The 57,671-nt window shown below is 50.9% G+C and carries 50 protein-coding genes, 7 tRNA genes and 1 other RNA gene (1 of these 58 running past the window's edge); 34 read left to right on the top strand and 24 right to left on the bottom strand.

From position 1 onward, the window contains the following. From hrpB to fhuB, 5 genes are all read left to right on the top strand, one after another. Positions 1-630, top strand: the 3' portion of a protein-coding gene (gene hrpB, locus EDI29_RS18210; protein WP_137742023.1) for an ATP-dependent helicase HrpB. 1,815 nt of this gene lie to the left of the window's left edge; the window shows 630 of its 2,445 coding nt (coding positions 1,816-2,445); the start codon falls outside the window, past its left edge; it ends in the stop codon at positions 628-630. A 102-nt stretch (positions 631-732) separates the two neighbouring features. Continuing rightward, complete coding sequence (gene mrcB, locus EDI29_RS18205; RefSeq protein WP_137742022.1) at positions 733-3,210, top strand: bifunctional glycosyl transferase/transpeptidase; 2,478 nt, start codon at positions 733-735, stop codon at positions 3,208-3,210. A gap of 605 nt (positions 3,211-3,815) precedes the next feature. After that, the gene (gene fhuC, locus EDI29_RS18200; protein ID WP_137742021.1) at positions 3,816-4,613 is read left to right on the top strand and encodes a Fe3+-hydroxamate ABC transporter ATP-binding protein FhuC; all 798 of its coding nucleotides are present in this window, start codon (positions 3,816-3,818) and stop codon (positions 4,611-4,613) included. A gap of 16 nt (positions 4,614-4,629) precedes the next feature. After that, a complete protein-coding gene (gene fhuD / locus EDI29_RS18195) occupies positions 4,630-5,556 on the top strand; it encodes a Fe(3+)-hydroxamate ABC transporter substrate-binding protein FhuD (protein WP_137742020.1) in 927 nt (308 codons plus the stop codon). Continuing rightward, the gene (gene fhuB / locus EDI29_RS18190) at positions 5,549-7,567 is read left to right on the top strand and encodes a Fe(3+)-hydroxamate ABC transporter permease FhuB (protein ID WP_137742019.1); all 2,019 of its coding nucleotides are present in this window, start codon (positions 5,549-5,551) and stop codon (positions 7,565-7,567) included. The genes fhuD and fhuB overlap by 8 nt, the downstream gene beginning before the upstream one ends. 42 nt (positions 7,568-7,609) lie before the next feature. Here fhuB and EDI29_RS18185 read toward each other — a convergent pair whose 3' ends face one another. After that, entirely contained in the window at positions 7,610-8,200 is a 591-nt protein-coding gene (locus EDI29_RS18185) for a LysE family translocator (RefSeq protein WP_137742018.1), read from the bottom strand. Positions 8,201-8,335: 135 nt separating this feature from the next. Between EDI29_RS18185 and EDI29_RS18180 the strand changes: the two genes are divergently transcribed. Beyond that, complete coding sequence (locus EDI29_RS18180; RefSeq protein ID WP_137742017.1) at positions 8,336-9,796, top strand: aminotransferase-like domain-containing protein; 1,461 nt, start codon at positions 8,336-8,338, stop codon at positions 9,794-9,796. Positions 9,797-9,798: 2 nt separating this feature from the next. Here EDI29_RS18180 and EDI29_RS18175 read toward each other — a convergent pair whose 3' ends face one another. Both EDI29_RS18175 and hemL read right to left on the bottom strand, forming a co-directional pair. After that, positions 9,799-10,422 carry a glutathione S-transferase family protein gene (locus tag EDI29_RS18175; RefSeq protein WP_137742016.1) on the bottom strand — a complete coding sequence of 208 codons (624 nt, stop codon included), beginning with the start codon at positions 10,420-10,422 and terminating at the stop codon, positions 9,799-9,801. A gap of 163 nt (positions 10,423-10,585) precedes the next feature. Next, on the bottom strand, positions 10,586-11,866 hold the full coding sequence (gene hemL, locus EDI29_RS18170) for a glutamate-1-semialdehyde 2,1-aminomutase (protein ID WP_137742015.1): 1,281 nt from the start codon (positions 11,864-11,866) through the stop codon (positions 10,586-10,588). A 267-nt stretch (positions 11,867-12,133) separates the two neighbouring features. Here hemL and erpA point away from each other — a divergent pair, with 267 nt between their 5' ends. Next, positions 12,134-12,481 carry an iron-sulfur cluster insertion protein ErpA gene (gene erpA / locus EDI29_RS18165; protein WP_005969047.1) on the top strand — a complete coding sequence of 116 codons (348 nt, stop codon included), beginning with the start codon at positions 12,134-12,136 and terminating at the stop codon, positions 12,479-12,481. 94 nt (positions 12,482-12,575) lie between these two features. Here erpA and EDI29_RS18160 read toward each other — a convergent pair whose 3' ends face one another. From EDI29_RS18160 to mtnN, 3 genes are all read right to left on the bottom strand, one after another. Continuing rightward, the gene (locus tag EDI29_RS18160; protein WP_137742014.1) at positions 12,576-12,854 is read right to left on the bottom strand and encodes a hypothetical protein; all 279 of its coding nucleotides are present in this window, start codon (positions 12,852-12,854) and stop codon (positions 12,576-12,578) included. A gap of 216 nt (positions 12,855-13,070) precedes the next feature. After that, on the bottom strand, positions 13,071-13,901 hold the full coding sequence (btuF, locus tag EDI29_RS18155; protein ID WP_137742013.1) for a vitamin B12 ABC transporter substrate-binding protein BtuF: 831 nt from the start codon (positions 13,899-13,901) through the stop codon (positions 13,071-13,073). A gap of 3 nt (positions 13,902-13,904) precedes the next feature. Next, entirely contained in the window at positions 13,905-14,603 is a 699-nt protein-coding gene (gene mtnN / locus EDI29_RS18150; protein ID WP_137742012.1) for a 5'-methylthioadenosine/S-adenosylhomocysteine nucleosidase, read from the bottom strand. Positions 14,604-14,849: 246 nt separating this feature from the next. On the opposite strand from mtnN, the gene dgt reads away from it, so the two are divergent. The 7 genes from dgt (at position 14,850) to EDI29_RS18115 (ending at position 23,585) form a co-directional block, all read left to right on the top strand. Then, a complete protein-coding gene (gene dgt, locus EDI29_RS18145) occupies positions 14,850-16,361 on the top strand; it encodes a dGTPase (protein WP_137742011.1) in 1,512 nt (503 codons plus the stop codon). Between the two features lie 189 nt (positions 16,362-16,550). Further along, positions 16,551-18,014, top strand: coding sequence for a serine endoprotease DegP (gene degP / locus EDI29_RS18140; protein ID WP_137742010.1), 1,464 nt, complete (start codon positions 16,551-16,553; stop codon positions 18,012-18,014). A 232-nt stretch (positions 18,015-18,246) separates the two neighbouring features. Then, the gene (locus EDI29_RS18135; RefSeq protein WP_039360836.1) at positions 18,247-19,404 is read left to right on the top strand and encodes a CdaR family transcriptional regulator; all 1,158 of its coding nucleotides are present in this window, start codon (positions 18,247-18,249) and stop codon (positions 19,402-19,404) included. A gap of 333 nt (positions 19,405-19,737) precedes the next feature. Next, positions 19,738-20,742 carry a sulfate ABC transporter substrate-binding protein gene (locus EDI29_RS18130; protein WP_395303354.1) on the top strand — a complete coding sequence of 335 codons (1,005 nt, stop codon included), beginning with the start codon at positions 19,738-19,740 and terminating at the stop codon, positions 20,740-20,742. 154 nt (positions 20,743-20,896) lie between these two features. Beyond that, positions 20,897-21,709, top strand: coding sequence for a sulfate ABC transporter permease subunit CysT (gene cysT / locus EDI29_RS18125; protein WP_107168728.1), 813 nt, complete (start codon positions 20,897-20,899; stop codon positions 21,707-21,709). A gap of 12 nt (positions 21,710-21,721) precedes the next feature. Beyond that, positions 21,722-22,603 (top strand): sulfate ABC transporter permease subunit CysW, encoded by an 882-nt coding sequence (gene cysW, locus EDI29_RS18120; protein ID WP_137742008.1) that lies wholly within the window; start codon positions 21,722-21,724, stop codon positions 22,601-22,603. Beyond that, a complete protein-coding gene (locus tag EDI29_RS18115; protein ID WP_005969065.1) occupies positions 22,593-23,585 on the top strand; it encodes a sulfate/molybdate ABC transporter ATP-binding protein in 993 nt (330 codons plus the stop codon). Before cysW ends, EDI29_RS18115 begins: the two co-directional genes overlap by 11 nt. Before the next feature lie 78 nt (positions 23,586-23,663). On the opposite strand, the gene EDI29_RS18110 is transcribed toward EDI29_RS18115, so the two are convergent. From EDI29_RS18110 to EDI29_RS18100, 3 genes are all read right to left on the bottom strand, one after another. After that, positions 23,664-24,098: a DoxX family protein gene (locus EDI29_RS18110; RefSeq protein ID WP_137742007.1), complete on the bottom strand. Its 435-nt coding sequence runs from the start codon at positions 24,096-24,098 to the stop codon at positions 23,664-23,666. Positions 24,099-24,421: 323 nt separating this feature from the next. Next, positions 24,422-25,003, bottom strand: a complete 582-nt coding sequence (locus EDI29_RS18105; RefSeq protein ID WP_137742006.1) for a TetR/AcrR family transcriptional regulator — start codon at positions 25,001-25,003, stop codon at positions 24,422-24,424. A gap of 84 nt (positions 25,004-25,087) precedes the next feature. Next, a complete protein-coding gene (locus EDI29_RS18100; RefSeq protein ID WP_137742005.1) occupies positions 25,088-26,137 on the bottom strand; it encodes an aldo/keto reductase in 1,050 nt (349 codons plus the stop codon). Positions 26,138-26,324: 187 nt separating this feature from the next. Here EDI29_RS18100 and EDI29_RS18095 point away from each other — a divergent pair, with 187 nt between their 5' ends. Further along, positions 26,325-27,431 carry an NADH:flavin oxidoreductase gene (locus EDI29_RS18095; RefSeq protein ID WP_137742004.1) on the top strand — a complete coding sequence of 369 codons (1,107 nt, stop codon included), beginning with the start codon at positions 26,325-26,327 and terminating at the stop codon, positions 27,429-27,431. 152 nt (positions 27,432-27,583) lie between these two features. Here the strand turns inward: EDI29_RS18095 and EDI29_RS18090 are convergent. From EDI29_RS18090 to EDI29_RS18065, 6 genes are all read right to left on the bottom strand, one after another. Beyond that, positions 27,584-27,711: non-coding RNA, RtT sRNA (locus tag EDI29_RS18090), on the bottom strand. A 46-nt stretch (positions 27,712-27,757) separates the two neighbouring features. Then, a tRNA-Lys gene (locus EDI29_RS18085) sits at positions 27,758-27,833 on the bottom strand. A gap of 7 nt (positions 27,834-27,840) precedes the next feature. Next, a tRNA-Val gene (locus tag EDI29_RS18080) sits at positions 27,841-27,916 on the bottom strand. Positions 27,917-27,974: 58 nt separating this feature from the next. Beyond that, positions 27,975-28,050 (bottom strand) — tRNA-Val (locus tag EDI29_RS18075). Positions 28,051-28,108: 58 nt separating this feature from the next. After that, positions 28,109-28,184, bottom strand: a tRNA-Val gene (locus EDI29_RS18070). A gap of 58 nt (positions 28,185-28,242) precedes the next feature. After that, a tRNA-Val gene (locus EDI29_RS18065) sits at positions 28,243-28,318 on the bottom strand. 290 nt (positions 28,319-28,608) lie between these two features. Here EDI29_RS18065 and gltX point away from each other — a divergent pair. Next, positions 28,609-30,024 (top strand): glutamate--tRNA ligase, encoded by a 1,416-nt coding sequence (gene gltX / locus EDI29_RS18060; RefSeq protein ID WP_137742003.1) that lies wholly within the window; start codon positions 28,609-28,611, stop codon positions 30,022-30,024. 76 nt (positions 30,025-30,100) lie between these two features. On the opposite strand, the gene EDI29_RS18055 is transcribed toward gltX, so the two are convergent. Further along, entirely contained in the window at positions 30,101-30,970 is an 870-nt protein-coding gene (locus EDI29_RS18055; protein ID WP_241664968.1) for an alpha/beta hydrolase, read from the bottom strand. A gap of 264 nt (positions 30,971-31,234) precedes the next feature. Between EDI29_RS18055 and EDI29_RS18050 the strand changes: the two genes are divergently transcribed. After that, positions 31,235-31,310, top strand: a tRNA-Ala gene (locus tag EDI29_RS18050). 47 nt (positions 31,311-31,357) lie between these two features. Beyond that, positions 31,358-31,433 (top strand) — tRNA-Ala (locus tag EDI29_RS18045). Positions 31,434-31,608: 175 nt separating this feature from the next. On the opposite strand, the gene ung is transcribed toward EDI29_RS18045, so the two are convergent. Continuing rightward, a complete protein-coding gene (gene ung / locus EDI29_RS18040) occupies positions 31,609-32,295 on the bottom strand; it encodes a uracil-DNA glycosylase (protein WP_137742044.1) in 687 nt (228 codons plus the stop codon). A 375-nt stretch (positions 32,296-32,670) separates the two neighbouring features. Between ung and grcA the strand changes: the two genes are divergently transcribed. Beyond that, on the top strand, positions 32,671-33,054 hold the full coding sequence (gene grcA, locus EDI29_RS18035; protein WP_005973551.1) for an autonomous glycyl radical cofactor GrcA: 384 nt from the start codon (positions 32,671-32,673) through the stop codon (positions 33,052-33,054). Positions 33,055-33,135: 81 nt separating this feature from the next. Here grcA and srmB read toward each other — a convergent pair whose 3' ends face one another. Next, positions 33,136-34,461, bottom strand: coding sequence for an ATP-dependent RNA helicase SrmB (gene srmB / locus EDI29_RS18030; RefSeq protein ID WP_137742001.1), 1,326 nt, complete (start codon positions 34,459-34,461; stop codon positions 33,136-33,138). A 134-nt stretch (positions 34,462-34,595) separates the two neighbouring features. On the opposite strand from srmB, the gene trmN reads away from it, so the two are divergent. Next, positions 34,596-35,342, top strand: a complete 747-nt coding sequence (gene trmN, locus EDI29_RS18025) for a tRNA(1)(Val) (adenine(37)-N(6))-methyltransferase TrmN (RefSeq protein ID WP_137742000.1) — start codon at positions 34,596-34,598, stop codon at positions 35,340-35,342. A gap of 72 nt (positions 35,343-35,414) precedes the next feature. On the opposite strand, the gene nadB is transcribed toward trmN, so the two are convergent. After that, positions 35,415-37,016, bottom strand: a complete 1,602-nt coding sequence (nadB, locus tag EDI29_RS18020) for an L-aspartate oxidase (protein WP_137741999.1) — start codon at positions 37,014-37,016, stop codon at positions 35,415-35,417. Positions 37,017-37,430: 414 nt separating this feature from the next. Between nadB and rpoE the strand changes: the two genes are divergently transcribed. The 4 genes from rpoE to rseC are packed head-to-tail and all read left to right on the top strand — an operon-like array spanning position 37,431 to position 40,124. Continuing rightward, on the top strand, positions 37,431-38,006 hold the full coding sequence (rpoE, locus tag EDI29_RS18015; RefSeq protein ID WP_005973561.1) for an RNA polymerase sigma factor RpoE: 576 nt from the start codon (positions 37,431-37,433) through the stop codon (positions 38,004-38,006). A 59-nt stretch (positions 38,007-38,065) separates the two neighbouring features. Further along, positions 38,066-38,713, top strand: a complete 648-nt coding sequence (gene rseA / locus EDI29_RS18010; RefSeq protein ID WP_137741998.1) for an anti-sigma-E factor RseA — start codon at positions 38,066-38,068, stop codon at positions 38,711-38,713. Next, positions 38,713-39,675 carry a sigma-E factor regulatory protein RseB gene (rseB, locus tag EDI29_RS18005; RefSeq protein ID WP_137741997.1) on the top strand — a complete coding sequence of 321 codons (963 nt, stop codon included), beginning with the start codon at positions 38,713-38,715 and terminating at the stop codon, positions 39,673-39,675. Before rseA ends, rseB begins: the two co-directional genes overlap by 1 nt. Continuing rightward, the gene (gene rseC / locus EDI29_RS18000; RefSeq protein ID WP_137741996.1) at positions 39,672-40,124 is read left to right on the top strand and encodes a SoxR-reducing system protein RseC; all 453 of its coding nucleotides are present in this window, start codon (positions 39,672-39,674) and stop codon (positions 40,122-40,124) included. The genes rseB and rseC overlap by 4 nt, the downstream gene beginning before the upstream one ends. Before the next feature lie 92 nt (positions 40,125-40,216). Here rseC and EDI29_RS17995 read toward each other — a convergent pair whose 3' ends face one another. Beyond that, positions 40,217-40,429: a hypothetical protein gene (locus EDI29_RS17995; RefSeq protein ID WP_133169879.1), complete on the bottom strand. Its 213-nt coding sequence runs from the start codon at positions 40,427-40,429 to the stop codon at positions 40,217-40,219. Between EDI29_RS17995 and lepA the strand changes: the two genes are divergently transcribed. From lepA to acpS, 7 genes are all read left to right on the top strand, one after another. Next, entirely contained in the window at positions 40,421-42,220 is a 1,800-nt protein-coding gene (lepA, locus tag EDI29_RS17990) for a translation elongation factor 4 (protein WP_040032504.1), read from the top strand. The genes EDI29_RS17995 and lepA overlap by 9 nt on opposite strands. 16 nt (positions 42,221-42,236) lie before the next feature. Then, entirely contained in the window at positions 42,237-43,202 is a 966-nt protein-coding gene (lepB, locus tag EDI29_RS17985; protein WP_137741995.1) for a signal peptidase I, read from the top strand. A 288-nt stretch (positions 43,203-43,490) separates the two neighbouring features. Beyond that, positions 43,491-44,171 (top strand): ribonuclease III, encoded by a 681-nt coding sequence (gene rnc / locus EDI29_RS17980; RefSeq protein WP_012822897.1) that lies wholly within the window; start codon positions 43,491-43,493, stop codon positions 44,169-44,171. After that, positions 44,168-45,073 (top strand): GTPase Era, encoded by a 906-nt coding sequence (era, locus tag EDI29_RS17975; RefSeq protein WP_107170771.1) that lies wholly within the window; start codon positions 44,168-44,170, stop codon positions 45,071-45,073. The genes rnc and era overlap by 4 nt, the downstream gene beginning before the upstream one ends. Positions 45,074-45,085: 12 nt before the next feature. After that, complete coding sequence (gene recO, locus EDI29_RS17970; RefSeq protein ID WP_137741994.1) at positions 45,086-45,823, top strand: DNA repair protein RecO; 738 nt, start codon at positions 45,086-45,088, stop codon at positions 45,821-45,823. 80 nt (positions 45,824-45,903) lie between these two features. Continuing rightward, entirely contained in the window at positions 45,904-46,635 is a 732-nt protein-coding gene (gene pdxJ / locus EDI29_RS17965) for a pyridoxine 5'-phosphate synthase (RefSeq protein ID WP_137741993.1), read from the top strand. Then, positions 46,635-47,015: a holo-ACP synthase gene (gene acpS / locus EDI29_RS17960; RefSeq protein ID WP_107170768.1), complete on the top strand. Its 381-nt coding sequence runs from the start codon at positions 46,635-46,637 to the stop codon at positions 47,013-47,015. The genes pdxJ and acpS overlap by 1 nt, the downstream gene beginning before the upstream one ends. A gap of 17 nt (positions 47,016-47,032) precedes the next feature. Here the strand turns inward: acpS and EDI29_RS17955 are convergent, their stop codons facing one another. After that, positions 47,033-47,293, bottom strand: coding sequence for a YfhL family 4Fe-4S dicluster ferredoxin (locus tag EDI29_RS17955; protein WP_039293116.1), 261 nt, complete (start codon positions 47,291-47,293; stop codon positions 47,033-47,035). A 470-nt stretch (positions 47,294-47,763) separates the two neighbouring features. On the opposite strand from EDI29_RS17955, the gene pdeH reads away from it, so the two are divergent. After that, on the top strand, positions 47,764-48,555 hold the full coding sequence (gene pdeH / locus EDI29_RS17950; protein WP_137741992.1) for a cyclic-guanylate-specific phosphodiesterase: 792 nt from the start codon (positions 47,764-47,766) through the stop codon (positions 48,553-48,555). Positions 48,556-49,342: 787 nt separating this feature from the next. Beyond that, the gene (locus tag EDI29_RS17945) at positions 49,343-50,857 is read left to right on the top strand and encodes a sensor domain-containing protein (RefSeq protein ID WP_107170767.1); all 1,515 of its coding nucleotides are present in this window, start codon (positions 49,343-49,345) and stop codon (positions 50,855-50,857) included. A 166-nt stretch (positions 50,858-51,023) separates the two neighbouring features. On the opposite strand, the gene EDI29_RS17940 is transcribed toward EDI29_RS17945, so the two are convergent. The 3 genes from EDI29_RS17940 to EDI29_RS17930 form a co-directional block, all read right to left on the bottom strand. After that, a complete protein-coding gene (locus EDI29_RS17940; protein WP_137741991.1) occupies positions 51,024-52,385 on the bottom strand; it encodes an HlyD family type I secretion periplasmic adaptor subunit in 1,362 nt (453 codons plus the stop codon). Continuing rightward, positions 52,372-54,588 (bottom strand): type I secretion system permease/ATPase, encoded by a 2,217-nt coding sequence (locus EDI29_RS17935; RefSeq protein WP_137741990.1) that lies wholly within the window; start codon positions 54,586-54,588, stop codon positions 52,372-52,374. Before EDI29_RS17935 ends, EDI29_RS17940 begins: the two co-directional genes overlap by 14 nt. 79 nt (positions 54,589-54,667) lie before the next feature. Next, complete coding sequence (locus EDI29_RS17930; protein WP_137741989.1) at positions 54,668-56,020, bottom strand: TolC family outer membrane protein; 1,353 nt, start codon at positions 56,018-56,020, stop codon at positions 54,668-54,670. Between the two features lie 388 nt (positions 56,021-56,408). On the opposite strand from EDI29_RS17930, the gene EDI29_RS17925 reads away from it, so the two are divergent. Next, positions 56,409-57,671, top strand: a 1,263-nt coding sequence (locus tag EDI29_RS17925) for a retention module-containing protein (protein ID WP_241664969.1), incomplete at its 3' end; no start/stop codon positions are given.

The raw sequence follows: 57,671 nt of genomic DNA, 5'->3' as shown, positions 1-57,671 counted from the left end.
CCTTCCGATGAGGCATTACAGCAGGCGATGCTATCCTGGATTCGGGAGCAGGGGCTCAACGCATTGAATTGGGACGCTGCGGCGTTGCAGTTACGTGCTCGCTTACAGTGCGCGTGTCAGTGGTTGCCTGAGGTTGACTGGCCGCGAGTGGATGATGACAGACTGCTGGCAACGTTGGAAAGTTGGTTACAGCCGTCACTGCCTGGCGTGCACGATTTACGGACACTGCACCAGATTAATTTGAGCGACGCGCTGCTGCGGCTTTTGGACTGGTCGCTGCGTCAGCGGCTGGATAGCGCGTTGCCCACGCATTACACAGCGCCTGGCGGTAGCCGTTTGCCCATCGCCTATTATGACGATAAGCCACCGGTACTGTCGGTACGGATGCAGGAAATGTTCGGCGAGCAGCAGAGCCCGCTGCTGGCGGAAGGGCGTGTGGCGTTGGTGCTGGAACTTTTATCACCCGCACAGCGTCCACTACAGATTACGCGCGATTTAGCGGCATTCTGGCAAGGCACCTACCGCGACGTGCAAAAAGAGATGAAGGGGCGTTACCCCAAGCATGTCTGGCCGGACGATCCGGCAAATACGGCTCCGACGAGACGTACCAAGAAATATCAGAATCACTAATTTCAGACGTTTCCGCTTTCCCAAAAAGGGGGCTGGAAACAGAGTAGGCGGCTTGAGCGCAGAGCGGATAGCCGTGAACAACCTGATGGAGAAGTTATTGTAATGTCTCGGGATGACCGCGAACCTATCGGACGCAAAGGGAAAACGCCAAAACGTAAGCCTGAACGTAAGCAGGCTATACGACGTCGTAGGGATGACGACTATGATGATGACTATGACGATTATCAGGACGACTATGACGACGATGATGATTATGACGGCGATGACGCCATGACGCGGAAATCGCAGAGAAGACGGCGCTGGCTGGGGCTGGCTATCAAGCTATTCCTGATCTTTGCCGTGGCAATGGCGATCTACGGTGTATACCTCGACAGCCAGATTCGCAGCCGTATTGAAGGCAAAGTCTGGCAGTTGCCCGCCGCCGTCTATGGCCGCATGGTCAACCTTGAGCCCGGTATGGCCTATAGTCAGAAAGAGATGATTAGCCTGCTGGAAGGTATGCAATACCGTCAGGTGAGCCGCATTACCCGACCGGGCGAATTCAGCGTGCGTGGTAACAGCATCGATATGCTGCGCCGCCCGTTTGATTTCCCCGATGGGAAAGAAGGGCAAATTCAGGCGCGCCTGACGTTTGCCAACGATCGTTTGTCACAGATCCAGAATCTGGATAACCAGCGTAATTTTGGCTTCTTCCGTCTCGATCCGAAACTGATCACCATGATGCAGTCGCCGAATGGCGAGCAGCGCCTGTTTGTGCCGCGTGCCGGTTTCCCCGATCTATTAGTGGATACGCTGGTTGCGACCGAAGACCGCCATTTTTATGAACACGATGGCATCAGTCTGTACTCGATTGGTCGTGCGTTTTTAGCCAACATCACAGCAGGACGCGCAGTGCAGGGCGGGAGTACGCTGACGCAGCAGTTAGTGAAGAACCTGTTCCTGACCAACGAACGTTCGCTGTGGCGTAAAGCCAACGAAGCCTATATGGCGCTGATCATGGATTATCGCTACAGCAAGGATCGCATCCTTGAGCTGTATCTTAACGAGGTGTACCTCGGTCAGAGCGGTAACGATCAGATTCGCGGCTTCCCACTTGCCAGCCTGTATTACTTTGGTCGTCCGGTGAATGAACTGAGTCTCGATCAGCAAGCGCTGCTGGTGGGGATGGTGAAAGGGGCGTCGCTGTATAACCCGTGGCGTAACCCTGATATTACGTTAGAGCGACGCAATCTGGTGCTGCGACTGTTGCAGAATCAGCAGGTTATTGATGCCGATCTGTACAACATGCTGAGCGCGCGTCCGCTGGGCGTGCAGCCGAAAGGCGGTGTTATCAGCCCCCAGCCGGCGTTTATGCAGATGGTGCGTCAGGAACTGCAACAGCGGCTTGGCGACAAGGTTAACGATCTCTCTGGCGTGAAGGTCTTTACCACGCTCGATCCTGTCTCGCAGGATGCAGCGGAAAAAGCGGTAGAAGTCGGGGTTCCGGCACTGCGTGCAGGACGTAACGTCAGCGATCTGGAAGCGGCGATGGTGATTGTCGATCGTTTCAGTGGCGAAGTCCGCGCGATGGTTGGCGGTGCTCAAACGCAGTATGCCGGGTTTAACCGTGCGCTACAGGCGCGTCGTCCTGTCGGATCGCTGGCGAAACCACCGACTTACCTGACGGCATTGAGCCAGCCAGATACCTATCGTTTGAATACTCTGCTGGCGGATGAGCCGCTGTCGCTCAAGCAGCCTAACGGACAGCTGTGGCAGCCGAAGAACTACGATCGTGAATTCCGGGGCCGCGTCATGTTAGTCGATGCGTTGGCAAACTCGCTGAACGTCCCGACCGTCAATTTGGGGATGGCCGTAGGGCTGGATCAGGTCACGGCAACGTTGAAGCGTTTAGGTATTCCCGAAAACGTGATTCAGCCTGTGCCAGCGATGCTGCTGGGGGCAATCAGTTTAACGCCGATGGAAGTGGCGCAGGAATACCAGACGATCGCCAGCGGCGGCAACCGCGCTCCACTTTCCTCACTGCGTTCGGTGATTGCGGAAGACGGTACGGTGCTGTATCAGAGCTTCCCGCAGGCGGAACGCGCGGTTCCGGCGCAGGCAGCCTATCTGACGCTGTATGGCATGCAGCAGGTTGTTGAACGCGGTACGTCGCGCTCGCTGGCGGTGAAATTCCCGAATTATCATCTGGCAGCGAAAACCGGTACGACTAACGACCTGCGTGACAGCTGGTTTGCTGGGATCGACGGTAAAGAAGTGGCGATTAGCTGGGTAGGGCGCGATAACAACGGCCCGGCCAAGCTGACTGGGGCGAACGGTGCGCTGACGATTTATCGTCGCTACCTGGAGAACCAAACGCCGCTGCCGTTGATGCTGACGCCACCGGAAGGCATTACGACCATGACGGTAGATGCCAGTGGTAACTTTATCTGCAACGGCAGCAGCGCCGGGCGCGTATTGCCAATTTGGACGGATAATCCGCAGGCGTTGTGTCAGGCGAGCCAGCCACAGCCTTCAGCGCAGCAGGACCAGCAAAACGGAGAAGGCGTCGCTGACTGGATCAAACAAATGTTTGGGCAATAAATGCTTATCACTACCCCGGCTAATCTATTGTCTCTTATAGACAAAGACAGGGGTATCACGGGTTTTGTCGTTATCCGGCGTAAAAAATTATGCTGAGGAGATAGCAGGCTTAGGATGAGCCGCATGGACGCGGCGAAAGCTTGCGCCACGTCGGGAACGTGTCGCAAGCGGTCTGTTAAGCCTGATACCGACGAAGGAACCGCGTCAGCGGCATAATTTCCGCCAAAAGCCTCGGGGTCACGGGGCGAGCGGCGCTTAAGCCGCCCCGTGTCGGGCGCGTGCTACGAGGTAGCATGAAAATGACGGTATTATCGCGCACGAAACCGCCTCAACAGTGGCATAAAAATGTGACTAAGAGGCTGAGTTAATCTGGGGGCATTTGTTGCCCCTGCTATTTTGGGACGATCACCACGCCCTGTCAGATACCACTTTTCCTGCCGGAGCACTCTAACGCTGACAGGTAAAAGTCTTGCGATTGGCATTCCGTTGCGCCTATCATGCTGCCTTTATCGTAATCATTATCGTTCTCTTTTAGACTGATGATTATGGGAATAGTGAATTCTGCTCACCCCTTTCCTTCGGTGACATTAACAACCAAAAGCGCTATGCAAAATCAAACTGTACTGCCTGATACCCCCTTCAGACTGGACGACGTGAGTTTTTCCGTCGCCGGGCGCACGCTGCTACATCCGTTATCGATCACGTTTCCCGTGGGGAAAGTGTGTGGGCTGATCGGGCACAATGGCTCAGGCAAATCGACATTGCTGAAAATTCTGGGTCGCCATCAGTCCGCCAGCAGCGGAACCGCATTGTTGGGTGAACAGGCGATCGGAAGCTGGGACAGCAAATTGTTCGCCCGTCAGGTTGCCTATTTACCGCAGCAGCTTCCTGCTGCCGAAGGGATGACCGTGCGTGAGCTGGTTGCCGTGGGGCGCTACCCGTGGCATGGCGCATTAGGCCGTTTCGGCAGCGCCGATCGGGAAAAGGTCGAAGAAGCCATCACGCTCGTTGGGCTAAAGCCATTTGCTAACCGTCTGGTGGATAGCCTGTCCGGCGGCGAACGGCAGCGAGCCTGGCTGGCGATGACGGTGGCACAGGATAGCCGCTGCCTGCTGTTGGATGAACCGACTTCGGCACTGGACATTGCGCATCAGGTTGAGGTGCTGGCGCTGATTCAGCGTATGAGCCGCGAGCGCGGCATCACCGTGATTGCAGTGCTGCATGATATCAACATGGCTGCGCGCTACTGCGATCATCTGGTGGCGTTGCGCGGTGGCAAAATGATTGCGCAGGGTGAACCTGTCGCGCTGATGCAAGGGGACGTGCTGGAAAATATCTACGGCATTCCCATGGGCATTCTGCCTCATCCGGCGGGTGGCGCGCCGGTCAGCTTCGTTTGTTAACTCGGTTTACCTGCTCATGATGCCTGAATTTTTTTCTTCCCCGCGTTCTCCTGACCCGCTACGTCGTCGTTTGCTGACGGCGCTGCTGCTGTCTCCGCTGGTTTATTCGGCGGCGAGTAGGGGAGCCACCGCTTCACGTCCTGATTTGAACCGCATTGTGGCGCTGGAATGGTTGCCCGTTGAACTGCTTCTGGCGTTAGGCATCACCCCCTTCGCGATTGCCGATAAGCATAACTATAACCTGTGGGTGAAAGAGCCAGCACTGCCTGAGTCGGTGATTGATGTGGGGCTGCGTACCGAGCCTAACCTTGAATTGCTGACGCAGATTCGCCCGTCCCTGATTCTTTACTCTGAAGGTTACGGCCCTTCGGTCGCGAAAATGTCCCGTATTTCTCCGCTGCTGGGCTTTGGCTTCAGCAACGAACAGGGAAAACCGCTGGCGTCGGCACAGGCATCAGTAATGAAACTGGCCGATGCGCTCAATATGAAAGCGGCCGGAGAACGGCATCTGACGGAGTTGGCGCAGTTTATCCAACAGGAAAAGATTACGCTTCAGCCGTGTACCGAGCGGCCTCTGCTGCTCATCACGCTGGTCGATAGCCGCCACGTGCTGGTAATTGGCAAGAACAGCCTGTTTCAGGAAGTGATGGATCACGTCGGGATAGAGAATGCCTGGCGTGGTGAAACCAGTTTTTGGGGCAGTACGATTGTGGGGATTGAAAGTCTGGCGGAAATCGGTGATGCCAACGTGCTCTGCTTCGAACATGGCGATAGCGCCATCAGCGCACAGCTTGATAATAACCCGCTCTGGCAGGCCATGCCATTTATGCGTAACCAGCGTTTACAGCGCGTGCCTGCCGTTTGGCTGTATGGCGGAACGCTCTCGGCGATGCGCTTCTGCCGCGTATTGAATCAGGCATTGGAGGCGAGAAAGCATGCCTAATTCTCTGTCTGTCGCGCACAAACGTGCTGTGCACCCGTTGGTACTTCCCATTGTTTTAATCGGTTTTCTGCTGTTCGTGATGCTGGGCGTGGGCAGCTACAATTTGCAGCAACAATTGCCTGTGTCGCAGTGGTTTCAGGCGCTGACTCAGCCCACGTTGAACAATATGCCGCAGCTTCTGTTCCACTACAGCCTGTTACCGCGCATGGTGTTGGCACCGCTGATTGGCGCAGGATTAGGGTTGTGTGGCGTACTGTTTCAGCAGGTCTTGCGCAATCCGCTGGCCGAACCGTCAACGCTGGGGATTGCCACTGGTGCACAGCTAGGCATTACGGTAGTCACGCTGTGGGCGCTGCCCGGCGGCGCAGTGATCCAGCAGGCTGCTGCGATGATAGGGGCACTGATGGTTGGCGCATTAGTGTTTGGCGTCGCCTGGGGGAAACGGTTATCGCCAGTGACGCTGATACTGGCAGGGTTGGTACTCAGTTTCTACTGTAGCGCAGTCAATCAACTGCTGGTGCTCTTCCATCATGAACAGCTTCAGGGCTTATTCTTGTGGAGCAGCGGCGTGCTGAACCAGCAGGACTGGAGCAATGTACAATTTGTTCTCCCGCGTCTCGCGGTGTGTTTCTGTCTGGCGCTGTTGTTGATTCGCCCGTTAACCCTGCTGGGGCTGGATGACGGCGTTGCACGTAATTTGGGGCTTGGGCTGTCGCTGGCACGTCTGAGCGCGCTTGGGTTGGGGATTTTTCTGTGCGCGCAGTTGGTGAATGCGGCGGGCATTATCGGTTTTATCGGTCTGTTTGCGCCGCTACTGGCGAAAATGCTGGGTGCACGGCGGTTACTCCACCGCCTTTTATTCGCTCCGCTGCTGGGGGCGCTGCTGCTCGGTGTGACCGATCAGGGGGTTATCTGGCTGAGCCGGGTGTGGCTTGACGTACCGACGGGGGCGGCGACCGCGCTGATTGGCGCGCCGCTGTTACTGTGGCTGCTGCCGCGCCTGCGTAATAGCGGTCAACCTGCGATGATCGACAATAACAGCGCCCCGACGGTTGAACGCCGTCTGTGGGGAACGTGGCTGGTGCTTGGCATCGTGCTACTGGGAATGGTGGTTATCACGGCGCTGATGTTGGGGAAAGATGCAGAAGGTTGGCAGTGGGGCGGTAGCGATGTGTTAGCGCAGTTGCTTTCATGGCGCTGGCCTCGGGTTCTGGCAGCGCTGACGGCCGGGGTGATGCTGGCGGTGGCAGGAACGCTAATCCAGAAGCTGACAGGCAACCCGATGGGGAGCCCTGAAGTACTGGGAATTAGCTCCGGTGCTTCGTTTGGCGTCATTATGTTGTTGTTCTTCATCCCCGGAAACGCATTCGTGTGGCTGCTTCCCGCTGGAAGTGCGGGGGCGGCGTTGACGCTGCTGGTCATGGTGATTATCGCTGGACGCGGTGGTTTCTCCACGCAGCGTATGCTGCTGGCAGGGATCGCGCTGAGCATGGCATTCTCCACCGTGATCGCGCTGCTGTTAGCCAGTGGCGATCCGCGTATGGGCACCGTGCTGACCTGGCTGTCGGGATCAACCTATGCGGTTGAACCGACTGACGCGATACGCACGGCGGTGATTGCGGTTCTGCTGCTGTTGATTGTCCCGCTGTGTCAGCGCTGGCTGCGTATTCTGCCACTGGGTACGACAACGGCCAGATCGCTTGGTGTAGCCGTCACACCGGTTCGTCTGCTGGTGTTGCTGCTGGCATCGGTGCTGACCGCGATGGCAACCATGATGGTCGGGCCGATGAGCTTTGTGGGCTTAATGGCACCACATATGGCGCGGATGCTGGGCTTTAGCCGCGTGTTGCCGCAAATCGCCAGCTCTGCGCTGATTGGCGGCGCGCTGATGGTGATTGCAGACTGGTTTGGTCGGATGATCCTCTTTCCTGCACAGATTCCGGCAGGGCTGCTCGCGACGTTTATCGGTGCGCCTTACTTTGTTTATCTGCTACGCAAGCAGGTGAGATAACACGAACTTCGGCGGGTAGATTAGCCCGCCGAAATCGTGTGATTAACCCGTGACGTTGATGGCTTCGACTAGCATCCAGAACGTGGTAAGCACCAGCGAAAGCGCCATGATGCCGTTGAAGGCTTTCAGTTTCCACGGTTCCTGAAGATGTTTACCGATGCGATCGCCGAGCAGCGCCCAGACTAAAATACAGGGCAGGTTTAGCGCCATAAAACTAACCACGGTGGTGAAAAGGCCACCGCTGGCGGCATAAAGCAGCGCGATGTTGCTGGACATCAGCCAGGCTTTCGGGTTCACCGCCTGAAATAGCGTCCCTTGCAGTACGGTCATCGGCTGTACTCGCCCTTGTAATTCAGGTGCCGATGAGCGCACGATTTTCCACGATAGCCACAGCAGATAGACGCACCCCAGCACGGTAAGGGGCAGGCGAATCATACTCATCCAGCTCAGCAGAAGCTCCAATGCCACCCCCATCAGCGCCGTTTGTATCCCGCAGCCAACGGAAATGCCCATCATCATTGGCAACGTTCGACGTAGGCCAAAATTGACGCCTGACGTTGCCAGCAGCAGATTATTTGGCCCCGGTGTGATCGACATCACGGTGACGTAGCTGAAAAAAGAAGGGTCGAGCATGGTGTTATCCTGATGATGAGAGAGAACACTATAGTAGGCAGAAAAAATAAATGGTTACAGATACACAAAATGATTATTGTAATGGGTACAAAATGCATTAATCATTAACTGTACTCATTGGCTGGCGGGGGAACTGTGTCCATCATCGACTCACAAGAAAGTACGCTCTATCAACAACTCGCGGAAACCTTCGCCACAGCCATTCATCAAGGGACGCTAGCGCCGGGAAGTCGCCTGCCTTCTATTCGTCGCGTCGCTGGTTCACACCAGGTGAGTGTGAATACGGTGTTGAATGCCTGGCGTATTCTCGAAGATCGTGGGTTGATCGAAGCACGACCACAGTCCGGCTATTTTGTCCGGGGGCGTCTGCCGTCGCTGACGGAAAGCAAACCTCACCGTGCGCAGGTGATTGTGCCGGGCAGTGAAAAACTGGATTTGATTGATACCGTATTCGCTGCCCAGACGCACCCAGACTACACCAATATTTCTCTGGCGTGCCCGCAGCATGCCGATTTCTATCCTACTGAGAAGATCAGTCGTATTGCTGCTTCCTTGCTGCGGCGACAGCCTGAACTGATTGGTCGCTATGCGCTACCGCCGGGCAGTGAACGGCTGCGCCGCGAAGTGGCACGGCGAGCGATGGATTTGGGGATGACATTGACCCGTGAGGACATCACGATTACCCACGGCTGTATGGAGGCGCTACAGTTGGCGCTACGCACGGTTACGCAGCCGGGCGACTGTGTGGGGTTGGAAACGCCAACCTATTTTTATCTCTTTCCTCTGCTCGCCAGTCTGGGATTGAAAACGGTGGAGATTCCTACCGATCCGCAGCGTGGACTCGCGCTGGATGCGTTGGAGCTGTTGTTATCAGAGCAGCGACTACAGGCGATTATCGCCATGCCGAACGCGCAAAATCCGTTAGGGTGCAGCATGACGCTGGCGGATAAAAAGCGGCTGGCAAAGCTGGTAAACGACTATCAAGTTCCACTTATCGAAGATGGTTTATACAGCGAACTTCAGTTTACCTGGCCGCTGTCGCCGACGGTGAAAGCCTTCGACCGTGAAGGCTGGGTCATTTACTGTTCCAGCTTCACGAAAACGCTGGCACCTGATTTTCGCATCGGCTGGATGGCGTCGGGTCGTTTTCGGGCAAAGGTGGCGCGACTGAAAGCGGTGTCGTCGATGGCGGAATCGGCGCTGTTATCAGAAACGCTGGCGCAATTTCTGGAATCGGGTGGTTACGATCATCATCTGCGCACGCTACGTCGCCGCTATGCCGCGCAGATGGATGAGGCTCGCGGGCTGATCGCTCGACATTTCCCGCAGGGTACACGTGCAACGCAGCCGCAGGGCGGTTTTGTCTTCTGGCTGGAATTACCGGGTGGTGTGGATGGGGTTGAGTTATTCCATCGCCTGCTGCAAGAAAGAATTTGCGTCACGCCCGGTGAACTTTACACGCTGAGCGGCCGCTGTAAGCATGCGCTTCGGCTGTCCTGCTGCTACCCGTTTGATGAACGCTACACGTATGCGCTTAAGCGTGCTGGCGCACTGGCATGTGAAATGAGCGGTATTGGACCAGGTAGCACAGAATAGCGTTATGGCGTGCCGTTGCGTCCCCAGGTCAGGTAGCCTGCACGCTCGCTTAAGCGCTCATAGTAGGCGCGGACGGCAGGGTAGTCAGTGTGTTCCAGCGGTGTTTCATACCAGCGATTGACCGATAGCCCGATGGGAATATCGGCCAGCGTAAACGCTTGCCCTGCAACGTAGTGGCCAGTCCGCTCCAATTGCTGGTTCAAAATGCCCATGGTGTGTGACCAAAGCGCGCAGGATTCTGCCAATAGCTGCGGTTCCTGATGTGCGGGAGACTGGCGCACCAGCGACGTAAAGGCGTAGCGCCATGAGGGATTGAGCTCGGTGGCCTGCCAGTCGATCCATTGATCGACCGGGGCGCGACTACGCGGATCTTGCGGGTAGAGCCAGGCTCCGTCCTTCGCGTTGGCGAGGTAGCGCAAAATCGCGTTCGATTCCCACATGACAAAATCGTCATCCTGAATAACCGGTATCATGGCATTGGGGTTAAGGGCCAAAAATTCCGGTGACTGTGGTGACTTATAGCCGTCGCCCCAGTCTTCGCGCTGAAAGGGAATTGCCAATTCGTCACACAGCCACAGCACTTTCCGAACGTTGATCGATGATGTGCGTCCTAGAACCTTTAACATGACTTCTCCTCTATTTTCAGGCAGGTAGACTTACTCATAACCAATTTGAGAGGGCTTGTCATTCTCAAATGAGCATCCTGATGAAAAAAATGGAAGGTGGAGGAGGGACTGTTATTGAGCAGCCATGGCGTCACTGAGTGACGCCATGGTGTACGCGTTCGCTTTATAGACGTGAGAAGCAGAGCTGTGCGGCTTCGATGGTGCGTTCGATATCTTGTGGTGTATGTGCCAGCGACATAAAGCCTGCTTCAAACGCGGATGGCGCGAGATAAATCCCTTCTTCCAGCATCATGTGGAAGAAACGCTTAAAGCGCTCTACGTCGCACTTCATCACATCCTGATAGCTGGTGACGCTGCCGGCATCGGTAAAGAACAGGCCGAACATCCCCCCCGCCTGATTAACGACTAATGGAATGTTTTCGGCTTTCGCAGCAGCCAGCAGGCCATCGGCTAACTGATTAGTCAACGCGGTGAGCTTTTCGTGTACGCCGGGTTTCGCTACTTCCGTCAAACAGGCAAAGCCTGCGGCCATGGCGATGGGGTTGCCGGACAGCGTTCCCGCCTGATAAACCGGGCCGGTCGGTGCCAGCGCCTGCATCACTTCACGCTTACCGCCGAATGCGCCAACTGGCATGCCGCCGCCGATGATTTTCCCCAGACAGGTCAGATCCGGCACCACGCCGTAGTGCGACTGCGCCCCCGCCAGTGCGACACGGAAGCCGGTCATCACTTCATCGATGATGAACAGGGCGCCAAACTCATCGCAGAGGGCACGCAGACCGGGCAGAAAATCTGGCAGCGGTGGAATGCAGTTCATGTTGCCCGCGACGGGTTCCACGATGATAGCGGCGATCTCATCAGGGTATTGTTCAAACGCTGCGCGAACGGATGACAGATCGTTATAGATGCAGGTCAGCGTATGGCGGGCGAAATCGGCCGGAACGCCGGGAGAATTAGGCTGGCCTAATGTCAGCGCGCCGGAACCGGCTTTCACCAGCAGGCAGTCGGCGTGACCATGGTAGCAGCCTTCAAATTTGATGATTTTATCGCGGCCCGTGTAACCACGTGCCAGACGGATTGCGCTCATGGTCGCTTCCGTACCGGAGTTGACCATCCGCACCATATCCATGCTGGGCACTAATGAGGTGACCAGACGCGCCATCTGCACTTCCATCTCGGTAGGCGCGCCAAAGCTCAGACCGCGCTCTGCGGCAGCAATCACGGCATCACGGATTGCCGGATGATTGTGACCCAGCACCATCGGACCCCACGAACCCACATAATCAATATACGCTTGATCGTCAGCGTCATAGAGATAAGCGCCATCAGCCCGTTCGATGAACAGCGGAGTGCCGCCGACGCCGTTAAAAGCACGAACGGGTGAGTTCACTCCGCCGGGAATAAGTTGCTGTGCCGCAGCATACAGGCTTTCAGATTTGTTCATTACGCGGTCCTGACTGGTCTTGATCGTAAAATGTAGGGGTATTCTAATGAACTGACCGCCGTTATGAAATCGCTGTGCGGGTTTTCACTTGAAAACGCGCTGCATCATACCCACTGAGAGTACTGGCTGTGTGGTGTATAAGACGGCATAATGCGGCGATTATTTCAACAATGACTGTCAAATCTTGAACGTTTTCGCTTACTGCCGGATAATAAGCGTATGAATATGGGTCTATCACCTGATAAGCCCTGAGTTGGGAGTAAAAATATGAGCGATGATATAGCAGCACTGCCTCTGCAATTTACCGATGCGGCGGCAAGCAAGGTGAAAAACCTGATTGCTGATGAAGAAAACCCAGAGCTGAAATTGCGTGTGTATATCACGGGCGGCGGCTGTAGCGGTTTCCAGTATGGTTTTACCTTTGATGATCAAATCAACGACGGCGATATGACCATTGAGAAACAAGGTGTGGCGCTGGTGGTTGATCCGATGAGCCTGCAATATCTGGTTGGCGGTGCGGTGGATTATACCGAAGGACTGGAAGGTTCTCGTTTCATCGTGACGAATCCGAATGCGAAATCTACCTGCGGCTGCGGTTCCTCTTTCAGCGTCTGATCCTGTATTGCGGTTATTCACCGACTAAAAAAATAAAAACCGTGTCCTGGCAACAAGACACGGTTTTTTTATCGCAGACGTGCTTTTACTGTGCTTACCATTCGACCGTAATCAGACGTGCTTCCGTACCCTGCGTCGTTTTTGTCGCAGATGCTGAAAGTTTTGCCTGATCGATCTGAATACGTGACTCAGTAATTTTAGGTTGAGGTACAGAGGCGACATTGCATGTCATTTGATATTGACCGGATTGCGGCGTGACGCCACAAGACGGTAATATCGTCAGTTGAGCATTAATCTGCCCGCCGCTACTTCCTGCATAGACATTTCCACAAACCGCGATCAGCAAGCTTGCGCAAAGCAACGCATTTTTCATGTTCTAAGCTACCTGGTGTAAAGGAACCGATATCGGTTCAAATTTTTCTGACTTCGTTACGACGAGCAGTAATCAGCACCTTAGTAGATGTCTATGATTCCACTCTTACGCTCAGATTATCGGCAAATATTGGCGAAATAAAAGCCTGCTAGTGTTACAACTTGTATACTAATGAAGCTATTGTTATCGAGATGATTTCATTGTGTTAATTGATGATCATTTTACTGACGAGGATGCCAGTCTTAATTCAGCTAATTGAGAACAAATTTGCTGTGCTGCCAATAGCAAGCGGGGGCCACTGCGACTAAACCAGTCTTCATTGACGGTAATCACCGGAACCGCGAGCTGTGGTTGCCAAAACGCCTGCACGCTGGAAATTCTATCTGAAGCACCGCCGACAATAATGGCCTGTGGCTGCCGCCTTAACACCTGTTCACGACTGACCTGTGGCCAAGGCACCGGGCTGTCGGCAAAGACATTTTCGGCACCGCACAGTGAAACGATCTGGCTTTGCAGCGTCGCTTCTGAAGAGGTAAACAGCGGCTGAGTGCCGAATTGAATGAATACCCGCAATGGCGTGGCGTTATGCCTATCATCAGCGTGCTGGAGTTTGCCTATTTGCTGCTGAAAATCTGTCGCAGCACGTTCGGCTTGTTCAGGATGGCGGCTATAGGCTGCTAACTGTCGCAATGAGGCCGGGATATCGTCTAACGTCTTTGCATCCAGATAAACGATAGGAATCGCGAAGTTGGCGAGCTGTTCCAGCGGGCGCTGCGGGTTGCCCTCGCGCCAGGCCAGAATCAGATCGGGCTTGAGTGCGAGGATTCGCTCCAGATTGATGCCCTGCCAGGAGGCGACCTGTTCCAGTTTTTTCGCTTCCGGCGGGTAATCTGACCAGGCGCTGACCGCAACCAGCTGTTCACCCATGCCTGCCGCGTAGGCCATCTCAGTCGCGTGTGGTGCGAGACTGATGACACGCTGGGGAATAGCATAAGCGGCGCTGCAAAGCAGCAGCCCGATCAGCCAGCAAAGGAGCCTGAAGGTCATCGATTAGCGAGTAGCTAACTTGGCCAGAATAACGTCTACCATTCGCGTTGATTGCTGTGCCGCAACGCTCAGGAACTCATCAAAACTCAGGTGTGAGGCTTTATCGGCCACATCCGAAATCGCGCGAACCACCACAAACGGGACGGCAAACTGATGGCAAACATGGGCGATCGCGGTGGCTTCCATTTCTACGGCAATGGCCTGCGGGAAGGTGGTGCGGATACGGGCTAACGGCTCTGCGCCGTTAATGAAGGCGTCGCCGCTGACAACCAGACCGCGGACGGCATTCAGCTGTAGCTCGGCAATCGCTTCCTGCGCCAGCGCGATGAGTTTTTCATCAGCAGGGAAAGCGGCAGGGCAGCCTGCCATCTGGCCGGGTTCATAGCCAAAGGCCGTGACGTCGGCATCGTGGTAGCGCACTTCATCAGAAACCACAATATCACCGACGTTTAATGTGGGTGCCAGCCCGCCAGCAGAACCGGTGTTAATTACCACGTCCGGCTTGCTGTGTTCCAGCAGCAGCGTGGTGCCGAGTGCAGCGGAGACTTTGCCGATGCCCGATTTCAGTAGCGCGACTTCTACGCCGTTGATTTGTCCGGTATAGATTTCGCAACCCGCACGCTGGAAGGTCTGACGGTTTTCAATCCGATCGCGCAGCAGCGTTACTTCTTGTTCCATCGCACCGATAATACCGACTTTCATAAGGTTCCCCGCAAATTCTGTTATAAATGGAAGGCGTATACCTAATGCTGGTCACTGAAGTCCCATTTTAGGGGAAACACAGGGGGAGGTTCCCGCAGGGATGCCTCACCCCTGTGGTCGCACCGTGTATCTCGATCGTTAAATGACCAGCATTAGGTGTATATCGCGGACGTTAGTCTATCATGGCTAGCAGGGGGAGATGGAGTGTCCATCATTGTGCTGTAGCGTAATGACAGGGAGAACCATATGTCTGGTATCGATTTTGCCAAAAAAATGAGCTTTCAACGGCATTTCAGTCGACCTAAAACGGCTGATAATGGCTATGCGATCGTGCGTCAGTTTGAGAGCGATCGGGGGCGAATTATTAACTCCGCCGCCATTCGCCGCCTACAGCAAAAAACCCAGGTCTTTCCGCTGGAACGTAATGCGGCCGTCCGTTCCCGCTTAACCCATTCGATGGAAGTGCAGCAGGTTGGCCGCTACATCGCAAAAGAGATTTTGCACCGCCTGCAAACTGATGGTCGACTGGCATCGCTCGGGCTGGTTGACAGACAAACGCCGTTTGAAAGCCTGGTTGAAATGGCATGCCTGATGCACGACATCGGCAATCCGCCTTTTGGCCATTTTGGTGAATCCGCGATTAACCAATGGTTCAGAAAATTGCTGGATAGCCATTATCTGGACAGTGAATCTCTGGAACGTGTCGATGACTGTAACGTGTCTGTGCTGCGGATGCAGCAGGATGGACTGGACGAATTGCGCGGGCAGATCCGCCAGGACCTGAGCCATTTTGAAGGCAATGCACAGGCGATCCGGTTGGTTCACACACTGCTGAAGCTCAACCTGACCTACGGGCAGGTAGCCTGTATTTTGAAATATACCCGCCCTGCGTATTGGCGCGCTGAGCTTCCCGCCGATTACGATTATTTGATGAAGAAACCGGGCTACTATCTGTCAGAGGAAGCCTTTGTCGTCAGGTTGCGTGAAGAGCTGGATATGGGCGAATTTCATCGCCACCCGCTGAGCTATATTATGGAGGCGGCCGATGATGTTTCTTACTGTATCGCGGATTTAGAAGATGCTGTCGAGAAAGATATCCTCACTATCGAAGAACTTTACGATCGTCTGCGTGAGAATTGGGGGGAAGGAGCAGAGAAAGACATCTTCGCTAAAACGATTGAACGTGCTTACAAAGAGCGCGAGCGCTTTCAGTGGCGCAGTCACGATGACCAGTTCTTTATGAATCTCCGCGTTTACACTGTGGGTCAGATGGTGCCACATGCCGCGCTGCGTTTTATCGACAATCTGCCGGAGGTCTATGCCGGGTCGTTCAATCAGGCGTTGCTTGAGGACGACAGCCCGCAGAACCGCCTGTTAGGCATTTTCAAACGTGTCGCCTTAAAGCACGTTTTTAACCATCATGAAGTTGAACAGTTGGAGCTACAGGGCGACCGCGTGATTCGCGGCCTGCTGGATATTTATAGCCCGCTGCTCGAGATGCCCTATCAGGATTTCAGTCAGCTTGTTAGCGACGATACGCACAAGCGCTATCCGATTGAAACGCGGCTTTACCACAAGCTATCCAGCAAGCACTGCCTGGCCTATTGCGAAGCAGTGACCGAGTTGGAAGGATTACCCGAAACCGAGCGTGTCGTCCGTGAATATTATTATCGGGCGCGCCTGATTCAGGATTACATCAGCGGTATGACGGATTTGTACGCCTACGACGAATACCGCAAGCTGATGGCGGCAGATTAGCGATGAACAGGCAGCAATAGAAATCGCGAGTTTTGTAAAGCCGTTCAATATTTCCTTACGCTTCACGATCTTCCCCTTTGGAACCTTGTTGGTCCATATTTATCTCATACAGCACGACCATTGAGTGTACCCGGTGTCGGGTACACGGGCCGTAAGACTCGCGTGTTGATTACTATGAGATAGACTCCTATGAAAAAAAAATCACTGGTCCTGAGTGCGCTGGCGTTAAGTCTGGCGATGGCGATGGGTTCAACTACGGCGAATGCGGCTGAGTCAGCGGCGTCTGCTGCGTCATCGGGTCAATTACCCAGCTTGGCCCCTATGCTGGAAAAAGTTATGCCTTCCGTCGTGAGTATCTACGTGGAAGGGCATACCACCGATCAGGGTAGAGAGAATAGTGTAGGCAAAGAAAATATTCCGCCGCAGCTTCAGCCATTTTTTGGTGAGAACTCGCCTTTCTGTCAGGAGGGATCGCCGTTCCAGTCATCGCCGATGTGTCAGGGAGAGGGTGACGATGACGACGGTCAACCGCAACCAAAACAGGAAAACTTCCAGGCGTTGGGCGCGGGCGTCGTGATTAATGCGGAAAAAGGCTATGTGGTGACCAACAGCCATGTTGTGGATAACGCCGATAAGATTCAGATTCGACTCAGCGACGGTCGCAAGTATGACGGTAAAGTATTAGGCAAAGACCCGCGTTCAGATATCGCGTTGGTGCAGTTGAAAGACTTTAAAAACCTGACGGCGATTAAGGTTGCGGATTCCGATCAGTTACGGGTTGGTGATTACACGGTAGCGATTGGTAATCCATATGGTCTGGGAGAAACGGCGACCTCGGGTATTGTGTCCGCGCTGGGGCGTAGCGGCTTGAATATTGAAAATTACGAGGACTTTATTCAGACCGATGCGGCGATCAACCGTGGGAATTCTGGCGGTGCGCTGGTGAACCTGAATGGTGAGCTGATTGGGCTGAATACCGCGATTCTTGCCCCAGGTGGCGGTAATATCGGGATTGGCTTCGCTATTCCTAGCAATATGGTGAAAAGTGTCGTCGCACAGATTGTCGAATTTGGTGAAGTGAAACGCGGTGAGCTGGGCATTACCGGAACTGAACTTAACTCCGAGCTGGCACAGGCGATGAAAGTTGATGCGCAGCGCGGCGCGTTTGTGAGTCAAGTGCGGCCGAAATCGGCGGCAGATGTGGCTGGCATCAAGGCTGGCGATGTGATCGTCACGCTGAATGGTAAAGCGGTTAGCAGCTTCTCTGCATTGCGTGCACAGGTTGGCTCGTTGCCGGTGGGCAGCAAAGTGGCGCTTGGGCTACTGCGTGAAGGTAAACCGCTTACCGTCGAGGTGACGCTGCAACAAAGTAATCAGGCTCAGGTGTCCTCCGGTAATCTCTATTCCGGCATTGAAGGTGCGGAGCTGAGCAATACGCAGGTGGATGGCGAAAAAGGCGTTAAAGTGGATAACGTCAAACCCGGTTCTGCTGCGGCTAAAATCGGCCTGAAGAAGGACGATATCATTCTCGGTGTTAACCAGCAGGCAGTACAGAACATTGGTGAACTGCGTAAAATTCTGGACAGCAAACCGGCGGTATTAGCCTTGAATGTACGCCGCGGCGACAGTTCGATTTATCTGCTGGCTCAGTAATCGAGTTGTTCAACGTGTAATAAAGTAATTGCCTTTTAAGACAATGAATTACGGTGATTGTCTGGCTGGGCACTTAGGTGCCCAGCTATTTCTCGTTTCGCCATGAAAGCGCTTTTGTGAGTTCTCCCACAGATTTAACCTAATTCCCGTTTCTTTGTTAATTTGCACAATGTGTGGCGCACCGCGTGACGGTATGCTGGTGCAATTGTCAATGTTCCTCTCAGAGGTAAAAATGGCGTCGTATCATCTCAATGCCAAGATGGCACAGGATATTGTCGCGCGAACCATGCAGATCATTGATAGCAATATTAATGTGATGGATGCTCGCGGTAAAATTATCGGCAGTGGCGATCAGGAACGATTGGGGGAATTGCACGAAGGGGCGCTGTTGGCGCTCTCGCAGGGACGGGTTGTTGATATTGACGATGCCGTGGCGCGCCACCTGCACGGCGTGCGTCCGGGTATTAATTTACCCTTGCGTATTGATGGTGAGATTGTTGGCGTTATCGGCTTGACGGGAAATCCCAGCCAGCTGCGACAATATGGCGAGCTCGTCTGCATGACGGCGGAAATGATGCTGGAACAGGCGAGGCTGCTGCATATGCTGGCGCAGGATAGTCGTCTGCGTGAAGAACTGGTGCTGAACCTGATCCGTACCGACGATCTGTCTCCCGCGCTCATGGAATGGGCGCAGCGTTTAGGTATCGATCTGAATAAGCCTCGCGTCGCCGCGGTGATCGAAGTGGACAGTGGGCAGCTCGGCGTAGACTCAGCAATGGCAGAGCTACAGCAGTTACAGACGCTGCTGACCACGCCGGAGCGCGACAATCTGATCGCGATTGTTTCTCTAACGGAAATGGTGGTACTAAAACCGGCGCTGAACAGTCATGGACGCTGGGATGCAGAAGAGCATCGGCGTCGCGTGGACACGTTGATGTCGCGCATGGCTGAAAGCAGTCGGCTGCGGGTGCGGCTGGCGCTGGGGAACTACTTTGCTGGCCCCGGCAGCATCGCGCGTTCTTACCGTACCGCACGCACGACCATGAGCGTGGGCAAACAGCGTATGCCCGCTCAGCGCTGTTATTACTATCAGGATCTGATGTTGCCCGTGCTGTTGGATAGCTTGCGCGGCGGTTGGCAGGCAAACGAGCTGGTGCGCCCGCTCTCGAAGCTTAAGGCAATGGACGGTAATGGTCTGCTGCGCCGAACGCTGGGGGCCTGGTTTCGTAACAACGTTCAACCCGGTGCGACGGCGAAAGCGCTGTTTATCCACCGTAATACGCTGGAATATCGTCTTAATCGTATCTCTGAGCTGACGGGATTAGATCTGGGGAATTTCGACGACCGTCTACTGCTGTACGTTGCTTTACAGCTGGATGAAGAAGAGTAGGACAGAAAGATACCCGCCTTTACTTAAATCGATCTTCCACCGTATAACCCTGATGCCGCACGGTATCAGGGTTATTTCCGATGCGGTTTTAGAAGAGGTCAGCGGCAACAAAATTGCTTAGACTGAAAACTATGACATAACCATTAACAATATAACGCGATAGCATAAATTATCGCGAAACAATATTTTTGCCCCCTCTCTATATCCACTATTGTCACTTCCATATTGTCGTTGTCAGTTCGATAACCGCATAAACGGCCTAACCAGCCACATTCATCATTATTTCATCTAAATACTTTCCAGAATTAAGGTTAGGGAGTGATAAGAATGTCAATACGTCGTCTGGGGTTATCTGTTGCTACGGCAGCGTTGTTATTTTCTGGTGTAGCCTCGGCGGCTACCGAATTATTAAACGTGTCTTACGATCCGACGCGTGAGCTGTATCAGCAATACAATGCGGCGTTTATTAAGCATTGGAAAGCGACCACGGGTGAAGATATCACCATCAAAAACTCGCACGGTGGCTCTGGAAAACAGGCTCGTTCGGTGATTGACGGCTTACAGGCCGACGTGGTGACGCTGGCACTGGCAGGCGACATTGATGCGCTCAACCTGAATCAACCGCTGATCGATCCTAAATGGCAGGCGCGTCTGCCTGACAACAGCACTCCTTATACTTCCACTATCGTTTTCCTGGTGCGCAAAGGTAATCCGAAGCAAATCAAAGACTGGAACGATCTGGTGAAACCAGGCGTTGAAGTGATCACACCAAACCCGAAAACCTCCGGCGGCGCACGTTGGAACTTCCTGGCTGCATGGGCTTATGCCAAGGCGCAGCCGGGCGGAAATGATGAAACCGCATTGAAATTTGTCACCGAACTGTATCGCCATGCTCCTGTACTGGATACCGGTGCGCGTGGGGCGACCATCAGCTTTGTACAGCGTCAGTTGGGTGATGTATTGCTGGCATGGGAAAACGAAGCTTATCTTTCTCTGAAAGAGCAGGGCGGCGATCAGCTTGAGATCGTCACACCATCTCTGTCGATTCTGGCCGAACCACCCGTTGCTGTTGTCGATAAAGTCGTTGAGCGTAAAGGGACGCAGAAACAGGCTGAGGCTTATCTGAAATACCTCTATAGCGATGAAGCACAGCGTATCATCGGTAAAAACTTCTATCGCCCACGTAACGCCAAGATTGCCGAAGAGTTTAAAGATCAGTTTGCTCCGGTGAATCTGGTCACGATTGATAAGGATTTTGGCGGTTGGACAGCAGCACAGGATAAATTCTTTAACGATGGTGGTGTGTTCGACGCAATCTTTAAAGAGATCAATAAGTAATTTTTAACGTCTGACGGATTAAGGCCGCTATTACCGTAGCGGCTTTTTCAGGTTAAAAAGGCAGAGGACCTGCCGCCTGAAACCTTCCATCAGGTAGCGCGTGTCGGCAAGCAGTTGTTGGCTGAGTAGTGAGTATGAAAATTAAAGGCACGGTATGTCACAGCGTTCTTCCTCAGTGATTCCCGGTTTCGGGCTAACGTTAGGGTTTAGCCTGAGCTATTTAGGATTAATTGTCCTTATTCCATTGGCTGCGATGTTTTTGTATGCTAGTCAACTAACGTTTGGCCAGTTTTGGGATTTGATCACCAGCCGCCAGGTCTTGTTTTCCCTGCGGCTTTCGTTTGGCACTGCACTAGCAGCCGCTTTTATTAACGGTATTCTTGGGACGCTGCTGGCGTGGGTACTCGTACGTTATACCTTCCCCGGACGTAAAGTGATCGATGCCATGATCGACATGCCCTTCGCACTGCCAACCGCAGTCGCGGGGATCGCGCTGACGGCACTGTATGCACCGAATGGCCTGATTGGTTCGCTATTTCCATTCAAAATCGCCTACACCGGCATTGGTATCACGTTGGCGCTCATTTTCGTCACGCTGCCTTTCGTGGTCAGAACGCTACAGCCGGTGTTGGCCGATATTCCTAAAGAAGTGGAAGAGGCCGCTGCCTGTCTTGGTGCGCGACCGCTTCAGGTTTTCCGCCATGTGTTACTTCCTGCATTGTTACCGGCGTGGCTGACGGGTTTTGCTTTAGCCTTTGCCCGTGGCGTGGGGGAATATGGTTCAGTGGTGTTTATTGCGGGAAATATTCCGTTTAAAACCGAGATCCTGCCGTTGCTGATCGTCTCTAAGCTCGATCAGTATGACTACAAGGGAGCAACCGGGATCGGCGTATTCATGCTGCTGGTTTCTTTCATTATGCTGCTGCTGATTAACGTGTTGCAGCGTCGCATTCAACCGAAATTGTAAGGGCTGGTCGTCATGGAACAGGTTATTTCCTCTCAGGCCAGCGCAGCTAAAAGAAAAAAACAGCCCGCAGCCTACTACATTCTGGTTTCACTGGCGTGGGTCGTCTTTTTCCTGATTTTGGTACTGCCGTTGATGATGGTAGTGACTCAGGGGCTGGATAAAGGCGTTGGCGCATTTTGGGACGCGATTAGCGAACCAGATGCGATCTCTGCGCTTAAACTGACGTTACTCGCGACCGTCATCTCTGTGCCGTTAAACGTCGTGTTCGGGCTGGCGACGGCGTGGTGTGTGACGAAATTCGAATTTCGTGGCAAGAGCTTTCTGCTGGCGCTGATCGACTTGCCCTTTTCTGTTTCCCCCGTTGTTGCAGGACTGGTGTATGTGCTGCTGTTTGGGGCGCAAAGCAAAATCTATCCTTTCCTGCTCGAACACGATCTGCAAATTGTTTACGCCGTGCCGGGTATTGTACTGGCGACGATTTTCGTCACATTGCCTTATGTTGCCCGTGAACTGATTCCGCTGATGGAAGAACAAGGGTCGCAGGAAGAAGAAGCGGCGCGACTGCTGGGGGCGAACGGCTGGCAAATGTTCTGGCACATCACGCTGCCAAACGTGAAGTGGGCGCTAATCTACGGTGTGGTGCTGTGTACCGCACGTGCTATGGGGGAGTTTGGCGCCGTTTCCGTCATTTCCGGCCATATTCGTGGCCTGACTAACACGCTACCGCTGCATATCGAAATTCTTTATAACGAGTACAACATCGTTGCTGCCTTCAGCGTGGCGATTCTGCTGCTGATGATGTCGCTGGTGGTGCTGTTACTGCGCCAGTGGAGTGAAGGTCGATTGACGAAGCAAATACAGAAACAACAGGAGTTGGCCAAAAATGAGCATTGAGATTCGTAATATTAATAAACAATTTGGCCAGTTTCGGGCGCTGAACGAGATTAATTTGTCGATCCACAGCGGTGAGCTGGTAGCGTTGCTGGGACCATCGGGCTGTGGTAAGACGACGCTGCTGCGTATCATTGCCGGGCTGGAGCAGCCAGATAGCGGCAGTATTATCTTCCACGGTCAGGACGTGTCCGTTCACGATGTGCGTAAACGTAACGTCGGGTTTGTCTTCCAGCACTATGCGCTGTTTCGCCACATGACGGTGTTCGATAACGTCGCGTTTGGGCTGCGAATGAAGCCGAAGAATATCCGCCCGTCGAAAAGCGAGATCGAAAAGAAAGTGCATGAATTGCTGAATCTGGTGCAGTTGGACTGGCTGGGGGATCGCTATCCTGAACAGCTTTCCGGCGGCCAGCGTCAGCGTATTGCACTGGCACGTGCATTGATCGTCGAGCCGAGCATTCTGCTGCTGGATGAACCTTTTGGTGCGTTGGATGCCAAGGTGCGTAAGGAACTGCGTCGCTGGCTATCTCAGTTGCATGAAGATATCGATCTGACATCGGTATTTGTAACACACGATCAGGAAGAGGCGATGGAAGTCGCTGACCGTATCGTGCTGATGAACAAAGGCGTGATTGAACAAATTGGTACGCCTGCGGAAGTGTATAACAACCCGGCCAGTGAATTTGTTTACCATTTCCTTGGCGACAGTAACCGGCTGAAAGTGGCGCAAACGGAAGAAACCATTCTGTTCCGCCCGCATGAAGTGTCGCTATCCGTTCAGGCTCAGGATGGCTATCAGGCGGTGACGGTTCGCGATATTCGTCCGCTGGGAGCGTTGACCCGTCTCTCGTTGAAATTGGGTGAGCAGTCTGAGCTGATTGAAGCCGAAGTGGCAAAAGACGATGTGAGCCTGGAAGGGTTGCAGAAAGGCGACGTGATTCAGTTCAAGCCCAAGCGCTATAATCACGATTGGGAAATCTGATTGGTATGTTGAAACAACAAAAAACCCGCGAATTCGCGGGTTTTTTGTTTTTACTGTTAATGCTCGCGGCTGCAAGAATTAACGATAAGCAGGGTTAGCGGCTACAGAGTAACGACCACTGCCAACCAGCATGATGATAATGCCAGCAAAGAAATAGAGCGCTTCGACTTCCAGTGCCCATGCACCGACTTCGGTTAGGGTGAAGAATTTACCGGTACCCACCATCAGCGTAGCGACAACCAGCGTCAACGCAGCAATCAGGCCAGAAATACGGGTAAACACGCCCAGAATAATCAAAATCGGCGCAACGACTTCGCCTACATAAACGCCATAAGCGATAAAACCAGGGAGGCCAGCGCCTTGCAGCATCTGTACGATCCAGCCTACGCCGTGCTCAACTTTTGCTACGCCGTGAAACAGCAGCAGAATACCCACGGTTAAACGCAGTAAAAGTTTACCTGCATCGGGATGATCGGTTAAACGCGTGAACCACTGATTCAACTGAGAAATCATACTAGACAACCTCATGAGTAAGCTAAAAGTGCTATTGGAGATAAGGCGGCAGTGTCGTCGATTTAGCGCCTGAATAGAAAACAAATAAATTTGATATTTTCTGTCAAAAAATTAGGTGAAACGTGTCAACACGGAAAGCATAGCACTGCAATTGTGGTGGTCTAATGATGGATGAGAATAACGCAATAACAATATGTTATGAGAAAATCCGGTGACCTGAACGGTGGAAGGTCAGGGAATAGCTTGTATAAAGGGAATATTTTTAACAGGAAATGTGGTTGGGGGCTTATCACGGGTGCGGTAGGCCCCTTTTCATCACCGGTCTATACTTCGCCAAGCAGCGCTTTTTTCGCGGCGCTGAGAAAATCGTCTGATAAGACATCGCCAGCCGTTGCACGGGCTAGCATCAGCGCGCCGGACAGCAGTGCGAATTGCGCCAGAGCATGCAGCCTGCGCTGTTCTTTATCTTCTATCGTCGAGAGGGCTTCCAGCCTGTCCAGCATGGCTCTGACGCCGCTGAGATAAACCTCGCGTATCGGCTTATCTTCACTTTCTCTGGCGACATCGCTGGCTAATGCGGTGATTGCACAGCCATCTTTAGCACTGTCACGGTGGTCGGGGGAAAGATAGTGTTCGACCATCGTTTGTAGATCATGTTGATCGGCGTGTTGGCTTATTTCCTGCCAGCGCGCACGGGAATCCTCAAGCGCTTTTCGGCTAGCGATAGCAGCGAGCTCATCTTTTGAGGCAAAATGACCATAAAAGCCACCGTGTGTTAACCCGGCCGCAGCCATCAAATCGTTCACGCTGACGCCGTTCAGACCCCGTTCACGAAAGAGCTGTGAAGAAACCTGAATAATTTCCTCTCGGTTACGCTCCATCTGCTGCTTTGATACACGGGCCATTTTGTTCTCCTTTTTTTGTCAGGCATCATCTTAGAGGATGAAAAAATCAGACTCAATAGATGATGCCTTTCATCAATAGCCAGGTCAGGCTCGTGGTGGCCATGGTGTAATGATATGAGCGCCGTTGCCTCCTTGAGCTCTGGGCAATGTTCCTGCAATCTGATCGTGCGGAGTTCCCTGAGAAATAGCACTGATTTCATCCAGTCGTGCAATCTGCTCTTCACTTAGCGTCACATTTAATGCGATTAGCGCATCGTCCAACTGTGCCTGCGTGCGGGAACCCAGAATGGGGATCAGACTGGTGCTGGAGCGGGCGGACTTATGCCGCAGCCAGGCGATAGCAATCTGTATTGGCATGACGTTCAAATCGTTTGCAACGCGAAATACCTCATCCAGCAAGGTTGTGTCTTGCTCGGTGTGTACTAATCTTCCGCCAAAACCGATCAATCGGCCTTCTTTACTTTGACGGTATTTTCCCGTCAGCAGGCCGCCACCCAGTGGAGACCAAAGCGTTGCAGCCAGCCCCATTGCTTCAGCCATTGGCAGCAGCTCTCGTTCTGCGGTGCGCTGTACCAGACTGTATTCCACCTGAATACCAGCAATGCGTGACCAGCCGCGCAGTTCCGCCATGGTGTCCGCTCGGGCAATACGCCAGGCTGGGAAATTAGAGAAGCCTGCGTACTGGATTTTCCCTGCTCGAATGAGATCGTCGAAAGCGCGAACAATCTCTTCAATCGGGGTTAGCCGATCATCAAAGTGCGCCCACAATATATCGATACGATCGGTTTTCAGTCTCTTCAGGCTGTTTTCTACCGATGAGATCATGTTCTTGCGGCTATTGCCGGTTTGGGAAATCCTGGCATCCGGCATGGCACTTAAGGTGTATTTCGTCGCCACGACAAAATGATCGCGATCTGAGGCAATGAATTCTCCGACCATCTGCTCAGATTGGCCTAACTGGTAAGCATCCGCCGTGTCGATGAAGTTGCCGCCAGCGTTGGCATAACGATCAAATACCTGTTTAGCTTGTTCTTTTTCAGAACCATACCCCCAGCCGGTGCCAAAGTTTCCTGTTCCGAGAGCCAGTTCGGAGACGCGTAATCCCGTATTACGCCCAAATGTTGTGTATTTCATACTCTTCCTTTTACATTTAAATGTTGGTTGACATTTATTATATATGTCATACATCATCTATAAGTGCAAGCAGAGTGGTATCCTCGTTACGAGAAGCAATGCTAATGGGGGTTGCTTAACTGCATGAATTGCGTTTTTAATCCATGTTCAACGCCACTATGGCGTTAAACCTTAAAAGGAAATATCCATGTCTGACGATATTCTGTTTAGTTCCTTCACGGTGAAAGGGCTAACCCTTCCCAATCGCATCGTTATGGCACCCATGACACGGGGTATGGCGGAAGAGGGGATTCCTGGCTCGGCGAATGCGGAATATTACCGACGCCGTGCCGAAGGGGGCGTAGGACTGATTCTGACAGAAGGGACGGTGGTCGATCGTCCCGCTTCGCGCAATATGCCAGGAATACCATTTTTCCACGGTGAGGCAGCGCTGGCTGGTTGGGATGCGGTGGCTAAAGCGGTTCATGCCGCTGGTGGTCGTATTGGCCCACAAATTTGGCATACGGGGTCAACGCACGGTCGTGGCTGGGAACCGGATGCCCCTGTTGAAAGCCCGTCAGGACTGGTTGGGCCGGATGAGTCCCGTGGGGTGGTGATGACGGAAGAAGCTATCGCCGATACCGTGGCGGCTTTCGCCCGTGCAGCAGCCGATGCCAAACGGCTGGGGTTTGACACGCTGGAGTTGCATGGCGCGCATGGCTATCTGATCGATCAATTCTTCTGGCCGGGTACGAATAAGCGTACAGATGTTTTCGGCGGAGCAACGATCCGTGAGCGTTCTCACTTTGCCGCAGAGATTATTCGCGCGGTTCGAACCGCTATTGGTGACGATTTCCCGCTGATCCTACGCGTGAGTCAGTGGAAACAGCAGGATTACCGCGCACGGCTTGCCACCTCCCCACAGGAGATGACGGACTGGTTGGCACCGCTGGTTGAGGCGGGTGTGGATGTTCTCCACTGTTCTCAGCGTCGTTTCTGGGAGCCGGAATTCCCCGAAATTGACGGGGCTGAAGGGTTGAACTTCGCCGGTTGGGCGAAGAAGCTGACAGGTGCGGCGACAATCAGCGTTGGCTCGGTAGGACTGAGCTCGGATTTCTTTGCGGCGTTTGGTGGCGAGGGTTCAGGTACGGCAGCGCTGGACAATCTGTATGCACGGATGGAGCGCGAAGAGTTTGATTTGATCGCTGTCGGCCGAGTCCTGCTCTCTGATGCGCAATGGGTGCAAAAAGTGCGTTCTGGGCAGACTGATAAATTACGCGGTTTTGACGCAGCGGATTTAGCCGTACTGGTGTGATATTCAGGTGCCGTAGCTGAGTAAGGCTGCGGTGCTTCATCGAATACTAGGAAAGTTAATGTAGAGCAAACAAACAGGATTTTATCGACACGACACGTGCAATAGATAATTTTTGGTGGATTTATTTCAGATGGGGAATCACTTTGCGGAAGTGGTGGGTCGTGCAGGATGACTCGGCCTTTGGCCTCGCCCCTTCGGGGTCAACGCTAACGCGTTGCTGTCTCGCTTCGCTCGGCTCGAACCTAAGCGCAGGTTCTCACCTACACGACACGTGTAAAATATAACATTTGGTGAATTTACTTCAGGAAGGAATCACTTTGCGGAAGTGGTGGGTCGTGCAGGATTCGAACCTGCGACCAATTGATTAAAAGTCAACTGCTCTACCGACTGAGCTAACGACCCGCAGAAGTGGTGGGTGATGACGGGATCGAACCGCCGACCCCCTCCTTGTAAGGGAGGTGCTCTCCCAGCTGAGCTAATCACCCAATCTCAAATCTTCTTACTCTACACAGCGAGCTACTCTTACTTAATTTCAGTAAAGAGTGGTGGGTGATGACGGGATCGAACCGCCGACCCCCTCCTTGTAAGGGAGGTGCTCTCCCAGCTGAGCTAATCACCCAATCTCAAATCTTCTTACTCTACACAGCGAGCTACTCTTACTTAATTTCAGTAAAGAGTGGTGGGTGATGACGGGATCGAACCGCCGACCCCCTCCTTGTAAGGGAGGTGCTCTCCCAGCTGAGCTAATCACCCAATCTCAAATCTTCTTACTCTACACAGCGAGCTACTCTTACTTAATTTCAGTAAAGAGTGGTGGGTGATGACGGGATCGAACCGCCGACCCCCTCCTTGTAAGGGAGGTGCTCTCCCAGCTGAGCTAATCACCCCCGCTGTGTGGAGTCGCATTATAGGGATACTTGAATATGAGTCAACGCTTTTTAAAACTAAAATGATTGTTCGTTGCAAAATTAGACAAGGCGTCGTATTTATCGCCGCTGGTGCTGCATACCTGAGCAATTCAGCGAACTATCTGGTCATTTCTACCAGAATAAAAGCGCGTGCGACATGTTACGGCGTTGAGGAATCGAAGCAGAGTGATAGAATGTTGCCCACTTTTGTTCTCTGAGCTTATGTCGGTCTTGCCGACAGCCGTTGCGTAATAAGGCTGTAATCCCAAATGAAAATCAAAACCCGTTTCGCCCCTAGTCCTACTGGCTATCTTCACGTCGGTGGCGCTCGTACCGCACTTTACTCTTGGCTGTTTGCCCGTCATCAGGACGGCGAGTTCGTGCTGCGTATTGAAGATACCGATTTGGAGCGTTCAACTCAGGACGCGATTGATGCCATTATGGATGGTATGAACTGGCTGAGCCTGAACTGGGATGAAGGCCCGTACTACCAGACTAAACGTTTTGACCGCTACAACGCTGTTATTGATCAGATGCTGGAAAACGGTACAGCCTATAAGTGCTACTGCTCTAAAGAGCGTTTGGAAGCACTGCGCGAGCAGCAGATGGAAAAGGGTGATAAGCCACGTTACGACGGTTGTTGCCGTGGTTCTCACGAGCATCATGCTGATAATGAGCCACATGTTGTCCGTTTCCTTAACCCACAAGAAGGGTCGGTTATCTTTAATGACCGTATTCGTGGGCCGATCGAATTCAGCAACCAGGAACTCGATGACCTGATTATTCGCCGTACTGACGGTTCACCGACTTATAACTTCTGTGTTGTTATCGATGACTGGGATATGGAAATTACGCACGTAATTCGTGGTGAAGACCATATCAACAATACGCCGCGTCAGATTAACATCCTGAAAGCGCTGGGCGCACCGGTGCCAGAATATGCGCATGTGTCGATGATTCTGGGTGACGACGGTAAGAAATTGTCCAAGCGTCACGGCGCTGTCGGTGTGATGCAATACCGTGATGACGGCTATCTGCCAGAAGCACTGCTGAACTATCTGGTGCGTTTAGGCTGGTCTTCTGGCGATCAGGAAATCTTCTCTATTGATGAAATGAAATCGCTGTTCTCGCTGGACGCTGTGAACAAATCGGCGAGCGCCTTCAATACTGAAAAGCTGCAATGGTTGAACCATCACTATATTAACCATCTGCCAGCAGAATACGTGGCAACGCACTTGTCATGGCATATTGAGCAAGCGGGTATTGATACGCGCACCGGGCCGCAGTTGAGTGAACTGATCGGCTTGCTGGGTGAACGTTGTAAGACGCTGAAAGAGATGGCGGACTCTTGCCGTTATTTCTATGAAGATTTTGCTGAGTTTGATGCGGATGCCGCGAAGAAGCATCTGCGTCCGGTGGCGCGCCAGCCGCTAGAACTGGTTCGTGAGAAGCTGGCGGCAATTACCGATTGGACAGCGGAGAACATCCATCACGCTATTCAGGGCTCGGCAGATGAGCTGGGTCAGGGGATGGGGAAAGTCGGTATGCCATTGCGCGTTGCGGTAACGGGCGCGGGTCAGTCTCCGGGCGTTGACGTTACGGTGCAGGCGATTGGCCAACAGCGTTCGCTGGCGCGTATTGATAAAGCGTTGGCGTTTATCGCGGAGCGCGAAGCCCAGCAGTAATCGCTATTGCGTGAATAGCGTTATACAGAACAGACCCCGGCAAAATGTCGGGGTTTTTTATGATATCGGATAATGATTATTGACCGGCGATAGTGACTGCTTTGCTGATAGCATCTGGGATCACGTCACCATGCCCTTTGCCGGGGAACAGAATAAAGTTGGCTTTTGTGCCTTGTTCGTTGAGCTGTGCGACCAGTGTTTTTGCTCTTTCCACCATTTTTCTTTGGCTGAGCCGTTCCGCCCGCTTTTCATCAACGGCTTTACCTGCCTGAGTTTTGACGGGTTCATCCTCATTTTCCCCAGCTGTGACGGTAATGGACAGCGGCGGTGTAGCGAGCAGCGGCATTCTTGCTGGAATCACGACGCCATTTCCCCACCAGATAGACGGGCTCGCGGCAACATAACGCTGGAAAGATTCGGTGTGGTTAAACAGCGTATAGAGCGTAAACAGACCGCCGAAAGAGTGCCCGGCCAGCGTTTGTTTTTGTTTATTGACGACGTAGTTCGTTTCAATCCAGGGCTTTACCGTGGATTGCAGGAATTGGTAAAACGCTTCGGCTTCGCCGCCTGCGGCAAAATCTGGATCGGTGAGCGTTGTCGGCGGCGTGTAGTCACGCGTTCTGGCGGGAACATCATAAGGTTTATCGATTGGATAACCGATGGCGATAATCAGCGGTGCCGCGCCATTTTTTGCGTTATAGCTGTTTACGGCAACGGGAAACTGAGCGTTGCCATCCAGCATGTACAGCACCGGATAACCGCCTTCAGGTGCGGGTTGGCGGGGAAGCGCGATGAAAAGCCGATAGGCATGTTGTGCATCGCTTTTCATTTCAACGTGCCTGATATCAAATTGAGCTTTTGCCTGTTCGGTCATATCAGGAATTGTTGGCTGTGCCCGAACGGGCAACATGCCAGACGCAGATACCATCAGAGAAAATACAATCATAGGAAAATAGCGCATGTGCTGGGTGCTTAATAGAAGACAGAAGCGTAACGTGAATTGATGATAATAAATCGCGTTATCGTTGGCAGCTTTTATTGTACTTATAATGATATGACACCGAAATTGCCGCCTGTTTTTTCTCACCTTTGGCGTCTTTTTCAGCGGTTGATCGGATAAGCGGATTTAGCCGTTGACACTGCTAATCGGGTTTCATATTATGCGACGCGTTCGCACAGTACTTGCCTTTGCGGTAATACTGTTAGATACGGGGCTATAGCTCAGCTGGGAGAGCGCTTGCATGGCATGCAAGAGGTCAGCGGTTCGATCCCGCTTAGCTCCACCAAACACTCCCTCTGTTTGGTTGATTATCATGAACATTCCACACGTTGTGGGGCTATAGCTCAGCTGGGAGAGCGCTTGCATGGCATGCAAGAGGTCAGCGGTTCGATCCCGCTTAGCTCCACCAAATCATCGTATTACTTCCTATCATTTGTTCCTTTCGATTTATCCACATTCAATCAATGTTTTTCATTGGCTTAATACGCTTGTGAGCGACTTCTTGTTAACGATTTTTTATAAACGGTTCTTTGTAAAGGATAGTTGGCTGCCCCCATTCTTTGAAAGCAGCCAAACTGTTGCGCTTAGATCTCTTCCGGAAGCCTTGGTGTCCAGTCTATTGGCGATAGCCCTTGCTGTTCCAAAAGCTGATTAGCCTGAGAAAAATGCTTACAGCCCAAAAATCCACGGTGTGCAGACAGTGGGGAAGGGTGTGGCGATTTCAGAATGTGGTGACGCTGTTGGTCAATGATGTTGCCTTTTTTCTGTGCATGAGAGCCCCACAAGAGAAAGACCAGACCTTCCCGCTGTTCATTCAGTGCAGCAATAACGCGGTCAGTAAAGGTTTCCCAGCCCAAATTAGCATGCGAGTGCGCTTGCCCGGCCTCAACCGTTAGTACGGTGTTTAGCAGTAGAACGCCTTGCTCCGCCCAGCTTTGCAGAAAACCGTGTCGTGGAATTTCAAACCCAGGGATATCGTTTGCCAGCTCTTTATAAATATTACCTAGGGAAGGCGGAGCGGGGACGCCTGGACGTACAGAAAATGACAGCCCGTGAGCCTGATTCGGGCCGTGATAGGGATCTTGTCCGAGAATGACGACTTTGACCTGATGCAGTTCGGTAAAACGGAACGCGTTAAAAACATCTTTCTGCGGAGGATAGATCGTCTTACCCGAAGCTCGTTCTTTCCCAACAAATTCAAGGGTATTGATGAAGTAAGGCTGCTGTTTTTCTTGTGCCAGCACGTCATGCCAGGTGAGAGAGGTCGCCATCATGCACTCTTTTTTTACAGGTTGAATGGGGTTGTGGGTAGCTTACCGATCTATCGTGGCGAGGTAAAATCGTAACCGCTTTGTCAGGATTAAAACGCTTCTTTTTGAAAAAAAATTGAAAATTTACAAAAATATTTGCAATTCGATGTGGTGGTAAAATTGATATAAAACAATATATTGCCCTCGCATGGTTAAGTTGCAAGGTTTTAAAATTGATTTAAGTCAAGGATGTCTAGTTATCAGACTGGTATATAAGAGGCAGATACAAACGGTTTTATACGATCGTGACGAAATTTAGCAGTTTTTTGCTGATAGCGATTTTTACTACGCTAGTTTTTAACTAAGACAATAACACGCCGTTTTACGGAGGCAATTATGGTTACTGGTATTCAAATCACCAAGGCTAACGACAGCGCTCTGATCAATTCCTTCTGGTTGCTGGATGAAGAAAAATCACAGGCGCGTTGCGTGTGTGCGAAATCGGGTTATAGCGAAGATCAAATCGTTCCAGTGAGCGATCTAGGTCAGATCGAGTATCGTGAAATTCCGCTGGAAATCAAACCTGAAGTGCGTGTGGAAGGTGGTCAACACCTGAACGTAAACGTTCTGCGCCGCGAGACGCTGGAAGATGCCGTTAAGCACCCGGAAAACTATCCGCAGCTGACTATCCGCGTGTCTGGTTACGCTGTTCGTTTCAACTCACTGACGCCGGAACAACAGCGCGACGTTATCGCTCGTACTTTTACTGCAAGCCTGTAAGTTGTTACTGAAGTTTTAACAAGAAGGGAGCCGAAGCTCCCTTTTTTACATCTGTGTTTTTATCGTGTTCACACCAACGGTTTATTCGCCGGTCGGTTCACTAGTTTTCTGCGTTGGTTGACGACGTTTACCAACATTTTTACTGTCGCGATCGCGGACCTTCACTTTAACTTTTTCTTTTTCCTTCTCTTTTTTCTCTTTCCGCTTAGCGAGCACTTTTTTCGACGGTTTACCCGTCGTTTTGGCACTTGGCGCTTTGGTCTCTGGGCGGAGTTCCTCAACGATGCGTGGCTTTAGCGGTTCATTCAGGTAGCGGCTGATTTTTCCCAGCAGCAGATGATCGTGCGCTTCAACGAAAGAAATGGCACAGCCTTTGCGACCTGCGCGGCCAGTTCGGCCGATGCGGTGAAGGTAAGTATCTGCTGTGCGCGGCAAGTCGAAGTTAAATACGTGGCTGACATCGTTAATATCAATACCACGCGCTGCGATATCTGTTGCCACCAGCACGTTAACCCGGCCGTCGCTGAGACGTTTGATCGCCTCGTTACGCTTAGCTTGCACCATTTCGCCTTCGAGATAGCATGAATTAATGCCCGCTTCACGCAGCCAGGCTACCAGCTCATGCACTCGCTCACGCTTGCGTACAAAGATGATAGAACGCGTAACATCTGGCTGTTTTAACTGATGGCAGAGCAGGGCCGTTTTGTGTTTGAGATCGTCGGCGCGGTAATACCATTGCAGAATTTTTTTACGTTCCCGACGAGAAGGATCGGATTCGACTTCAACGGGTTCGTTGAGCAGACGCTCGGCGAAATCCTTGATCGCATCCCCTTCCAGCGTCGCAGAAAACAGCAGAGTTTGCTTGCGCCAGCGGGTTTCCCCGGCGATGTGTTCAATATCCTGGGCGAAGCCCATATCCAACATTCTGTCCGCTTCATCCAGAATCAGCGTTTCTACTGCGCGGCAATCGAAGTTTTCTTCTTTGATGTATTGCAGCAGACGACCCGTCGTCGCGACGACGACATCCTGATTTTCGCTGAACACTTCTGCGTGGTTCATATAGGCCACGCCGCCAGTGATCGTGGCGATATCCAGATGCGTATGTGCCGCGAATGCACGCGCCTGATCGGCTACCTGCATGGCGAGTTCACGGGTTGGCGTGAGGATCAGAATACGAGGTGGACCTGATTTTTTACGAGGAAAATCGATAAGATGCTGCAAAACCGGCAGCAAATAAGCGGCAGTTTTACCTGTTCCTGTTGGCGCGGAGCCTAGCACGTCACGGCCTTCCATCGCCGGAGGGATTGCCTCGGCTTGAATCGCAGTCGGACGTTCATAACCCATATCACGCAGGGCGTCTAACAGGCTTTCATCAAGATCGAGCTCGGAAAAATTGGTTACAGTCATGGTCTACCTCTATTTGGGGCGCCGATTATAGACGGATTGGCCGATTTCTTCACCTGTTTAAGCAGACATCGACACTTTTCCTGCGCTGATGTTTCACCTATGCTACTTCGGTTTGCGTTTGGAATCTTATTTTCATGAGTCATCAGGCTGATAATAAACTGACATTGCGTCGGGATGGATTTACCTTCAAGCAATTCTTTGTGGCGCACGATCGCTGTGCAATGAAAGTGGGAACCGATGGTATTTTGCTGGGAGCCTGGGCTCCGGTTTCCTCTGCCACGCGAATTCTGGATATCGGCAGCGGTTCCGGCCTCCTCACGCTGATGCTCGCACAGCGTTCTGAACCACATGTTCTAATTGATGCCGTCGAACTGGATAGCGCTGCTAGTCAGCAGGCGAAAGAAAACGTTGTTGCCTCGCCATGGGCTGACAGAATTGCGGTCTATGCCGAGGATATCGTGAATTTTGCCGCGATGCGATGCGCCGATTATTCGTTGATTGTCAGTAATCCGCCTTATTTCCAGCCTGGGATCGCGTGTGGGTCGGCTGAGCGTGAGCAGGCGCGTTATACCACCTCGTTAACCCATGAAACGCTATTGCACTGTGCGCATCAACTGCTGATGCCCGAAGGGCTTTTTTGCGTGGTGTTGCCCGTTCAGGTTGTGGAACATTTTATTCCCCTGGCGCAGCAACATCATTGGTTTGTTCATCAGCAGCTTCGCGTATCGGAACAGGAAGATAAAACTGCGCACCGCGTTTTGCTGGCGCTGTCTCGCCAGAAACGGGCGTGTGTGAATTCCGTATTGGTCATCCGTGATGCAGCAAAGCGTTATTCGATCGATTTTCAGCAACTGACAAAAGATTTCTATCTCTTTATGTAGAAGGCAGACGCCGTTTAGCCGCGTCTGCCTTTTCTGTCTGAACTATTGTTTGCGGATTATGATTTTTGTGAGTTATGGCACCAGAATAGTTGGCGTCGGGGCTTCAAACTGTTCTGGATAGTCCAGCGTATAATGCAGCCCACGGCTTTCTTTCCTTTCCAGTGCACAGCGGACGATGAGCTCGGCGACCTGCACCAGGTTACGCAGTTCCAGCAAATTGTTAGAAATCCGGAAGTGGGCGTAGTACTCATTGATTTCCTGCTGAAGCAGATGGATGCGGCGTTGTGCTCGTTCTAATCTCTTCGTGGTGCGCACGATCCCAACGTAATCCCACATGAACAAACGTAGCTCGTGCCAGTTATGCTGGATCACTACCTGTTCGTCGGAATTGTCGACCTGACTTTCATCCCAATCCGGCAATTTTTTCACCGCTTTGATTTGCGGTAATCGTTGCAAGATATCCTCGGCAGCTGACCAACCATAAACCAGACATTCCAGCAGAGAATTGGATGCCATGCGGTTTGCGCCGTGCAATCCGGTATAGCTGACTTCGCCAATCGCATACAGACCGTCAAGGTCGGTACGCCCATGCTGGTCGACCATCACGCCACCGCAGGTATAGTGCGCTGCCGGTACGATCGGTATCGCTTCTCGCGTCAGATCGATGCCAAGAGACTGTAATTTTTCATCGATAGTGGGGAAGTGCTGTTTGATGAACGCTTCGGGTTTGTGGCTGATGTCCAGATACATGCAGTCTGCGCCAAGCCGTTTCATCTCATGGTCAATGGCTCTGGCGACCACATCACGCGGTGCCAGTTCGCCTCTGGCATCGAAATCGGGCATAAAACGTGTGCCGTCGGGGCGTTTAAGGTACGCGCCTTCACCACGTAACGCTTCCGTCAGCAGAAAGTTTCGCGCCTGTGGATGGAACAGGCAGGTGGGGTGAAACTGATTGAACTCCAGGTTTGCCACGCGACAACCGGCACGCCAGGCCATGGCGATACCGTCGCCGGAGGAAATATCGGGATTCGTGGTGTATTGATAAACCTTGGATGCGCCACCGGTCGCTAAAACTACCGTTTTCGCCCGGCAAGATTCGACGCGTTCTCGCTCACGGTTCCAGATATAAGCACCAACAATGCGGCGTGTGCCGGGCAAACCCAGCTTATTGGAGGTAATTAAGTCGACGGCGTTGCAGCGTTCCATAATCCGAATATTCGGATGGGATAACGCTTTTTGTACCAGCGTATTTTCTACTTCTTTTCCGGTTGCATCCGCGGCGTGTAGAATTCGGCGGTGGCTATGACCACCCTCGCGCGTGAGATGGTAACGTTCTTCGCCGTTGGTGCTGGTTTCAGTATCAAATAGCACGCCTTGTTCGATAAGCCATTGCACGCAGTGTTTAGCATTACTGGCAATGAATTCAACGGCTTCCCGTTCACACAGGCCATCGCCAGCGATCAGGGTATCTTCGATATGAGAATCAATGGTATCGGCTTCATCGAAAACAGCAGCGATGCCGCCCTGAGCATAAAATGTCGCACCTTCGTTAAGCGGGCCTTTGCTTAATACCGTCACGTTGGCCTGAGAAGCCAGACGCAATGCCAGTGAAAGCCCGGCAGCGCCGCTGCCAATGATTAAAACATCACAGACGTATTCAGTGGTCGTTTGCATGGTTGTGTCGTGGATGCAAAAAGAAGAGGAAATCTGATGGTAGCACCCAATGGTCGGTTGCTGTATTGGTTTTTAGCCTCTTCTCTACGCTATAAAGGATAAGCGAATGACGCCATAGGGTGAATCGTGCGAATACCCTGGATTTATCGTATCATCCTCGGAAGAGCGTAGAAGCCTCAGATGAAGACAGTGTATTCAGAGACAATGTGTTCAGATAAAGACAATGTGTGATGAAGAGAATGCGTCATGATACGCATCGCAAAGACGAGTAACGGTGCTAAGTAAAAGAAAAATGATGATCCGGAACTTTATTGAATGTCTTGGTTCTAATGAGGAGCTTGCTCTAAATATGACTTATCTAGCTGGCAGTACTATTTTGTGTGTGGAGAACGGTTTGAGTAGAGATTACCTCGGATGAGCGAGCAACTGGCAGATCAGGTTCTGGTCGAGCGAGTCCAAAAAGGCGATCAAAAGTCGTTTAACTTATTGGTCGTTCGTTATCAGCATAAGGTCGCGAGCCTAGTATCGCGGTATGTTCCACAAGGGGACGTGCCGGACGTGGTACAGGAATCGTTTATTAAAGCGTATCGCGCGTTAGAATCATTCCGCGGTGATAGTGCATTTTACACATGGTTGTATCGTATCGCCGTGAATACAGCCAAGAATTATCTGGTAGCTCAGGGGCGTCGCCCGCCCTCCAGCGACATTGATGCCAATGACGCGGAAAACTATGAAAATGCGGGTGCACTGAAAGAAATATCGAACCCTGAGAATTTAATGTTGTCAGAAGAACTACGAAGCATAGTTTTCCGAACTATCGAGTCTTTACCGGAAGATTTACGTTTAGCGATCACGCTGCGTGAGTTGGATGGTTTAAGCTACGAAGAGATTGCCGTGATTATGGATTGTCCCGTCGGCACGGTTCGTTCTCGTATTTTTCGGGCGCGGGAAGCTATTGATAATAAAGTACAACCGCTTATTCAGCGCTAGCGAGCGTTTCCAGCTATCCGCATGACTAATGATGGATTTGACAAGGTAAGGGTGTCGGTATGCAGAAAGAGAAACTTTCCGCTTTAATGGATGGCGAAGCAGTAGATTCCGAACTGTTAGGCGCATTGTCACGCGATGACGCGTTGCAGCAAAGTTGGCAAAGTTATCATCTGATTCGTGATGCGTTACGTGGTGATGTCAGTGAAAACGTGATCCACCTGGATATCGCTTCTCGTGTTGCCGCTGCAATCGAAAAAGAACCTGTTCGTCTGGTTCCACAAGCGCAGCCTGAATCTCAGCCACAACCTGTTGAGTGGACCAAGATGCCTTTCTGGCACAAAATCCGTCCGTGGGGCAGCCAACTGACGCAAGTTGGTGTCGCTGCCTGCGTATCTTTAGCCGTGATTGTTGGCGTACAAAATTATCAGCAGGGCAATTCGGCCGAACATGTTGTGGAATCCGGCGTGTTCAGTACCTTACCCGCTATGGGGACTGCTTCCCCTGTGAGCTTGGGCGTACCGTCAGAAAATATAGCCCCTCACAGCGGTCAACAGAAATCTGATATGCAGCGTAACCGCCTTAACGCTATTTTACAGGACTACGAATTACAGCGCCGGTTACATGCCGAGCATGCTCTGCCGCAGGACGATCAGCAGGCGGCAATTCAGGTTCCCGGCACTCAATCATTAGGAACACAGCCCCGGTAATGAAGCGCGTTTGGTCCGCCGCCTGTTTTCTGATTGGCAGCCTGTTTTATTCTACGTTCGCCCCGGCTCAAAATGTTGAGCCGGGCGCGTTGCTGCAGCAGATGAATGGCGCTGTTCGTTCTCTGAATTACGAAATTTCATTTATCAATATCACCCTGCAAGGATTTGAGTCGGTACGGTATCGTCATGCTGTGGTCAACAATCATTCCTTGGCGCAACTGCTGTTTATGGATGGGCCGCGACGCGAGATTGTGCAGCGTGGTAATGAAATCAGCTATTTCGATCCCGGTTTTGAGCCATTTACGCTCGCCAGCGATCATATCGTTGATTCTCTCCCTTCCCTCGTCTTTGCTGATTTCCAGAAGTTATCACCCTATTATGATTTCGTTCCCGCAGATGGGCGGGTGCGTATTGCCGATCGTCTGGCATTGGGAGTCCGCGTTATTTCACGCGATGGCACACGCTACAGTTATACCGTGTGGATTGATGCGGAATCTAAACTTCCACTGCGTATCGATTTACAGGATCGTAATGGTGACAAGCGGTTGGAACAATTCTTAACGACATCGCTGATTGTTGACGATGACGTGGTTAGCGTGATGCGTCCGCTGGAAGGGATCAAGCTTCCCCCCGTTTTACCCACGTCTGCTGTAGAAAAAGGGGATTTCACCTGGGAGCCAGAATGGTTACCTACAGGAATGAAAGTGCTTTCGCACAGCAAAAAAATCTTGCCTGGTTCGTCCATTCCGATTGAAACTCGCCTGTACAGTGATGGTTTGTTTAGTTTTTCGATTAATATTAGCCCGTCTTCTGACGTGAGTGAGGAGCAGTCACTACTTACCGGTCGACGTTCTATTCACACCGTCATGCGGGGCAATCGCGAGATTACCGTTGTCGGTGATATTCCTCCTTCTACGGCTAAGCGCGTGGCTGACAGCATTCTTTTGAAGGCGCAACCATGATTAAAGAATGGGCAACAGTGGTGTCATGGCAGGATGGAATTGCAGAACTACGGTGTGAGCCCAGTGCAGGATGTGGCAGTTGTACATCTCGCTCATCGTGTGGAACCGGCTTATTAAGCCAGCTTGGGCTTTCTGCTGAAAATACGCTGCATGTTCCCTACGAACGGCCTTTGGAAGTGGGACAAAAAGTGGAGTTGGGTATTTCCGAGGGGCGGTTGTTGCTTTCTGCCGCTCTGGTTTACTTTGTTCCTCTGGTTGGGCTGCTATTCGGGGCAGCGATATTCCAAACGCTATTCAGTACCGATCTGGCTGCTGTTATTGGCGCGTTATTGGGTGGCGGATTGGCGTTTATTGGGGTTAAACGTTGGGCAAAACGGTTAGGTAAAAATAAGCGTTATGAGCCTGTTATCCTACAAATCGCGCTACCTGGAACGTTGTTGCAAAATTGATTCGTACGTCTTGGCGCAAAGGGCGTGTGGTGCGGAAACCGTGTTCACTTTCTTGCTATCTTTCGACACGCTGTTTGCCACGTAATGACACTTTACTTCCTGCTTTCCTCTTGTTGTTCTGCTATTCCAAATAAAACCGTCATAATCAAGGGGAATGCACCGGACATGACTAGGTTTTCACGCTTCCCGCATGTAGAATGCTGCGATTCAGGTGGAATAACATCGCTGCTGTTTTCACCTATGCGCATGCCCATCGGCAAGAATTTCAGGAATATCAAGGTAGAAAAATTTTTATAATGAAGCATATACGAAATTTCTCCATTATTGCCCATATCGACCACGGTAAATCGACGTTATCTGACCGTATTATCCAGATTTGCGGCGGTTTAACCGAGCGTGAAATGGCTGCGCAGGTTCTGGATTCGATGGATCTGGAACGTGAACGCGGAATCACGATTAAAGCGCAAAGCGTCACGCTGGATTATAAAGCGCAGGACGGCCAAACCTACCAGTTAAACTTCATTGATACGCCCGGGCACGTTGACTTCTCTTATGAAGTTTCTCGCTCGCTCGCTGCCTGTGAAGGCGCGCTGCTTGTTGTTGATGCCGGGCAAGGTGTTGAAGCTCAAACGCTGGCTAACTGCTATACCGCGTTGGATATGAATCTGGAAGTGGTACCGGTTCTTAACAAGATCGACCTGCCTGCCGCTGACCCCGATCGTGTTGCTCAAGAAATTGAAGACATTGTTGGTATTGATGCCACCGACGCTGTGCGCTGCTCTGCAAAAACAGGGATTGGCGTGCCGGATGTTCTGGATCGTCTGGTGCGTGATATTCCGCCGCCGGAAGGTAGCCCTGATGCACCGTTGCAGGCGTTGATTATCGACTCCTGGTTTGATAACTACCTTGGCGTTGTGTCATTGGTTCGTATCAAAAATGGCACGATGCGTAAAGGCGACAAAATTAAGGTAATGAGTACGGGGCAGGTGTATAACGCCGACCGTCTCGGCATTTTCACACCGAAGCAGATCGACCGCGATGTATTGAACTGCGGCGAAGTAGGTTGGTTGGTGTGCGCCATCAAAGATATTTTGGGGGCGCCTGTCGGGGATACCCTTACGCTGGCGCGTCAGCCGGCTGAAAAAGCGTTGCCGGGTTTCAAGAAAGTCAAACCGCAGGTCTATGCTGGTCTATTCCCGATCAGTTCCGACGACTATGAAGCATTCCGTGATGCGTTAGGCAAGCTGAGCCTCAATGATGCCTCCCTGTTCTATGAACCGGAAAGTTCGACGGCGCTGGGCTTTGGCTTCCGCTGTGGCTTCCTGGGGCTGCTGCACATGGAGATCATTCAGGAGCGTCTGGAGCGTGAGTACGATCTGGAATTGATCACCACGGCACCGACGGTCGTGTATGAAGTAGAAACGACGGCGAAAGAAACCATTTATGTCGATAGTCCGTCTAAACTGCCGCCATTGAATAATATTCAGGAACTGCGCGAGCCGATTGCCGAGTGCCACATGCTGATGCCTCAGGAGTATTTGGGCAACGTGATTACGCTTTGTATTGAGAAGCGCGGCGTGCAGACGAACATGGTGTATCACGGCAATCAGGTTGCGTTAACCTATGAAATCCCGATGGCCGAAGTAGTGCTCGATTTCTTTGACCGCCTGAAGTCCACCTCTCGTGGTTATGCATCACTGGATTACGGCTTCAAACGTTTTCAGGCATCAGATATGGTGCGCGTTGATGTATTAATCAACAACGAACGTGTCGATGCATTGGCCCTGATTACTCACCGTGATAATTCACAATATCGTGGCCGTGAGTTCGTCGAAAAGATGAAAGAATTGATTCCACGTCAGCAGTTTGATATTGCGATTCAGGCCGCGATTGGTAACCACATTATTGCGCGCTCTACGGTTAAGCAATTGCGTAAAAACGTACTGGCCAAGTGTTATGGTGGTGACGTCAGCCGTAAGAAGAAACTGTTGCAGAAACAGAAAGACGGTAAGAAGCGTATGAAGCAGGTCGGTAATGTCGAACTGCCACAAGAAGCGTTTCTGGCAATTCTGCACGTCGGCAAGGACAGTAAATAAATTCTGAGGAGTTGGCATGGCCAATATGTTTGCCGTAATTTTGGCATTGGTGACGCTGGTCACGGGGATTGTCTGGTGTTTAGAGCGCTTCGTTTGGGCTCCGGCTCGCCGGAAAAAATTTGTCGCCATGAGCGGTGCCGATCTGGCTGATGGTGCGGTTTCGTCGAAAGCCGTTCCACAACCCGGCTGGATCGAAACCATCGCGTCCGTATTCCCGGTAGTGGCACTGGTATTGGTTGTGCGCTCCTTTATTTATGAGCCGTTTCAGATTCCATCCGGTTCGATGATGCCGACGCTGTTGATCGGTGATTTTATTCTGGTGGAGAAATTTGCCTATGGCATTAAAGAACCCTTCACGCAAAAAACGCTGATCGAAACGGGACACCCGAAGCGCGGTGATGTGGTGGTGTTTAAATATCCGTCCGACCCTAAGGTAGATTTCATCAAGCGCGTGGTTGGCGTGCCGGGCGATCGCGTCAGCTATAACCCAATAACTAAGCAGGTAACGATTCGTCCATCCTGTCAGGGGCAGCAGGCGTGTGATACAGCACTGGCGGTTACATACAGCCATGTGCAGCCTAGCGATTTTGTTCAGACTTTTAACCAGCCTGGTGGTGAATCGCGTGGCGGTTTCTATCAGGTGCCTGCCAATGACAACAGTATAGATGGCGTTCGCATGGGCGCGCGCAAAGAGTCATTAGGCAATGTCACGCATAATATTTTGCTAGTACCCGGCCAGCAGGATCAGCTTGGTGGTTATTATCAGCAATCGCAACAGCAACTTGCTACATGGGTTGTTCCGGCAGGACACTACTTCATGATGGGTGATAACCGCGATAACAGTCTGGATAGTCGCTATTGGGGCTTCGTACCGGAGAGAAATCTGGTCGGTAAAGCGACTGCTATCTGGATGAGCTTTGAGAAGCAGGAAGGTGAATGGCCTACTGGCGTACGTTTGAGTCGCATCGGTGGCATTCATTAATCCAAAGTAAGCATTACTGAAATAAGATACAGGCAGCATTCTAATGCTGTCCGTTGTAGAATATTTCTGAAATACTTTTTGAAAGAACGTGCCCTAAATAATGCGAATTGCAGGGCAAAACGTTATCGTTTGAACATCGCTAACGTGCATGCAACGCGAAGTATGACGGGCAGAAAGGCAGGCTCCCTCATGGGAGCCAATGCAAACGAAACAGTTTTGACCGAATTGGTAAGCAGGGCTGTTCCGTATGCTGCTGTTTTTGACGCATCGTTGATCTATTGGTAACACATGAATCCCATCCTGATAAATCGTTTACAAAGAAAGCTGGGCTATACTTTTCAGCAGTACGAGCTTTTGTTACAGGCGTTGACACATCGCAGTGCCAGCAGCAAACATAATGAAAGACTCGAGTTTCTGGGTGACTCCATCCTGAGTTTTGTGATCGCTAATGCGCTGTATCATCGTTTTCCTAAGGTTGATGAGGGAGACATGAGCCGGATGCGAGCCACTCTGGTGCGGGGTAATACCCTGGCGGAAATCGCGCGTGAATTCGAGCTGGGAGAGTGCTTGCGCCTCGGCCCCGGTGAATTAAAAAGCGGTGGTTTCCGTCGTGAATCGATATTAGCTGATACGGTCGAAGCCCTGATTGGCGGCATTTTTCTCGACAGTGACATCCTGAATATCGAACGTTTGATCTTGAATTGGTATCAAACGCGCCTGGATGAAATCAGTCCCGGTGATAAGCAAAAAGATCCGAAAACGCGGTTGCAGGAGTTTCTGCAAGGGCGTCATCTACCTCTACCCACCTATCTGGTGGTACAGGTTCGTGGGGAAGCACACGATCAGGAGTTTACTATCCACTGTCAGGTGAGCGGCTTTAGCGAGTCGGTCATTGGTACAGGATCGAGCCGTCGTAAAGCCGAACAGGCTGCGGCTGAACAAGCGTTGAAAAAACTGGAGCTTGAATGAGCGAAGTACAGACACACTGCGGTTTTATCGCGATTGTTGGTCGACCAAACGTCGGTAAATCGACGTTATTGAATCAATTGCTGGGGCAGAAGATTTCCATTACGTCACGTAAGCCCCAGACGACGCGGCACCGCATCATGGGTATTCACACCGAAGGGCCTTATCAGGCGATCTATGTGGATACGCCGGGATTGCACATTGAAGAAAAACGGGCGATTAACCGCCTGATGAACCGTGCCGCCAGCAGCTCAATTGGTGACGTTGAGCTGATCATTTTCGTTGTTGAAGGGACACACTGGAACGACGACGATGACATGGTGTTGAATAAGCTGCGCGATCAGAAACTTCCCGTGCTGTTGGCGATCAATAAAGTCGATAACGTCACGGATAAGACTAAGCTGCTGCCGCATATCCAGTTCCTCAGTCAACAGATGGACTTTCTTGATGTCGTCCCAATCTCCGCGGAGAAGGGCACGAATGTTGATACGATTGCCAGTATTGTGCGTAAGCACTTACCGCAGGCAACGCACCACTTCCCGGAAGATTACATCACCGATCGTTCACAGCGTTTCATGGCATCGGAAATTATCCGTGAGAAATTGATGCGCTTCCTGGGGGAAGAGTTGCCGTATTCCGTGACGGTCGAAATTGAGCGTTTTGTGACTAACGAGCGTGGTGGTTATGACATCAATGGCCTGATTCTGGTTGAGCGTGAAGGCCAGAAGAAGATGGTCATTGGCAACAAGGGTGCCAAAATTAAAACCATTGGTATCGAGTCTCGTCAGGATATGGAAGAGATGTTCGAGGCTAAAGTACACCTTGAGCTGTGGGTCAAAGTGAAATCCGGCTGGGCAGATGACGAACGTGCCCTGCGTAGCCTGGGTTATAGCGAAGACTTGTAAGGGTTCACGCCGATGGAAGGCTGGCAGCGCGCATTTGTCTTGCATGGGCGACCTTATAGTGAAACCAGCTTATTGCTGGATCTGTTTAGCGAAAGCGATGGCCGAGTTCGTGTGCTTGCCAAAGGCGCGCGAGCTCGCCGCTCTAACCTGAAAGGTTGCTTACAGCCTTTCACTCCGCTGTTGGTGCGCTGGAGTGGTCGGGGAGAAGTGAAAACGTTACGCAGTGCGGAGCCTGTCTCGCTGGCGCTACCACTGACTGGTTCGATGCTGTATAGCGGTTTATATGTTAACGAGCTGCTGTCTCGTGTGCTGGAACATGAAACTAATTATTCCGCTCTTTTCTTCGATTATCTCCACTGCTTACAACACCTTGCTGCACAGGATGCCTCTCCAGAACCGGCATTAAGACGCTTTGAATTAGCGTTACTGGGCTATCTGGGATACGGCGTTGATTTCCTGCATTGTGCTGGTAGCGGTGAGCCCGTGGCCGATACCATGACCTATCAGTATCGAGAAGAAAGGGGATTTATTGCCAGCCTGGTTGTCGATAATAAAAGCTTTACCGGACACGAGTTACGCTCGTTGGCATCGCGTGAATTTCCAGATACTGGAACACTAAAGGCAGCAAAGCGTTTCACCCGTATCGCGTTAAAGCCGTATCTGGGGGGAAAACCGTTGAAAAGTCGTGAACTGTTTCGACAGTTCGTTCCTGCTGCTAATGTGTCCAAATCCACCTCTTCTGATAAATAATCCCTTCTCCTCAGTACCCCGACGCTGTGACATCGGTGTAAACTCCAACGTATCGTGCATGACTTTATCGAGGATTTATCATGGCTGAACTGTTACTTGGCGTTAACATCGATCACATTGCGACACTGCGTAATGCGCGTGGAACGGCGTATCCCGACCCCGTTCAGGCTGCTTTTGTTGCGGAGCAGGCTGGCGCGGATGGCATTACGGTACACTTGCGTGAAGATCGTCGTCATATTACGGATCGTGATGTGCGGATACTGAGAGAGACGCTCCAAACCCGTATGAATCTGGAAATGGCTGTCACGGAAGAAATGTTGGATATCGCCTGTGAAGTGAAGCCGCATTTTTGCTGCCTGGTGCCGGAAAAACGCCAGGAAGTGACAACCGAAGGCGGGCTGGATGTCGCGGGGCAGCAGGAAAAAATTGATAACGCAGTAGCCAAACTTAGCCAGGCTAACATATTGGTTTCGCTATTTATTGATGCGGATAAACGGCAAATTGATGCCGCCGTTGCCAGCGGTGCGCCTTATATCGAAATTCATACGGGAGCCTATGCCGATGCACCCGATGATGAAGCTCGTCAGCATGAATTTGAGCGGATTCGCGATGCGGCGACTTACGCCGCTGCGAAAGGGCTTAAAGTCAATGCTGGTCATGGTTTGACCTACCATAACGTTCTGCCTATCGCCGCGCTGCCGGAAATGCACGAATTAAATATCGGGCATGCCATTATCGGACGCGCAGTAATGAGCGGTCTGAAGGAGGCGGTTGCCGAAATGAAGAGTCTGATGCGGGAAGCACGCCGCTAATGGCGATTCTTGGGCTTGGCACCGATATTGTCGAAATCGCCCGTATTGATGCTGTTATTGAACGTTCAGGCGAGCGATTGGCTCGCCGTGTTCTGACGGATGCTGAATGGGCACATTATCAGCAGCATCAGCAGCCAGTCCGTTTCCTTGCCAAGCGTTTTGCCGTGAAAGAAGCAGCTGCAAAAGCTTTCGGTACGGGAATTCGCAACGGACTCGCGTTCAACCAGTTTGAAGTTTTTAATGACGAGCTGGGCAAACCTTGTCTGCGATTTTTTGCTAAGGCGGCAGAGTTGGCGGAACAGATAGGTGTAAGACACGTACATGTAACGTTGGCTGACGAAAGACGCTATGCCTGTGCGACGGTGATTATCGAAAGCTGACACTCGCGACTGGATGCTCAAATCCTGTCGGCGTGGTGCATGAGCACATATTTTTCCCACAGTTGCTCATTACCTTCAACATGGTTTGGATCTTTGACAATTGTATTGTCGATTGGACAAACTTTCTGACATGTAGGTGTGTCGTAGTGACCAACGCACTCCGTGCAGAGCGTGGTATCAATTTCATAAATGTCCATGCCCATGGAGATGGCCTGATTAGGACACTCGGGTTCACACATGTCACAGTTGATGCATTTATGGGTGATGAGTAACGCCATGATGTTCTTCTACCTTATAAATAAGGCGCAGATTATACCCGTTGGCGCTCGTTTAGACACGCGTAACTATGGTTGATGGGTAATATACTGCCGAACCGGCCTCTGTTGTCTCTGACGTGCTTTCTCCCGCGGCTATTTTCTGCGGCTTTCATGTGTTTTCGCAGGTCTTCAGCATGCGACCTATTGACTATATAAATAGTGAGGTTACAGGGTAAAATTACCATCTGTTCGTTAAATTGGTTTTATGTGTATGCATTAGACTGCATAAATCAGCCAGTATGACTGTGTTTATTGGGTTTTAATTTATTGATTTACAATTTAAATAAATTTAGTTGTGATATTGAACCACTTATTTTTGTAATATCGATGGACATCGATTTAATCGGTATTGCCGATTAAGTTTGCATCTTGAGAGTCGATGCCGGTGCATGCCCATATGATATAATTTTATAACTAATAGTGTCAGTTTAATGGCGGAACTCATAGTGCAGCAGGAAGGTCATCTTAATCAGTTTGGAACTGGATTTTTCCAACAGGGAAGCGTGGAGCCGTTAGACGCTGATTACTGGCAACAATGTCAACGGCGGTATACTTTTCAGCCCATTTATCGAACATCTGGTAAATTAATGGCTATTGAGTTACTGACTTCCGTTTTTTCTCCTACCCTGCCGCAAAAGTTCATCTCTCCTGAAAAATACTTCGCAAATATTGATGTTAATACCCGCCTGTTAATTATTGTAGAACAACTGCAACTTTTGTCTCAATGGAGTTTTCGATTTACTCGCGACGATCTTTTTGCCTCTGTCAACATTGATGGCATGACGTTATTGGCGTTGCAAAATAATCTGGAAGCCAAACGCCTGATCGCGGAAATGCCGTGGATTCGTTTTGAAATGGTTGAAAATCAGGGGGGATTGCCGAAAGAAGTATTAACCAAACTCCCTGAGGCACAAACGTTATGGTTGGATGATTTTGGTTGCGGCATGGCGAATTTTTCATCATTGATGCTGGCTCAATATGATTGCATCAAAGTTGCGCGTGAGCTCTTTATTCTCTTACAACAAAGCGGTGAAGGGCGCACTGTCTTTCCTGCGTTGATCGCGTTGCTATCACGCTTTTGCAATTATGTGGTGATTGAAGGGATCGAAACACGAGAGGAGTGGGCGATTGTTCAGGCTTCGCATGCTTATGCTGCTCAGGGCTACTATCTTTCACGTCCCCAGCCATTTGAGAATTTTGAGATGTTGAAGCTCGAACTATAGGTGGTAACCTGTTGTTTGGGATATCACTTTGATCATTAGAATACTGCTATACATCTCGTCGCTTTTCTTCTTCCGTATCAACTCATTATGTTTTCTAATGCTTCATGGTTGTGTGAAAATTCGCCACTCCGATAACCTTACCTCTCATTTCACTTCATGAAATAAAATGCTATCTTTGTTTTATTTTTGTTATTTAATTCTTATTTTATTTGTTATAACAGTGTTTAGTTTCAATAAACTAAAAGGAAGAGGTGTCGCAAATTTTGCATCAAATTATGACATATATCATCAGGCATTTGCGTTAATGATTTTATTTTTTTCTTTTAATTATTTGATTTTTAATGATAAAAAAATATAATGTTTACTGTTAACGATCAAAAATCATTTTGTGATAGATTTTATTGATTAAAACAATGATACTTATTGGTATAATTGATTTGCTTACAAAAAATTGACGTTCAAAATATATCTCCATATACCTTTAGGAATATTCTTTTATTCCATTAGAAAAGCTTATAACCCGAACAATTACTACTATTAAATTAAGATACTCTTTTGAATTTGCTGTTTTTATCTGCGCACAGTCATATGCGAGGGCTTTATGCTGACGTTGCTATGTTTCTAAATACTCCTGCTTCATGGAGCGTTTTTTCTTTCATCCTTTCTGCTCTCTGGAAATTCACCGATCCCGAAAATCGGCGGGGTAGGGGTTTGTTGCCGGGATTTTTCGCCATCTGCGTTGTGATGTGTACGATCAGGACCACTCGGGCCTGAGGAGAGTGTTATTGTGTATGAAATTATAATAACCTTACTGTTAATGCTGTTATTGTTTTCTTCTGTGAAAAATAGAAAAATTAAACAAAAGTTTAAAACGGAACAGAAAAAACAAGATTTTCTCAACATGACATTTTTTGCAATGGAATATAGCCCTGCCTCAATTATGATCGCAGATGAAAATTGTGAAATTATTTACGTAAATCGTCAGTTTATTACCATGTCTGGCTATATGCCGGATGAAGTTATTGGCAAAAAAACGAATATATTAAACTCTGGCATGACCAACGCCAGCGTCTATGAAGATCTGTGGGCTACCATAAATAAAGGTAATGTTTGGAGTGGTGAGTTTGTTAACCGACGCAAAGATGGGCAACTGTATTGGGAAAAGGCCAATATCGTTAAAATATATAATAAAGCGAGTAACACGACTCAATATGTCGGCATTAAGTTAGATATCACGGAGCGGAAATCGCAGGAACATCACGATAATTCATACAATCGTGCGCTGGAACTGTTATCAAGCGGTGCACCGCTGAAAGATATTCTGGATGCGATCATTTTCAGCGTTGAGGAAAAAAATCCTGGCCGCATTGTTTGCTCTGTACTGTTAGTCGATAAAGACAAGAAATGTCTGACGCTTGGATCTGCACCAAGTCTGCCTGGTTTCTATAAAAATGCCATTCATAATGTAAAAATTGCTGATGGCGTGGCTTCTTTTGGTACGGCAGCTTATACCGGAAAGCGCGTAGTTGCTGACGATATTTCAGTTCATCCACACTGGTCCTTATATAAAGGGCTGGCATTATACGCTGGGCTGCGCTCCTGCTGGTCTGAACCTATCATTGGCCAGAACAAAGAAATATTAGGTGTTTTAAGCGTTTACCATCGTAAAGTCTATGCGCCGACCGAGGAAGAAATTTTCTCTATAGAGAAATCTGCACAGCTGATTGCGATCGCTATAGAGCGATACCATGCCATCGATATGCTGCGGCGGAGTGAGGAACACTATCGGCAACTGGCGCATTATGACTCATTAACGTCATTGGCTAACGGCCTGACGTTTGCCGAACAAATGGAACAGGCGATTCTGTTATCTAAGCAAACTGGCAGAAAAATCGCGCTGATGTTCCTCGATCTCGATAAATTTAAACAGATAAACGATTCGTTCGGACATGCTGTTGGCGATTTGCTATTAAAAGAAGCCGCGGCGCGTATGCGTGGCGCGGTTCGTGATTCAGATACGGTGTATCGCCGTAGCGGTGATGAGTTTATTATTCTGCTTCAGGGTATTAAAGAGATTGATAATACGCTTTATGTTGCCGATAAAATCCATAATGCCTTGAACAAACCTTTTGAGATCAATGGTAAAACGCTGGATATATCATGCAGTATCGGTATTGCATTATACCCAGAGCACGGCTCCGACTCTCTGACGTTAGCAATTAATGCCGATTCCGCCATGTATCAGGCTAAAGCGATGGGACGGAGCCAAACACAGATTTATCACAGTATGAATGAGCATTGATTAGTGGAATATACTCGTCATACTTCAAGTTGCATGTGCGTTGGCTGCGCTCACTCACCCGAATCACTTACTTGAGTAAGCTCATCGGGACTCCTTCTCTTGCCGCCTACCTGAAACTCGAATTATTTAGAGTAGAGATAAAAGGCGCATGTTGAGCGCCTTTTTATTATCTTTCTCGCAGTGCTTCTGCTTTTGCCCGAATGATTGGTTTTAACAAATAACTGAGGATCGTTTTCTTTCCCGTTATTATATCTACCGAGGCCACCATGCCGGGAATGATAAGAAGCGGCTTATCGGCTGAGCCTAAATAATTTTTATCCGTCCGCAAACGAATAATATAAAAGCTGTTCCCTTCTTTATCGGTTACCGTGTCTGGGCTGATTTGTTCCAACTGACCTTTTAAACCGCCATAGATGGTGTAGTCATAGGCCGTCAACTTTATTATGGCATCCTGACCAGGGTGTAAAAAGGCAATATCCTGAGGGCGAACTTTAGCTTCCACCAGTAGTTTGTCATCTAGTGGAACAATTTCCACCAGATCGCTACCTGGCTGAATCACCCCCCCGATGGTATTTACTAGAACCTGCTGCACAATACCGCGAACGGGGGAGACGACCAACGTTCGGTTTACTCTGTCTTCCAGTGCTTTACCCGTAGCTTCAATTTTATTCAGATTGGTTTGTGCTTCACTGAGCTGAGATAACGCCTCGCTTTTATAACGACTGCGGGTTTCTTCTATTTTATTCTCGATCTCTTTAATTGCAGATTCTGCTCGGGGAATTGCGAGTTTGACAGAGTCGAGCTGACCACGGGTTTCGACTTCAGCACGACGTAGGCGCAAAACTTCTACTTTAGAAATTGCGCCTTCTGCAATCAACGGTTCCGACATTTTAATTTCTTGCTGAAGCAGACCCAGACTATTGCGGAATTGAATCTCCTTGGCAGAAAAATCCCGCAGTTCTTGGCGACGTTGGATCAACTGCTCTTCCAGACCGGATACTTCATTATGAAGCTGCTGGCGACGGCTGTTATAAAGTTCTTGTTCTCCTGCTGCAATTTTAGGCGCTTGCGTCGTTATTTCTTCGGCAAGCATGAGCTCCCTATCGCTGATTTCGGCGTTCAGGCGCTCAACGCGTGACAGCAGTGCAAGCCGGTCAGCTTCGGTTTCTCCTACATTGGAAGCAAAACGAGTATCATCAAGGCGTAGCAAAGGATCGCCAGCATTGACGACCTGACCTTCACGAATGAATACTTCCGTGACGATTCCGCCTTCCAGATTCTGAATTTTTTGCAAGCGAGAAGAAGGGATTGCTTTACCCTCGCCTCGGGTGACTTCATCAATATTCGCCAGCCCAGCCCACAAAATAAAGAACAGGAGAAAAGCTCCGATAGCCCACAGCGTGAAGCGAATAGAACGGGGTGAATCCTCAGCCATTGCCCGGCTCACTTCTGGCATCGTTTGCAGGTTTTCTTCATCTCCACCAGCAAAATACCGTTTGATTCGTTTGATATATTTACCGAGACGCATTGATCTGCCCCTTCTTCAACGCATCCATCACGATCGCTTTCGGCCCATCCGCAATAATTTTGCCTTTATCGACAATCACTAAACGATCGACCAGCGCCAGCATGGAAACCCGATGGGTAACCAGCAACAGCGTTTTTTCCGCAATAACGGGGGCGAGAGCTTGTTTTAACCGATCTTCGCTGGTGTTATCCATCGAACTTGTGGGTTCATCAAGCACCAGAATTGGAGGGTCAAGCAATAGCGCTCTGGCTATCGCGACAGCCTGGCGCTGCCCGCCGGAGAGTTGTTGGCCTCGTTCACCGACCTGAAGGTTATAGCCATCGGGGTGCAGGCGTGCAAACTCGTTTACCCCTGAGATTTCAGCGGCTCTTAGCATGGCTTCATCTTCAACATAGCGCGCGCCGCTAATGAGGTTATTGCGCAGCGAACCACTGAACAATTGAATATCCTGCGGGACATAGCCGATATTGTGGCGTAAATCGCTGACATCCAACTGGCGGGCATCAACACCGTCGATCAGAATATTACCCGTGTTGGGCTGATAGAGGTTCACGATCAGCTTTTGCAATGAGCTTTTTCCTGAGCCGCTGCGGCCAATTACACCCACTTTCTCACCGGGAGCGATAGTCAGACTGATGTTTTGCAGTGAACTGGTTTTTTGTTCTGGGTAGTTGAACGTCACATCGCGAAATTCGATCCCACCTCGGATACTCTCGCGCTTCAGCGGATGTTCGTTATCGCTACGTTCTTGCGGTAGTTGCATCATCTGTTCGGTGGTTTGCATCGTCAAACGCGCCTGCTGATAACGGCTGACCAGCCCAGACAGTTGACCTAACGGCATAAGCGCTCTGCCGTTCAGCATGTAACAGGCAATCAGCCCACCCATGCTGAGTTTACCGTTAATTAGCATATAGACGCCGACGACGATCATGGCCACGCCAGCAAATTGCTGGAACCACTGCGTCAGGTTCACCGCCAGTGAAGACAACGCTTTCGCTCGCATTTCCAGCTTACTCAGACTGCCAATCGTCTGTTCCCACTGGTGCTGCCGTTCGCTTTCTGCATTGTTGACCTTGATCGCATCCAGGCAGCTTAGCGTTTCGATCAGTGTTGCCTGCCGTTCACTGGCAAGATGCATCGTTTTTTCAATCGTGGCAGACAACGGTTTTTGCATCGCCCAGCTCGCCAGCAGGGCGATAGGGTAGGCCAGTATGGAAACCCAGACCAGCGGACCGCCGATGATGCCAATGACCAGCAGCAGAAGCAGCGTAAAGGGAAAATCGATCAGCGTCGTCAGCGTCAGCGAGGACAAGAAATCTCTGAGCGACTGAAATTCATGAATATTTTGCGCAAAACTACCGACTCGTGGTGGCCGAGCCTTCATCGACATTCCAGTAATGCGCTCAAATAACGTGGCTGAAATAATCAGATCGGTTTTTTTGCCCGCCATATCGAGGCAAATGCCGCGTAGCGTTTTGAGAATTAAATCGAAAACAAAAGCACCAGTCACGCCGATTGCCAGCACCCATAATGTCGCCGTTGCCTGATTAGGTACAACTCGGTCATAGACATTCATCACGAACAGCGGCGTGGCAAGTGCGATAATGTTCACCAGCAAACTGGCAAGGATGGCATCCAGATAGAGCGAGCGTGAAAGCTTAAGCGTATCTCTAAACCAGGATTTGGTATGAGGGATCAGTGACGGATTTTGCAAATCGAACTGATGGCGGGGCTGGGCGAACATCACTAAGCCAAGGTAATTCTGTTGTAGCATATTATGCTCAACTGAAATTTCTCCGCCTTCGGTTTCACTGGGCATCAGACGTGCGCTGCCGTCGGCGTTCCACCCTAACAGAATCGCCGCTCCCCCTTCCCGTAGCAGCAACATTGCGGGAAGTGACATCTCAGAAATTTTATTCAGGGAACGTTTGAGAACGCGCCCTTGCAACCCTGCACGAGCTGCGGCTCTTGGGAGCAATTTTACGGATAATCGCTGGTTAGCTAAAGGCAAGCCAGCGGTAAGTGTGGTACGGCTGACGGATTTCCCCTGTAAGGCACAGAGGATCAGCAAACTATCCAATAACGGGTCGTCATGACGGCTGCGAGGGTCACTATTTTCATGGACAATGGGTTCATGAACGGTAGACTCATGGGCGACCGATTCATCAGAACCCTTCGTCTCTTGTACTGAATGCAACTTCATTTAACTGAACGTTCCCTTACACAACGCAATTCCCTCGCATATAAACCATAATTTATTGCTGGCTGACTAATGAAATATATTAATTAAGGCTTGGCAACTCTGCGTGGGTTGTCACGTTTGTCAAACTGACACCTGCATCAGGCGTTGGGATCGCTAAACGATTCAATAACTCTCCCATACGCGATGTGATTCGGTATTCGGTATAAAGGGCGATGAAGCGAACCTCGACCAGGCGTCTCTGTGCGGTGAACAGTTCGTTTTCACTATCCAGCAAGTCCAATAACGTTCTTTCTCCCAGACCAAATTGCTTCTGATAGGCGGTACGTACTTTCATACTGCGGTCAGCGTATTCGGCGGCAATCGGAACCTGTTGACGTGAGTTGTTTAGCGCTGACCAGGCTAGCTTCAGTTCTTCATTCAACAAGCGGAGGGCATTATTTCGAACATCCTGTGCTTCTTTTACCTGATAGGCTTTAGATTCCATGCTGGCCTTGCTACTGCCGCCTTCATACAGGTTGTAGCGCATCCGCAGCATCGCCTGCCACTCATTGTTTTGGCCGCGCGTCCCATCAACGTTATTATTCATTGTGCGAGAGAGTTCAACGTTGAGGCGTGGATAAAAGGTTGATTTTGATGTTTCATACTGCTGCTGAGTGGCTTCAATATCCGATTCTGCGGATTTTAGTGCCGGGCTATTTGCCAACATGATGCGTTGTGCTTCCTCCAAAGAGGGGGGCAGTTTTATCGCGGACGCATCGGGCATAACCAAATTTTCAGGCACTTTTCCTACAATACTCATGTAGTTGATTTTGGCATCGTCCAGATTGGTTTTTTCTGTCAGCGCGTTGTTGCGTGCTTGTGCTAAACGGGCTTCAGCCTGATCAAGGTCGGCCAATCTCCCAACGCCTTGCTCGCTGCGCAGCCTTATTTGATCGTAAATGCGCTCATGGCTTGCAAGATTGGCTTCTGCCAGGCGGACGAATTCTTGGCGTTGCAGTACATTGAGGTACACCTGAACGGTATCTAATGCCGTTGCTTCACTGGTATTCAACACTCTATAGGCGCGTGAATTGACGGTGGCACGTTGTCTGCCAACTTCACTCGAGGTGGCAAAACCATCAAATACCGTCTGATTCAGAGCGATACTTGATTCCTGGCGACTGAGCTCCGTGCGTTTATTGGTGCTGGCACGTGTTGAGGGACTATCGGTTTCCTCACGGCCAACGCCAGCATTCAGCGTAATGGAGGGGAGATATCCGCCTTTTGCCGCACGTAAGTCGTGTTCGGCGGAAAACCGGCTATTAATGGATGCGCTCACTTCGGGGTGTGTGTAGAGCGAGCTTTTTATTGCTTCCTGGATCGTCTCGGCATACGTCGCTGTGGAAAAAAGGGTAATAAAGGGTAATAAAACAAAACGGTATCTACGCATCATCAGCAGTTTTCCTTCACAAAAACTTTATTTGTGATTATTCCTATTAAAGTGTTTGAGTGTTATATAAACCCTTAACGAATTTATTTTCTTTATTTCTTTAATATCAGTGTGTTAATTCTATCGCAAAAGGCATATTGAGAGAAAGAAATAAGACTTACCCTAAATGAGTAAAGTTCTGGAAAGAATATTCTGAATTTTTTATTATATCGTTCATCGAGTCAAGCGTTTGACGCATAACGGCAGCATTATCGTAGCGTTTTTTTTAAAAAATGTCAGGACGACACACAGCAAATCAACCCTATCAGGATGATAGTCAAAATCTATAGCTGCAATATCGCAATATCATAAAAATAATTATAGATATCAAGGAGAAAGTATTTTGAACGGTGTGATTGGTGTTATTAAATTCGTTATTGGGCAAGTTTTTGTTGTCGCGCTTGATGGGAGTCAGAGACTGTTAGTCGCTGGCGATCGCGTTTACAGTGGTGAAGAAGTGATGACCGGTGCTAACGGCGCGGTTTCAATCACATTACCTGATGGTAAGACACTGGATCTGGGGCGCGATAGCCACTGGAGCGATGTAAGTAACGCATCCTCTCAGAAAAATGTAGATGTTGCCAATGATGTCGCAGCTATACAAGATGCTATTGCTCAGGGCGCTGACCCAACGCAAGTGCTAGAGGCAGCCGCCGCCGGTAATGATGACACTGGCGAAGCCGGTGATGGCGGTGGCGGGCATTTCAATTCAACGGTGGTACTGGATTTAACGGCTGATGTCGTGACAGCCCCGATTGGTTATGATACTGCGGGCATATTGTTTACCGATAGAGCCTCATCTGTTCTGGATGGTGTCGATTCATCTACGTTGCTTACTGCCACTGCTGCGACCACTGCGGAAGGCAATAGTGCGCCGGTGACGGCAGACCAGTCGATCGCCACCGATGAAGACACGCCGGTCAGCGGCACCATTGTGGCGACCGACGTGGACGGCGACACCCTGAGTTATACCGTCGGCACCCCGCCGGCCAACGGCACGCTGACGTTAAATGGGGTGACCGGGCAGTACACCTATACGCCGGGCGCCAACTTTAATGGCAATGACCGCTTTATTATCACTGTCTCAGACGGCAACGGCGGGACCACCACCAGCACCGTCAGCATTGGCGTGCGCCCGGTCAACGACGCGCCAGTGACGGCCGACCAGTCGATTGCCACCGATGAAGATACGCCGGTCAGCGGCACCATCGTAGCGACTGATGTGGACGGCGACACCCTGAGTTATACCGTCGGCACCCCGCCGGCCAACGGCACCCTGACGCTGGACGGCAGCACCGGCGCGTATACCTATACGCCGGGCGCCAACTTTAACGGCAATGACCGCTTTATTATCACGGTGTCGGACGGTAACGGTGGCACCACCACCAGCACGGTGAGTATCGGCGTGCGGCCGGTCAACGACGCGCCGGTGACGGCAGACCAGTCGATCGCCACCGATGAAGATACGCCGGTCAGCGGCACCATCGTAGCCAGCGACGTGGACGGCGATACGCTGAGTTATACGGTGAGCACGCAACCGGCCAACGGCACCCTGACGCTGGATGGCAGCACCGGGCAGTACACCTATACGCCGGGCGCCAACTTTAACGGCAAC

It is taken from the genome of Pectobacterium polonicum (genome assembly GCF_005497185.1).
Lineage (GTDB): Bacteria > Pseudomonadota > Gammaproteobacteria > Enterobacterales > Enterobacteriaceae > Pectobacterium > Pectobacterium polonicum.
The sequence above is the reverse complement of the archived record's forward strand: the minus strand, read 5'-3'. Positions and strand labels throughout refer to the sequence as shown.

Coding starts and splice junctions, on each gene's coding strand:
- rseA (WP_137741998.1), top strand. CDS start 38,066: ATGCAGAAAGAGAAACTTTCCGCTTTAATGGATGGCGAAGCAGTAGAT.
- pdeH (WP_137741992.1), top strand. CDS start 47,764: ATGGCGGAACTCATAGTGCAGCAGGAAGGTCATCTTAATCAGTTTGGA.
- nadB (WP_137741999.1), bottom strand. CDS start 37,016: ATGCAAACGACCACTGAATACGTCTGTGATGTTTTAATCATTGGCAGC.
- dgt (WP_137742011.1), top strand. CDS start 14,850: ATGTCTGGTATCGATTTTGCCAAAAAAATGAGCTTTCAACGGCATTTC.
- EDI29_RS18100 (WP_137742005.1), bottom strand. CDS start 26,137: ATGAAATACACAACATTTGGGCGTAATACGGGATTACGCGTCTCCGAA.
- EDI29_RS17955 (WP_039293116.1), bottom strand. CDS start 47,293: ATGGCGTTACTCATCACCCATAAATGCATCAACTGTGACATGTGTGAA.
- EDI29_RS18175 (WP_137742016.1), bottom strand. CDS start 10,422: ATGTTAAAGGTTCTAGGACGCACATCATCGATCAACGTTCGGAAAGTG.
- rnc (WP_012822897.1), top strand. CDS start 43,491: ATGAATCCCATCCTGATAAATCGTTTACAAAGAAAGCTGGGCTATACT.
- srmB (WP_137742001.1), bottom strand. CDS start 34,461: ATGACTGTAACCAATTTTTCCGAGCTCGATCTTGATGAAAGCCTGTTA.
- erpA (WP_005969047.1), top strand. CDS start 12,134: ATGAGCGATGATATAGCAGCACTGCCTCTGCAATTTACCGATGCGGCG.
- EDI29_RS18185 (WP_137742018.1), bottom strand. CDS start 8,200: ATGCTCGACCCTTCTTTTTTCAGCTACGTCACCGTGATGTCGATCACA.
- fhuD (WP_137742020.1), top strand. CDS start 4,630: ATGATGCCTGAATTTTTTTCTTCCCCGCGTTCTCCTGACCCGCTACGT.
- grcA (WP_005973551.1), top strand. CDS start 32,671: ATGGTTACTGGTATTCAAATCACCAAGGCTAACGACAGCGCTCTGATC.
- fhuB (WP_137742019.1), top strand. CDS start 5,549: ATGCCTAATTCTCTGTCTGTCGCGCACAAACGTGCTGTGCACCCGTTG.
- pdxJ (WP_137741993.1), top strand. CDS start 45,904: ATGGCTGAACTGTTACTTGGCGTTAACATCGATCACATTGCGACACTG.
- EDI29_RS17930 (WP_137741989.1), bottom strand. CDS start 56,020: ATGATGCGTAGATACCGTTTTGTTTTATTACCCTTTATTACCCTTTTT.
- gltX (WP_137742003.1), top strand. CDS start 28,609: ATGAAAATCAAAACCCGTTTCGCCCCTAGTCCTACTGGCTATCTTCAC.
- EDI29_RS18110 (WP_137742007.1), bottom strand. CDS start 24,098: ATGATTTCTCAGTTGAATCAGTGGTTCACGCGTTTAACCGATCATCCC.
- mtnN (WP_137742012.1), bottom strand. CDS start 14,603: ATGAAAGTCGGTATTATCGGTGCGATGGAACAAGAAGTAACGCTGCTG.
- trmN (WP_137742000.1), top strand. CDS start 34,596: ATGAGTCATCAGGCTGATAATAAACTGACATTGCGTCGGGATGGATTT.
- lepB (WP_137741995.1), top strand. CDS start 42,237: ATGGCCAATATGTTTGCCGTAATTTTGGCATTGGTGACGCTGGTCACG.
- degP (WP_137742010.1), top strand. CDS start 16,551: ATGAAAAAAAAATCACTGGTCCTGAGTGCGCTGGCGTTAAGTCTGGCG.
- EDI29_RS18135 (WP_039360836.1), top strand. CDS start 18,247: ATGGCGTCGTATCATCTCAATGCCAAGATGGCACAGGATATTGTCGCG.
- lepA (WP_040032504.1), top strand. CDS start 40,421: ATGAAGCATATACGAAATTTCTCCATTATTGCCCATATCGACCACGGT.
- EDI29_RS18115 (WP_005969065.1), top strand. CDS start 22,593: ATGAGCATTGAGATTCGTAATATTAATAAACAATTTGGCCAGTTTCGG.
- EDI29_RS18105 (WP_137742006.1), bottom strand. CDS start 25,003: ATGGCCCGTGTATCAAAGCAGCAGATGGAGCGTAACCGAGAGGAAATT.
- EDI29_RS17940 (WP_137741991.1), bottom strand. CDS start 52,385: ATGCGTCTCGGTAAATATATCAAACGAATCAAACGGTATTTTGCTGGT.
- rseC (WP_137741996.1), top strand. CDS start 39,672: ATGATTAAAGAATGGGCAACAGTGGTGTCATGGCAGGATGGAATTGCA.
- rpoE (WP_005973561.1), top strand. CDS start 37,431: ATGAGCGAGCAACTGGCAGATCAGGTTCTGGTCGAGCGAGTCCAAAAA.
- era (WP_107170771.1), top strand. CDS start 44,168: ATGAGCGAAGTACAGACACACTGCGGTTTTATCGCGATTGTTGGTCGA.
- rseB (WP_137741997.1), top strand. CDS start 38,713: ATGAAGCGCGTTTGGTCCGCCGCCTGTTTTCTGATTGGCAGCCTGTTT.
- btuF (WP_137742013.1), bottom strand. CDS start 13,901: ATGACCTTCAGGCTCCTTTGCTGGCTGATCGGGCTGCTGCTTTGCAGC.
- EDI29_RS17995 (WP_133169879.1), bottom strand. CDS start 40,429: ATGCTTCATTATAAAAATTTTTCTACCTTGATATTCCTGAAATTCTTG.
- cysT (WP_107168728.1), top strand. CDS start 20,897: ATGTCACAGCGTTCTTCCTCAGTGATTCCCGGTTTCGGGCTAACGTTA.
- mrcB (WP_137742022.1), top strand. CDS start 733: ATGTCTCGGGATGACCGCGAACCTATCGGACGCAAAGGGAAAACGCCA.
- fhuC (WP_137742021.1), top strand. CDS start 3,816: ATGCAAAATCAAACTGTACTGCCTGATACCCCCTTCAGACTGGACGAC.
- recO (WP_137741994.1), top strand. CDS start 45,086: ATGGAAGGCTGGCAGCGCGCATTTGTCTTGCATGGGCGACCTTATAGT.
- ung (WP_137742044.1), bottom strand. CDS start 32,295: ATGGCGACCTCTCTCACCTGGCATGACGTGCTGGCACAAGAAAAACAG.
- cysW (WP_137742008.1), top strand. CDS start 21,722: ATGGAACAGGTTATTTCCTCTCAGGCCAGCGCAGCTAAAAGAAAAAAA.
- EDI29_RS18055 (WP_241664968.1), bottom strand. CDS start 30,970: ATGATTGTATTTTCTCTGATGGTATCTGCGTCTGGCATGTTGCCCGTT.
- EDI29_RS18160 (WP_137742014.1), bottom strand. CDS start 12,854: ATGAAAAATGCGTTGCTTTGCGCAAGCTTGCTGATCGCGGTTTGTGGA.
- acpS (WP_107170768.1), top strand. CDS start 46,635: ATGGCGATTCTTGGGCTTGGCACCGATATTGTCGAAATCGCCCGTATT.
- hemL (WP_137742015.1), bottom strand. CDS start 11,866: ATGAACAAATCTGAAAGCCTGTATGCTGCGGCACAGCAACTTATTCCC.
- EDI29_RS17935 (WP_137741990.1), bottom strand. CDS start 54,588: ATGAAGTTGCATTCAGTACAAGAGACGAAGGGTTCTGATGAATCGGTC.
- EDI29_RS18095 (WP_137742004.1), top strand. CDS start 26,325: ATGTCTGACGATATTCTGTTTAGTTCCTTCACGGTGAAAGGGCTAACC.